Genomic DNA, 57,671 nt, shown 5'->3' on the forward strand with positions numbered 1-57,671 from the left:
GGGCCAGGCGGCGGTTGCGCGCGGCGTCCGCCACGCGCGGGCGACGGGTTCCGTCCGCCTCGGCCAGCCGGGTGCGCAGCCCCCACAGGGCGGCGGCCAGCGCGCCGTCGGCGTCGTCCGGGTGCCCGTCCAGCAGGGCCCACAGGCTGTCCAGCTCGACGATCGAGGCCTGTCGCGATTTCACGGGGATGCGGTCGGGCTCCAGCCCCGCCGCCAGTTGCTCCACCAGGCCCGCCAGTCGGCTGAACCGGTTCGCTCGCATGGACCGCATGATCAACCCCCCGTTAATCGCTTCCGTAAAATCCCCTAATCGAGACTCGTGAACAAGCGATTTCGCGTAACGGTGGAACGCGAGTCTACGGCGTGGCCATAAAACGACAGGTTGTAGAGGGCGAGCGGGACAGGCAGTCCTGCTGGAAGCCCGCGGGGTCGGGCCGCACGCCCGTGTCGATCCAGCCTTCGAGGGCCAGCAGGGCGGTCAGGTAGCCGCCGTCCTCCATCTTGCTGTGCTGGTCCTCGTCCGTCAGGGCCTGGACCAGCAGCCCCGACCGCCCCGCCGCCGCCACCGTGCGCGCATACTCGGCGTCGGCCAGATACGTCACCGTCGGATCATGCCGGGCGTGGATCGTCACCGTCGGCGCCACGATCAGGCCCGACAGGTCCGCGTCATAGGCCAGCCGCGCCACGGCCCGGGGATCGGCGGTGAACCGCTCAACGCCCGCATTCAGCGCCGCGTCGTCGCTCGACCCGCTGTAGACCGTGCGGCTGTTGTCGAAAGGATTGAGCCCGCCCAGCCGCCTCTGCACCAGATCCTGGAACAGGAAGGTCGCCCAGTTCATGTGGGCGATCAGCTCATCCTCCTCGATCCCGGTCACCGCCAGGATGTCGCGCAGGCGGCGCGTCTGGTCCGCCCGGCGCTCGCGCTGCGACAGGCCCACGCCCGTGCACTCCACGATCCGGCGGCGCAGCTCTGCCCGGGTCATCGCGGCGTTGGCGGGCAGGCCCTGCCACACCGGATAGGCCCCGTCCTGCCGCGAGGGGTGGTTGCCGCAGTAGAACTGGTAGACCGCCCTCAGGTCGGCCCGGAACTGATAGGCCCGGGTCCCGCCCATCAGCACGCCGTTGGTCAGCAGCACGCCGTCGTAGTTCGGCCGCCCCTCGATATCGAGCGCGTACAGCTCCGCCGCCTTGGCCGCGACATTGCCGCCCCACGACTGCCCGTGCAGCAGGGTCCGCTCCGGCCGGCCGAAGCGGGCCCAGAAGATCTTGCGGCTGTTGTCGGCGTCCTCGGCCGCCATGCGCACGCCGTAGCCGCCCCGGCGATAGGTCGAGCCGATCCAGGCATAGCCCTGCCGGACCATGACCGCGAACCGGTCCAGGTCCTCCAGCGAGTCCGCCGGTTCCGGGTCGCCGGTGCGCGGCCCGCCATGGGTATGCACGATCAGCCGGTGGTTCCAGGTCGTCGGCAGGGCGATCACATAGCCCGCGCCGTTGACGTCCCGCCCCGCCAGACACCGCACCTCGCGGCCCACCGACGCCGGACAGTCGACCGGGACCGGCGCCCCCGCCTCCAGCGGCGACGGGGTCTGGGCGGCCGCGACGCCGGGCGTCGCCAGCATCAGGGCTCCGAACAGGGCGGCCAGTCGCTTCATGGGCGGTCTCACGAAAGAAGTCCGGCGCGGATCGGGGGAGGAGGTCGACCCGCGCCGGTGTTCAGCTCAGTCTCAGAAGGTCTTCGAAATGTCGACGTACCAGTAGCGGCCATACGGACGCTGGACCGAGCCGAGATACCCTCCGTCCGCCAGCGACGGACCTTCGTCCGTCAGATCGCGGACCCCGACACGCAGCTCCGTGCCGGCGGCGGCGCCGAACTGTTCCTCGAACTCGTACTGGCCGTACAGGTTGAAGGTCATCTGGTCGGTGACCTTCCACGCCTGACCGGTCGAGCTCAGCAGGGACGTCTGGAACACCTCGCTGACGTACTGGGTCGAGGCGCCCACCCGCCACGGGCCGTGGCGCCAGGTGAAGCTGGCGTTGACCTTCCACTCGGGACGACCGTTCTGGGCGATCAGCTGGCTGGAGTCCGGCAGCGGGGTCAGCGGATCGATGATCCCGGCGTCGCGGGCCGCGTACAGCGAGTCCACGATGGCGCCCGGCTCACGCGAGAAGGTCAGCAGCTGCTGCGCATTGGCGCGGAAGATGAAGGTCCCCCACTCCGTGCGGCGCTTGGCCCAGGTGAAGCCGAAGTCCATGCCCTCGACCGTCTGCGGCAGCAGGTTGATGAACTGGTCGGTGATCGAGGTGGCCGTACCGACCGCCGTCAGGCCGGTGCCGTCGAACAGGTCGATGTCGTCCTGCGTCGGCGCCGAGCGCACCACGTTCGGGTTCGAGCCGCCCTGCACGCGGTTCAGGTACTCCAGCGCCAGCGCCGTCTGGGCGCCCAGCAGGCCGACGATCTCTTCCTGCTCGATCCGCCAGCGGTCGACCGTGAAGGTGAAGTCGCCCAGCACTTCCGGCAGGAAGGTCGGCTGGAAGACCAGGCCGTATGACCAGTTGGTGCTTTCTTCCGGCTTCAGGTCCGGGTTGCCCGAGATCAGCAGCGAGACGCTGGCCGTCCGGGCGCACTGGCTCATGTTGGCGATGGTGCCGTTGCGGATGTCCGCCTCGCAGCGGATGAAGTCCGGGCCGCTGGCAAGACGGGCGTACTGGGTGGCGTTGACCTGCTCCAGGTTCGGGGCGCGGAAGCCTTCCGAATAGGAGCCGCGGATGCGCAGGCCGTCCACGACGTCCCACGCCACGGCGATCTTCGGCTTCCCGACCGAACCGAAGTCCGAATAGTGCTCGAACCGGCCCGCCAGCTGCACGTCGATCGCCTGGACGAACGGGATGTTCATCTCGGGCGAGACGACCGGAATGGCGAACTCGACGAAGGCGCCGGCGACGGTGCGGTCGCCCTCGGTGTCCGGGTTCGGGCTCACCGCCGAGACGTTCGAGGCGTTGGTTTCGCCCGTCACCATGTCGACGAAGGTGAAGGTGCCGTCCAGGTTCTCGTCGCGGTCGTCCATCTGGGTTTCACGACGGAACTCGACGCCCGCCGCCACGCCCACCGGACCGCCCGGCAGTTCGAACAGGTCCGTGCGCGACATCTTGAAGTCGGCCAGCAGCAGGGTGGTGCGCGAGAAGCGGCGCATGTCGAACACGATGGCGTCGATGGCCGCCTGCGACGACGGATTGCAGTCGTTGTAGCTGGGCGTCGAGACGCAGCCGCCGTTGAACGGGTTGTAGGCGTCCGGGGTCGACAGGGCGAGTTGCTGCTGCAGCGCCGTCATGTTGATGTTGGGCGAGATGTCCTCGGCCTCGGCTTCGGAGTACAGGATCGCGCCTTCCCAGTCGAAGCCGCGCCATTCGCCGCGCAGACCGCCGAGGAAGCGCGACTGGAAGTTCTTGACCGTCACCTCCTGGTAGCCGGCGTCGGCGAAGCGGTAGTTGCCCAGACGCACGGCCAGGCCCGAGGCCGGGACGTTGGTCAGGTTCGGCAGGCGGTTCGGGTTCGGCGCGCCGTTCAGCATCGTCGGGCCAAACGGGTTCCAGTAGTTGTTGGCCGGGATCCACAGGCCGTTCAGGTTCACCACCGGCGGCTGGATGGCCCGGCTCTCGGCCGCATAGAAGCCGATCTCGCCGAAGGCGGTGATGTTGTCTGTCAGGTCATAGTGGCCGGTCAGGAACAGGTTGCCGCGCTCGACCGACGGACGCACCGTCGTGCCCTTGCGGGTGTCGAAGCGCATCTCGCGGTTCACGCCGTTATAGGCCGCCGCGCCGCTGACCAGACAGGTCGCGCCCAGATCGACGCCCACGCAGCCGAAGCTTTCCGGCTGGTAGTGGAAGGCGCCGGCGGCGGTGGTCACCACCACCCCGTTCGAGCGCGGACGCGTGGCCGTGGTGACCGGCGCGATGCTCAGCGCCGCCCAGGTGGTGTGCGACGAACGGCCGTCCGGCACGGTCGAGGTCTCATAGCCCGGGAAGCCGGCGAAGAACGGACGCATGTCGTCGCTGGACGTGAAGTCCTGCTCGTCCGCCATCAGGGCGGTGCGGTCGGCGTAGTTGGCGAACAGCGAGATGTTGCCGCGCTCGAAATTCTTGCCGGTGAACAGGTTGAGCTCGAACTCGCGCAGGCCCGTGCCCTCGGCGCCGCCGTAGCGGGTCTCGAAGGTGAAGCCCTCGAAGTCGTCCTGCAGCACGGTGTTCACGACCCCGGCCACCGCGTCGGCGCCGTAGATGGCCGCGGCCCCGTCCAGCAGCACCTCGACCCGCTCCAGCCCGGCGACCGGGATGGCGTTCGAGTTGTAGCTCAGCACCGGCACCGTGCCGGTGTCCGACGTGCCCTGGCTGGTCGGGTGCTGCACCATCCGGCGGCCGTTCACCAGCACCAGGGTGTTGCCGACGCCCAGCGAGCGCAGGTTGACCGAGTTCACGTCGCCGCGGGCCGAGTTGGAGGTCTGCGGGTTGTTGGCGCTGTCGAACAGCACGTCGCCCATCTGCGGGATCGAACGCAGCAGATCATCGCCCGACACGGCGCCGACGGCGTCGATCTGCTCCTGATCGACGACGACCACCGGCAGGGCGTTCGTCGTCGAGGCGCCGCGGATCTGCGAGCCGACGACCACGACCTCGCCCAGTTCGGACGCCTGCTCCTGCGGGGCGTCCTGGTCGGGCGCGGTCTGGACCGGCGCCTCCTGCGCGACCGCCGCGCCCGCGCTCAGCAGGGCCAGGGCCGCCGCGCCGCCCAGCAGCGCGCTTCTGTGTTTCGACTTCATTCCCGTTCCTCCCTTTTACCCCCGCCGTTTCTCAGTCGGCTGTCAGGGTTTCCTTGTCTCCCGGCCCCGCGGCCGGATCCGGCGGCGCGGCGAGCGCCTTCGGCGTTGATCCCAGGGCCGTGTGGAGCGCGTCGCGATCCAGCTCGCCCTCCCAGCGGGCGACGACCAGGGTCGCCACCGCATTGCCCACGAAGTTGGTCAGCGCCCGGCACTCGCTCATGAAGCGGTCGATGCCGAGGATCAGCGCCATGCCCGCCACCGGCACGCTCGGCACCACGGCCAGCGTCGCCGCCAGGGTGATGAAGCCGGCGCCGGTGATCCCGGCCGCGCCCTTGGAGCTCAGCATGGCGACCAGCAGCAGCAGGATCTGCTGTTGCAGGCTCAGCTCGATGTTCATCGCCTGCGCGATGAACAGGGCCGCCAGCGTCATATAGATGTTGGTGCCGTCCAGATTGAACGAATAGCCGGTCGGCACGACCAGACCGACCACCGACTTCGGCGCCCCGGCCTTCTCCATCTTCTGCATCAGGCTCGGCAGGGCCGCCTCGGACGACGAGGTGCCCAGCACCAGCAGCAGCTCCTCCTTCAGGTAGGAGATCAGCTTGAAGATCGAGAAGCCGTTGGCGCGGGCGACCAGGCCGAGGACGCCCAGCACGAAGACCAGCGAGGTCAGGTAGAAGGTGGCGATCAGGGCGATCAGGTTGGCGATCGACGCCAGACCATAAGCGCCGATCGTGAAGGCGAAGGCCCCGAAGGCGCCGATCGGCGCGGCCTTCATCAGGATGGCGACCAGACGGAAGATCACCTGGCTCAGCGACTCCAGCGCCCGCACCACCGGCTGGGCCGGGGCGCCGACGATGGCCAGCGACAGGCCGAACAGGATCGACACGAACAGGGTCTGCAGGATGTTGCCCTCGACGAAGGCGCTGACCAGCGTCGTCGGGATGATCCCGGTCAGGAAGCCGACGATCGTCGATTCATGGGCGGCCTGCGCATACTGCGCGACCGAGCCCGCATCGAGGGTCGCCGGATCAATGTTCAGCCCCTGCCCCGGGCGCACGATGTTGGCGATCACCAGGCCGATGATCAGGGCCAGGGTCGAGAAGACGAAGAAGTAGGCGAACGCCTTGCCGGCCACCCGGCCGACGCGTTTCAGGTCGCTCATCCCGGCGATGCCGGTCGAGATCGTCAGGAAGATCACCGGGGCGATGATCATCTTCACCAGCTTGATGAAGGCGTCGCCCAGCGGCTTCAGGTCCTTGCCGAGCTCCGGCCAGAAATGGCCGATCAGTCCGCCGGCGATGATGGCGCCGAGGACGAGCACGTACAGGCTACGGTACCAGGGCTTGCGCGCTGCGCCCGCCACCGGCGTGGATGCAATCTGGATCAAAAGACCCTCCCGAAGAGACCGCTTGCCGGTCCCGATTGGTTTCACCGTCTGACGCGGTGACGTGGGGCCATTATCAGGAGCCCCGAAGCGGCCTCGCAAGCGAAAGGCCGAAATCGTCTACCGCACTGGATTTGTTTGACTAAAAGCCACTTTCGCGGCCGCACAAGACGCCATTTGAGCGGATTTCCGCACACCTTTTCTGGACATGTGTGCGAAATCCCGCATTAGTTCCTGAATGCCTCGTTTTCTCGATTCCGCACAGGGCCAGTGGCGTGTCTTCGCCGCCTTCTGGCTGATTGTCGCGGGGATCGTCACCCTTGTCGCGGGAGAGGTCGCCCGTCGCGAGGCGCGCAACGAGGCTCTGGCCCAGTCGGCCACCGCCACCGCCCTGCACGCCGCCGTGCTGCGCAGCGAGCTGGAGCGCCACCGCTCCCTGCCTCTGGTGCTGGCGCAGGACCCGGACCTCAAGTCGCTGCTGGCCGACCCGTCCCCCGCCGCGGTCGACCGCCTGAACCGCAAGCTGGAGGGTCTGGCCCGCGACACCCGCGCGGCGGTCATCTACGTCCTGAACGCGAACGGCACGGCGGTCGTGGCCAGCAACTGGAACCAGCCGATCAGCTTCGTCGGCTCCGACTACCGCTTCCGTCCCTACTATTCCGAGACCCTGCGCGACGGTCAGGCCAGCCTGTTCGCCCTGGGCACCGTCAGCGGCCGTCCGGGCCTCTATCTGGCCCGCCGCATCGACGGCGATGACGGCCGCCCCCTCGGCATCATCGTCGCCAAGCTGGAATTCGACGCGCTGGAGACCGAGTGGCGCACGTCGGGCGAGCCGACCTATGTGACCGACACCGACGGCGTGGTGCTGATCACCACCGTCTCCGACTGGCGTTTCCACACCACCGGCGACCTGCCGCCCGAACGCCGCCACCGCCTCGAGGTCGACCAGACCGCCGGACGGGTCGACCTGTCCCCCCTGCCCTTCGAAGCCCTGCAGCCCGGGCTGGTCCGCCTGTCGCGCGGCGTGCCGTCCGACCTCTACGCCCGCACCTCGGCCCCGATCCCGGACATGGGCTGGCGGCTGCACCTGCTGTCCCCCGCCGGCGCCGGCGTGACCCGGGCCGTCGTCTCCGCGCGGGTTCTGGCCCTGCTCAGCATCGCCCTTCTGGCGGGCATCACCGGCGTCCTGCTGCGCCGCCGCCAGCGCGCCCGCGCCCGCGCCGCCGAGGACGAGGCCGCCCGCCTCGCGCTGGAGCAGCAGGTCGACGCCCGCACGGCCGAACTCCGCGCCGCCAACACCCAGCTCAGCCGCGAGATCGAGGAGCGCCTGCGTCTGGAGAAGGGCCGTCAGGACCTCCAGGACGAGCTGATCCAGGCCAACAAGCTGGCCACCCTCGGCCAGATCGCCGCGGGCGTGGCGCACGAGATCAACCAGCCGCTGGCCGCCATCCGCACCCACGCCGACACCGCCTCGGTCTATCTGGAGCGCGATGACGCCGGGGCGGTGGGGCGCTCCCTCACCCGCATCAACGAACTGACCCAGCGGGTCGGGGCGATCACCGACGAACTGCGCGCCTTTTCGCGCAAGACCCGCTCCGGCGTGGTGGCCGTCGGCGTCGACGCGGCCATCGACGGCGCCCTGCTGCTGGTCAGCGCCCGCCTGCGCGAACAGGGCGTAACGCTCAAACGCACCCGCGGGCCCGAGGGTCTCGAAGTGCTGGCCGAGCGCAACCGGCTGGAACAGGTCGTGCTGAACCTGCTCCAGAACGCCGTCGAGGCCCTCGACGGCGTCGCCGCCCCGCTCATCGAGATCGCCGTCTCGGTCCGCGGGGCCAAGGTGACGGTCAAGGTCGCCGACAACGGCCCGGGCGTCTCGGCCGAGGTCCGCGACCGCCTGTTCACCCCCTTCACCACCGACAAGCGCGACGGGCTCGGGCTCGGGCTGGTCATCAGCCGCGACATCGTCGCCGGCTTCGGCGGCGAACTGGTCCACGCCCCTTCCACGACGGGCGCCGTCTTCAGGATCGTACTGGCGAAGGCCGCATGAGTTTCCAGCCCTGTAATCGCATCGCCCTGGTCGAGGATGACGACGCCTTCCGCTCGGCCCTCGCCGAACGCCTGGCCCTCGCCGGCCTGTCGGTGTCCGAGTTTTCCTCCGGCGACACGGCCCTGAAGGCCCTGACCGATCGCTTCGACGGGGTGGTGGTCACCGACCTGCGCATGCCCGGACTGGACGGCCGTCAGCTGATCGACCGCCTCGCCGTCGTCGATCCCGACCTGCCCGTCGTCGTCATGACCGGCCACGGGGACATCGCCGAGGCCGTCGATGTGATGAAGCGCGGCGCCTATGACTTCCTGGCCAAGCCCTTCGCCCCCGAACGCCTGCTGGAGACCCTGCACCGCGCGCTGGAGAAACGGGCGCTGGTGCTCGACAACCGCCGCCTGACCGCCCTCGCGGTCGAGGACGAGTGGTCCATCCCGCTCAGCGGTGAAAGCCGCGCCGTCGCCGCCCTGCGCGCTGCCATCCAGCGCCTCGCCGACGCCGAGGTCGACGTCCTGATCGAGGGCGAGACCGGGGCCGGCAAGGAGGCCGTCGCCCGCGCCATCCACAACGCCGGACGCCGCCGGGTGAAGCCTTTCGTCGCCGTCTCCTGCGCCACCCTTCCCGAGACCGGTCCGGAGAGCCAGCTGGTCGGCCACGCCGCCGGCGCCTTCCCCGGCGCCCTGCGCCGCCGCGAGGGCCAGATCGAGCAGTCGCATCAGGGCAGCCTCTTCCTCGACGAGATCGACCTCGCCCCCCGCGCGGCCCAGCTGCTGCTGCTGCGGGTGCTGGAGGAGCGCGAGATCATGCCGCTGGGCACCGGCGAGGCCCACGCCCTCGACCTGCGCATCGTCGCCGCCACCAAGTCCGATCCTGCCGAGGCCGTCGCCCGCGGCGACCTGCGCGAGGACCTGTTCTACCGGCTGAACGTGGTGCGGGTCCGCATCCCGCCCCTGCGCGAGCGGCGCGAGGACGTGCCGGTCCTGTTCGCCCGCTTCCTCGATCGCGCCGCGCGCCGTCTGGGCCGGGACATCCCGCCCATCGACCACGCCATCCGCCGCCGCCTGCTGGAGCACGACTGGCCGGGCAATCTGCGCGAGCTGTCCAATTTCGCCAGCGAGGTCGCCGTCGGCATCGCCGCCCCCGCCGAACGGCCCGAGACCGACCGCAGCCTGTCGAAACAGGTCCAGGACTATGAGGCCGAACTGATCCGAGAGGCCCTGACGGCCCACACCGGCGACATCCGCCGCGTCACCGACAGCCTGCAGATCCCCCGCAAGACCCTCTACGACAAGATGGCCCGCCACGGCATCCAGCCGTCCGAGCACCGGCGGCGCTAAAGCGCCCCCAGCCCCACCGCGATCGCCCCCATCGGCCCGGCCTTGGAGCCCAGTCCCGGCGGCTGGATGAAGGCCTCCACGTCCGCCGCGATGGCGCCCGCCACGCCGTAGCCCGCCAGGCTCTCCACCAGCGCCTTGCGCAGGCGCTCGAACAGCCACGGCTGGCCGTCCGCCACCCCGCCGCCGATCAGGACCCGCTGCGGACAGGCCGTCAGCACCAGATTGTGCAGCATCCCGCCCAGCGCATGGACCACCATGTCCCAGGCCGGATCGTCCGGCGTCACCTCGATCCCCGGCTTGCCCGCCCGGGCCTCGACCGCCGGGCCCGACGCCAGCCCCTCGACGCAGTCGCCGTGGTAGGCGCAGACGCCCGGCCACTGATCTCCCGGCAGGCGGCCGACCTTCAGATGGCCCAGCTCCGGATGGCCCAGCCCGCGCACGGTCCGTCCGTTGACCACCACGCCGACGCCGATCCCCGTGCCCACGGTCGCATAGGCGTGGCTATCGAGCCCCCGCGCCGCGCCCCACAGGCCCTCGGCCAGCGCCGCGCCGTTCACATCGGTGTCCAGCGCCACCGGCACGCCGAAGCCGCGGTGCATCACATTCAGGTCCGCCCAGCGCCAGGCCAGCTTGGTCGTCTCGGTGACGTGGCCGTACTTCTCCGCCTTCGGGTCCAGCTCCACCGGACCGAAGCTGGCGATGCCGATGGCCGCAAACCCTGGCCCGGCGGCCCAGCGCTCCAGCACCGCCCGGATCGCGCCCAGGGTCTCGTCCGGCGTGGTCGTCGGCAGGCGCACCTCGTCGCGAATGTCGTCCGGCCCGGAGGCCAGCACGCACACGCATTTCGTGCCGCCCAGTTCGATGCCCGCGATCAGCGGAGAAGCGATTCCCGTGTTCATGGCGGCACCCTGCCGCGTCAGGCGCCGTTCCGCCATGCCTCCGACGCGCTCAGGCTTGGCGCCGCCCGATTCCGCCGTCACTGGTAGGGGATGGGGCGAGACGACGAGGTTCTGGACTGGCTGGAGGCCGAGGCCGTCCACATCATCCGTGAGACGGTCGCGGGGGTGGAGCGTCCGGTCCTGCTGTTCTCGGCGGGCAAGGATTCCGCCGTCCTTCTGCATCTGGCGCGCAAGGCCTTCGCCCCCGCGCCCCCGCCCTTCCCGCTCCTGCACGTCGACACGACCTGGAAGTTCGCCGAAATGTACGCCTTCCGCGACGCCGCGGCGGGCGACCTCGAGCTGATCGTCCACCGCAATCCGGACGCGCTCGCCGCCGGCATCAATCCCTTCGAGCACGGGGCCTCGGTCCATACCGACCTCTGGAAGACGCAGGGGCTCAGGCAGGCGCTCGACGCCGGGCGGTTCGACGCGGCCTTCGGCGGCGCCCGCCGCGACGAGGAAAAAAGCCGCGCCAAGGAGCGCATCGTCTCGGTCCGCACCGCCGCCCACGGCTGGGACCCGCGCGCCCAGCGGCCCGAGCTCTGGAGCCTGTACAATACCCGGCTGACTGACGGTCAGACCCTGCGCGTCTTCCCCCTGTCCAACTGGACCGAGCTGGACGTCTGGCGCTACGTCCGGCGCGAAGGGATCGCCGTTCCGGACCTCTATTTCGCCGCCGACCGCCCCGTCGTCGAACGGGACGGCGCCCTGATCCTGGCCGATCCGCGCCTGCCGCTGCGGCCCGGCGAAACCGTGCAGACCCGGCGCATCCGCTTCCGCACCCTCGGCTGCTGGCCCCTGACCGGCGCGGTCGAGAGCGAAGCCGCCGATCTGGACGCGGTCATCGCCGAGGTGGCCGCCGTTTCCGGCTCGGAGCGTCAGGGCCGGGTCATCGACCACGACCCCGCCGCCTCGATGGAGCGCAAGAAGCGCGAGGGGTATTTCTGATGGCCCCCGTTCGCCTGATCACCTGCGGCTCGGTCGACGACGGCAAGTCGACCCTGATCGGCCGCCTGCTGCACGACCTGGGCGCCGTGCCCGCCGACCAGCTGGCCGCCCTGGGCCCCGATCCCGACCTGTCGCTTCTGGTCGACGGCCTCGCCGCCGAGCGGGAACAGGGCATCACCATCGATGTGGCCTACCGTTATTTCGACCTCGACGGCCGCCGCTTCATCCTCGCCGACACCCCGGGGCATGAGCAGTACACCCGCAACATGGCCACCGCCGCCTCGACCGCCGACGCCGCCGTCGTGCTGGTCGATGCGCGCAAGGGCGTCCTGACCCAGACCCGCCGCCACGTCCGCATCCTGGCCCTGATGGGCGTCCGCCGCCTGCTGCTGGCGGTCAACAAGATCGACCTCGTCGCCCACGACCATGCCCTGTTCACGGAGATCGCGACCGACTTCCGCGCCTTCGCCGCCGACCTCGGCATCGGGGACGTCACGGCCGCCCCGCTCAGCGCCCTGACCGGCGCGGGCGTCACCCGGCGCGATCCGGCGCTGGACTGGCATGAGGGCCCCATCCTCACCGACTGGCTGGCGGCCACGCCGTCGCCGTCCCTCGCCGAAGGCCCCTTCCGCCTCCCCGTCCAGACCGTCATCCGCCACGGCGAGCATCGCGGCTTCGCGGGCCGCCTCGCCGCCGGATCGATCCGGCCGGGCGATCCCGTCCGCGTCCTGCCCTCGGGCGCGGAGGCCGTGATCTCAGCGGTCACCGGCGCGGGCCGCTCGGTCAGTGTGACGCTGGACCGTCCCGTCGACGTTACGCGCGGCGACTGGCTGGTGTCGCCCGACGACCCGCCCGCCGTCGCCGACCAGTTCGAGGCCCATCTGGTCTGGATGTCGGACCAGCCGCTGCTGCCCGGTCGTGTGCATGACCTGAAGATCGGGACCGCCACCGTCCCGGCCCGGGTCATGGAGATCAAGCACCGGGTCGACCCCGACAGCGGCGAAGCCCTCGCCGCCCGCACCCTCGGTCTGAACGAGATCGGACTGGTCACCCTGGCGTTGGACGCCCCGGTCCCGTTCGAGCCGTACGCCGCCAACCGCGATCTGGGCGGCTTCATCCTGATTGACCGGATGACCTCGGCCACCGCGGGCGCGGGCATGATCCGCTTCGCCCTACGCCGCGCGACCAACATCCGCCCCCAGCCCCTGTCCATCGGCCGGGATGACCGCGCCGCCCTCAAGAACCAGCGCCCGCTGGTGTTGTGGTTCACCGGCCTGTCCGGGGCGGGCAAGTCGACCATCGCCGATCTGGTCGACCAGCGCCTGTTCGAGGCCGGGCTGCACGCGACCCTGCTGGACGGCGACAACGTCCGCGGCGGGCTGAACCGCGATCTGGGCTTCACCGACGCCGACCGCGTCGAGAACATCCGCCGCGTGGCCGAGGTCGCCCGCCTGATGACCGATGCGGGCCTGATCGTCCTGACCGCCTTCATCTCCCCCTTCCGCGCCGAGCGCGACATGGCCCGCGCCCTGATGGCTCCCGACGAGTTTCTCGAGATCCACATCGACGCCCCGCTGGCCGCCGTCGAGGCGCGCGACGTGAAGGGCCTCTACGCCAAGGCCCGCGCCGGTCGGCTGGCCAACTTCACCGGCATTGACAGCCCTTACGAGCCGCCCGAGACGCCGGACCTGCGAATTGATACGACCGCCTGCTCTCCCGAACAGGCGGCCGATCTGATCATCGATCTGATCCGGGCGAGGCAGGGGCGCTGAGCCCCCGCCCCTTCCGGGCCGTCAGCCGCCCAGCAGCTGGTCGGCCAGGGTCGGCGTCACCAGCGGGCTGTGGTCGCTGTGACGGTTCCACGCCGGATCGTTCGAGACGACCATGAAGTCCCAGCCGCCCGCGTCGTCGATGCCCGGCAGGACCAGGGCCTCTCCGGCGCCCTTGGCCAGCGCCGGCGACACATCGTCGACGCCCGGCAGGACCAGCGGCTCGCCCACGTCCTTGCCGATCGGCAGGAAGTCGTCGTCGACGAGCGTCGGCAGGACCTGCGGCCCCGTCTCCTTGGCCGACAGCACAGGCATGCCGGCGGACAGGGTATGGGACTCGCCGCTGGCGAACTCGATCCGTTCGATGCCGTTCAGGATGTCGACGCCGTTGCGGCCGCCGACACTGTCCGTCACGCGGTACTGACCGCCGCCCAGATCCTCGACCAGATAGTCGGACGCCACGCCGGTGTAGAAGGCCGTGTCGCTGCCTTGGCCGCCGTTCAGGGTGTCGTTGCCCCCCGCGCCGACCAGACGGTCATTGCCCGCCCCGCCGGTGATCACATTGGCCAGCCCATTGCCCGTGCCCTGGAAGGCGCCCGCCCCGGTGAAGGTCAGGTTTTCCAGATTGGCGCCCAGGGTGAAGCCGGCGTTGGTCGTCTGGACCGTGTCGATCCCCTCGTTCAGGAACTCGGTGATCGTGTCGTTGGCGCTGACCACATAGAGGTCGTCGCCCTGCCCGCCCTGCAGGGTGTTGGCCGCGCCCGAGCCGCCGATCAGGGTGTCGTTGCCGTCCAACCCCAGCAGGGTGTCGGCGCCCAGACCGCCGTTCAGAACGTTGTCGCCCGCCGAGCCGAACAGCAGGTCGGCATGGGCCGAACCGGTGGCGTTCTCGATCGACGAATAGACGTCGCGCGCGCCGAACCCGTCGTCGAAGGCGAACTGGCCGGCCAGGCGGACGCTGACGCCCGCCGTCGAGGTCGAGTAATCGACCGTGTCGCTGCCGTTCCCGCCGACGAGGACGTCCGCTCCCGCGCCGCCGACCAGGGTGTCCGCCCCGTCCGCGCCGTTCAGGATGTCGGCGCCGACGCCGCCGCGGATCACGTTGGCCGAGGCGTTGCCGACGCCGTTGAACGCCGACGAACCGGTGTAGGTCAGGTTCTCGATATTGGCGCCCAGCGTGAAGTTGCCGACGGTGGTCTGGACGGTGTCCAGCCCCTCGCCCGCCGCCTCGAACACCGTGTCCTGGGCGGCGACGATGTACAGGTCGTCGCCCGCGCCGCCGAACAGCTCGTTCGCCGCGCCCGAGCCGCCGATCAGGGTGTCGTTGCCCGCGAGGCCCAGCAGGACGTCACGGCCGAGGCCGCCGGCCAGCACATTGTTCGCGCTCGAGCCGATCAGGGTGTCGTCGAAGTCCGAGCCCGTGACGTTCTCGATGCCCGACAGGGTGTCCGTGCCGCCCAGACCGTTGTTGCGCGTCACATTGCCGTTCAGGCGCACATCGACCCCGGTCGAGGCCAGCGCATAGGTGGCCGTGTCCACGCCCGCGCCGCCGTTCAGGGTGTTCACCCCGCCCAGACCCGCCAGCACGTCGTCGCCGTCGCCGCCGGTCAGCACATTGTTCGAGGCGTTGCCCGTGATGATGTTGTTCGAGGCGTTGCCCGTGCCGTTCGCCGCCGTCCCGGTCAGGACCAGATTCTCGACATTGTCGCTCAGGGTGTAGGAGACCGAGGCCTGGACCGTGTCGGTCCCGGCGCCGGCCGCCTCGGTGATCACGTCACCGGCGTGGTTGACGATATAGGTGTCGTTGCCGGCCAGCGCGGCCATGGCGTCGGCGCCCGCCGTGCCGGTGACGAGGTTGTTCCCCGCGCCGACCACGACCAGCTGCGCCAGCAGGGCGTCGTGGTCACTGGCCTGATCGGCCATGTACGAGTTGATGTGGACGCCGTCGAACTGCGCGCCCGTGGTCAGGGTGTCCGAGACCAGCATGTGGTCCAGGGTCTGCGAGTTGCCGCCGAAGACGTAGGAGTAGCGCTCCTCCTCGGGCACCAGGCTCCACAGGTTGTTCAGCCCGCCGTCCTCCAGCAGCGTCACCGACTGCTCGAAGTAGAAGGCGTTGAAGTCACCCGACACCACGATGTGCGCGTTCGGATCGACCAGACGCAGCTGGTCCAGATAGGCCTCGATCGCCTGCGACTGGGCCAGGCGGCCGCCCTCGCCCGCGTTCGCCGGCGGCTGGGTCGAGCCCATGTAGGGGTCGGAGCCGATGCGCGAGGTCGAGTGAATCGACAGGGCGGTGATGATCTCGCCGTTGAACTCGAACTGGGCCGACAGCGGCTTGCGGCTGCCGCTGAACGCGGGGTCCAGCAGGGCCACGGCCGAACCGTTCACGTAGTCGACGCGGTCCGGGTTGTAGAGGAAGCCGTTGCGGATGTTGCCGCCCGGCTCGCCGCCCGACGAGCCTTCGGTGGCCGGCGGGACCTCGACATAGACATAGGTCGGGCCGCCCTGGGCGACGATCTGGTTGATCAGCGCCTGCGCCGAGGCCTGCCCCGACAGGGTGCCGTCGTTGCCGTCCTGCACCTCGATCAGGCCGATGATGTCCGGCGTGCCCATGTTCGACACGATGTCGATGGCCAGTTCAGTGATCCGCGCGCCGTCGCCCGGGTCCAGGTTCTCGACGTTGTAGCTGGCGATGGTCAGGTGCTCGTTGGCGCCCGTGTCGGCCTGCACCAGACCGGTGGTCTCGGCGGTGGCGGCGACGTCCTGAACCACCGTCACCGTGTCGCGCACGATCAGCTCGTACTCGCCGCCGAAATAGCTGACCACGCCGGTCACATCGCCCAGCCGGTCGCCGACCGAATGGTTCGGGGCGTACGATCCCGAGATGGTCGAGTCGTCGTAGATGATCAGGGCTTCGGGGTTGAAGTCGCCGGCCGAGTTGGTGATCCCGCCGCGGTCGTTCATGCCCGTCGCGTCAGCGCCCGAGTTGGCCACCACATAGGTCGAGCCCGAGGCCGTGTCCGACACCGCCTGGGCGTCGCGTACGGTCACCAGCATGCCTTCCATCGACTCGTAGAAGTCGATGGCGTCGGTCTCCGGATCGAACGAGGTGAAGTTGTCGTCGTCCACCTGCGCGGTCGGGGCCAGATACTCGCCCACGCCGTTGCCGATGTAGGTGGTCTGCACCGTGCCCGTGCCGTTGGCGACATAGCTCAGGCCGTTCACGCCCGCGGCGATCTGGGTGATGCTCAGGCTGCCCGCGGCGCCGACGAACTCCTGCACCACGCCCGAAACGGTCACGGCGCTGCCGACCACGATCCCCGTCGGGGCTGTGCCGGTCGAGACGAAGATGGCGTCCGAGGTGCGGCGGTCGCCGTCGCCGTTCGGGTCCTGGATGTAGAAGCCGTTGCTGTCGATCGCGGTGACGACGCCGGTGGTGGTCACCTCCTCGCCGGCGTAGCTCGAGGTGTGGCTCGCGCCCTGGATCGTATAGATGGCCGTCAGGTCGTCGTTGGTGATCGTCCCGGTCGCCGAACCGTCGGTGACGACCGCATTGTTGGTCGCATTGGACAGGTTCAGGGTGAAGCGCTCGGTCGCTTCCGAGGCCGTGTCGCCGCTGACCGTGACCGTCACCGTCTGGGTCATCACCCCGTCCGCGAACGTCAGCGTGCCCGAGGCGGCGGTATAGTCCTGGCCCGCCGTCGCCGTGCCGTCCAGGGTCGCATAGTCGACGGTGAAGGCGCCCGTGCCGCCCGCGCGGGTCACGGTGAAGGTCATCGTCACCGTTCCGCTGTCGCCCTCGACCACGGTGACGTCATCCACCGACACCGTCGGCGGGGTCGCGTCGTCATTGGTGATCGTGCCGATGCCGACGCCGTCGCCGATCACCAGACCGCCGGTCGCGTTCGACAGATGAACCTCGAACTGCTCGGTCAGCTCCGGGGTCACGTCGCCGTTGACCACCACGGTGAAGGTCGTGGTCAGCTCGCCGTCGGCGAAGGTGGCGGTGCCGTTGGTGCGGACGTAGTCCGAGCCGGCGTTGGCGTCCGTGCCGTTCACCGGGATCGCGTCTTGGGTCGACCAGTCGACGGTCGCGGCGCCGTCCGCGGTCGTGCGCGTGAGGGTGAAGGTGATCAGGGTCGTGCCGCTGTCGCCCTCGGCCACCGAGGCGTCGCCCACCGACACCACCGGGGTGAAGGTCTGGCCGCCGTTGATGGCGCCGGGGGTGTCGTCGTTGATCACGGCCCAGGTGAAGTTGTCCTGCCCGCCCGTGCCGACACGGCCGATCGAGGTGCCGCTGGCGTCGCCCGGCTCCTCAACGCCCGCGCCCACGTCGACGCTGGTCATGCCGCTGGCCGGACCGTTGGTGGCGGTCATCGCGCCTTCGTAGCTGATGAACTCGACGACGTTGCCGTTGTTGTCGACCAGGGCGATGCCGTCCGGCGATCCGTTCTGCATGCCGACGGCCGAGAAGCTCAGCACGCCCATGCCGTTCTGCATGTCGGCGAAGGCGCCCGACAGGTTGATCGTGCCGTACGACTGGCCGTTGCCGCCGTTGTACAGCACCAGGGTCCAGCCGTTCAGGTTGGTGCCCGCGCTACCGGCGATCTCGATGAACTCCCCGGCGTCGGTGCCGGCGTTGTCATAGTGGAACTCGTTGATGAAGGGCGTCACCGCCCCGGCGGGCACGTCGTCATTGGTGATCACGCCCACGCCCGTGGCGTCCGAGATGGTGCCGGTCGAGGGGCTGGTCAGGGTGACGTTCAGGGTCTCGTCGCCCTCGACCACGGCGTCGCTGTTCACCGTGACGGTGATGGTGGTGGTGGTCTGCCCGTCGGCGAAGCTGGCCGTGCCCGATCCGGCGACATAGTCCACGCCCGCGGTGGCCGTGCCGTCCGAGGTCGCCCAGTTGACGGTGGCCGCGCCCGAGCCGTTGGTCCGGGTGACGGTGAAGGTCATCGTCACCGTGCCGGCGTCACCCTCCGTCACCACGGCATCGCCGATCGAGAAGGACATGCTGCCGCCGACGCTGAAGCTGCCCGGCGCCGTCTGGTTGGTCGTGTCGTTCAGGGTCCAGTTCGACTGGCTGCCGATCAGGGCCAGCAGTTCGGCGCGGGTCCCGGAGACGCTGCCCGAATAGGCGGCGTTGTCGATCTCGTTCAGGGCGATGGCCGTCGTGCCCTCGGTCAGGCCGGGCGGCAGGGCCGAGGTGTTGGCGTTGGTCGCCGAGGCCTGCCAGCCGGTGGCCTCATTGTTCACCGCGTACAGGAAGGTCGGCGAGGCGTCGGCGCCCTGGTAGGCCAGGATCTGGTCGCCCGAGGTCGAGAAGTTGACGTCGCCGCTGTCGCTGACCGTGCCGAAATTGACGGTCGAGACCGTCGCCGTCGTGTCGATGGTGATGACCGTGCCGCGCGAGATGCCGCCCGCGGGCGCCGTCCAGGTGATCGTGCCCTCGCCGGTGCGGAAGCTGCCGGTGCTCAGCCAGCCGTTGTCGGTGAACTTGATCACCTCGCCCGCCGGGATGTCGACAAGGCAGACAAACGAGAAGGTCTTGTTGGTGTCCGCGTTCATCGAGATGATCGCGATATCGCCGGCGGCCAGGGTCATGGGGCGTCCTCGGTCTCTGAAGAAGCCGGACGCGGTTTGACCGCCCGGCGCAAATGCTCCGGGGCCGGACCACTCTCTGTTGTGGCGACGATCCCCCTGAAACCGCAGCTAATACTGCTGACCCCTTGGATTTCAAGACTTTCTTAAGACTTAAAACTGTCGCAAATCCGCCACCTACATGAATGCGCTCGCCTGTCGCGCGAAAGGTCAGCGGCGGCGGGCGCGCGGCTTCGCCGCCGGAGGCTGTTCCGCCTCCACATCCTCGATCCGGCGCCCGGGCCGCCCCTTGATCGGCCCGGCGGGCTTGCCGCGATGCACGGCCAGCCCCCGCGCCTCGACCTCGGCCAGGATGGCCTCCAGCTCCTTGTCGGTCAGGTGTTCGATGCCGATGAAGCGGGCGTCGGCCTTTTTCACCGCATAGACCAGCTCGTCCAGCTTGGCCTGCATCGCCGCCCCGTCGCGGTTCTGGGTGTTCTGGATCAGGAACACCATCAGGAAGGTGATGATGGTCGTGCCGGTGTTGATCACCAGCTGCCAGGTCTCGCTGAAGCGGAACACCGGACCGGACAGCGCCCAGGCCAGCACGATCCCGCAGCAGGCGATAAAGGTCCACGGCTTGCCCGCGACCTTGGCCGTCAGGGTGGCGAAGCGGATGAACAGCTTTTCCATGACGGCTGAACCTCGCAGAACGGTGAAGGTTGCGTCTCCTCCCCGGTCGCGTTGCGACTGGGGAGGGGGACCGCCCGGGCATCGCCCGGGTGGTGGAGGGGGCGGCGCTGACGGGGAAGGATTGGCGCCCGGCTTTCAGCCGCCCGCGCCGCCCCCTCCGTCTCGTCGCGTATCCGCGCCGAGCCACCTTCCCATCGCGGACCGCGACGGGGAGGAGACGACTACCGCTCCTCCGGCGCCCGCCTCGCCCGCGTCAGCTGCTCGAACGCATAGCCCAGCGACAGGACCTTCGCGTCCTCCCACTTCCCGGCGATGAAGCTCATCCCCACCGGCATGCCGCGGTCAAAGCCCATCGGCACCGTCAGGTGCGGATAGCCCGCCACCGCCGCCAGCCGGCTGGCCGAGCCCTGGGCGTTGTCGTCATCCTCGCGGTCATTGGTCCAGGCGCGCGAGGTCGTCGGCGCGATCAGGGCGACGACGGCGTTGTCCGCCATCATCCGGTCGATCCCCTCCGGCCCGGCGGCGCGCAGCGAACTGGCCCGGGCGTTGATGTAGACCGGATCCTCCAGCCCCGTCGTCGCCTCGGCACGCAGGAACAGCTCCTGCCCGAACAGCACCGTCTCGCGCGGCTCGGCGTCGTTGAAGGCGATCACCTCCGCCAGCGTCCGGGTCTTCACCTGCGCCGGGTCGGTCGAGGCCAGATAGGCGTTCACATCCACCTTCAGCTCGGTCATCAGCACCTGCAGCTCCCAGGCGCCGATGTTGCGGAAGTCGGCGGGCGGCTCGGTGATGTCCACGATCACCGCTCCGGCGGCGCGCATCGCCTCCAGCGACCGCTCGAACTCGGCCCGCGTCTCCTCCGAATAGGACGGCAGCAGGAACCGCATCACCCCGATCCGGGCGCCGTTCAGCGACGTGGAGTCCAGCGCCGCGCGATAATCGACCTTGCGCGCGTCCGCCTCGGCCGTCGCCGGATCTAGCGGATCGCTGCCCGCGATGACCGACAGCACGATGGCCGCGTCCTCGACCGTGGTCGTGATCGGCCCGGCCGTGTCCTGCGAATGGCTGATCGGCACGATATAGGTCCGGCTGACCAGCCCCACGGTCGGCTTGAAGCCCACCACCCCGTTCACCGAGGCCGGGCAGGTGATCGACCCGTCCGTCTCCGTCCCGATGGCCGCCGGAGCCAGCCCTATGGCCACCGCCACGGCGCTGCCCGAAGACGACCCGCACGGTGTCCGCGCCGGATCATAGGGGTTCAGCGTCTGCCCTCCGACCGCGCTCCAGCCACTGATCGAGTTCGACGAGCGGATGTTGGCCCACTCCGACAGATTGGTCTTGCCGAGGATCACAGCCCCCGCCTCGCGCAACCGTGTCACCAGCGGCGCATCCCGCCCGGGCGCATTCTCCGCCAGCGCCAGCGAACCGGCTGTGGTCGGCATGTCGGCGGTCTCGATATTGTCTTTCAGCAGGATGGGAACGCCGCGAAGCGGTCCGGTCGGAATTCGCCCACCGGTCGGTGGAGCTGAAACCCTGAGAAGGCTGTTGAGCCGAACCGGCGGCTCATCGACATCCGCGCCCGCAGGCCAGACAACATCGGGCTGCCCCGGGAACACCCACGCATCGTCCATGACGCAGATCCGGGGATGCTCCCTACCGTCAACGAGGCCAGCCACCGTCGGGGGAGAACCCGGTCCGAAATCACAGATGCCGTCCGCCCCGACAAACACCATGTCGGTCAGGTCCGTCGGCGCCTCCTGCGCCTGCGCCGCCCCCGCCGCCAGCATCACCAGCGCGGCGGCGACTCCCGCCAAAGCCCTCCCCTCGAGGGGGAGGGTTGGGAGGGGTGGAGGCAGGCTGCGTCCGGAGGGACTGCCAAAGGCTCCGTCCAACCCAAGGCCGAGCCTCTCGCGCAATAGTCTGAACCGCACTGCCATCACCCCATCCCCCGACCCCTTCCCCCTCGAGGGGAAGGGGAGATCATCAATGCGACCGCGTCCCGATGGTCCGGTCCAGGAAGTCCAGATACGTCCGCCACTGCTGCAGCTGACGCTCATTGCCCCGCACCCCGTGACGCTGGCCCGGATACAGCATCAGCTCGAACGGCTGGCTGTTCTGCTGCAGGGCGTTGATCACCCGCGTCGAGTTTTCCAGGATCACATTGTCATCGGCCATGCCGTGCATCAGCAGCAGCCGTCCGGTCAGGTTGGGCAGGCGCGGAATGACGTCCGAGGCGGCATAGCCTTCGACGTTCGCTTCCGGCGTCGACATGTAGCGCTCGGTGTAGGCGGTATCGTACAGGCCCCACTCCGTCGGCGGCGCGCCCGCCAGCGCTCCGGCCAGGCCCATGCGCGGCTCCGTCGCCGCCATCAGGGTCATGAAGCCCCCGTAGGACCAGCCCATCATGGCGATGCGATCATCGTCCACAAAAGGCAAGGTTCTCAGATAGTCAGCGGCCAGAACCTGATCCTCGATCTCAGGTTGGCCCATGCGCAGATACAGGGCTTGCTTGAACGCCGCCGAGCGGTCGCCCTCGCCGCGATTGTCCAGGCGGAAGACGATGTATCCGGCCTCGGTCAACAGTTGATTGGTCGAGCCCTGCCAGGCGCGCTTGACCCCGCCGCCCGACGGTCCGCCGTACACCTGCATCACCACCGGATAGGTTTTGGTCGGGTCGAAACCGGGCGGCGTCGTCATCTGCCACACCAGGGTCTCGCCATGGCTCTCCAGCGTGCCGAAGGTCACATTCCCCCGCCGTCCGGCGAACGGATAGTAGGGGTGGCCGGGCTCCAGGCGGTTCTCCTCGATCCAGCGGATGCGGGTCCCGTCGGCGCGGTACAGGGCCGACTGCGACGGCGTGTCCAGATCGCTGTAGGTGCCGACGAAGGCGGTGCCCGTCCGGTTCATCGAGGCGCCCCACCAGCCGCCGGCCGGGGTGATCGCCACCGGCGTCATGGTCCGGCGCAGGGACGCGCGGAACAGCTGCTGCTCGATCGGCAGTTCCTGTCCGTCGCGCATCGAGGCGGTGAAGAAGACGTCGCCCGTGCTCGGGTTGATCCCGGCCAGACCCTTCACCGGATATTGGCCCTGGGTGATCGCCCGGATGCGGCGGCCGTCACGGTTGAACAGGTACAGGTGCTTCCAGCCGGTCTCTTCCGACGACCAGATGAAGTTGCCGTTGTCCAGCGCGCGGAAGTCGTGGCTCAGCGGCACCCAGGCGTCCGAACGCTGGGTCACGATCACCCGCGACGCGCCCGTGGCCGGATCGACGCTCAGCAGGTCCAGCGTCTTCTGGTCTCGCGACAGGCGCTGGACGTACAGGATGCTGCCGTCCGACGACCAGTTCACCCGCGCCAGATAGATGTCGGTGTTCGAACCCAGATCGACCTTCACCCGCTGGCCGGTCTCGCGGTCGTGCACATACAGCTCGACCACCGCGTTCGGACGGCCCGCGCGCGGATAGCGCTGCTCCACCGTCGTCGCCCCGGTCCCGGTGATGTCCAGACGCGGGATGATGTCGACGGTGCTCTCGTCGGTGTGCTGCAGGGCGATGTAACGCTCGGTCGGGCTCCACCAGTAGCCGGTGTCGCGGTCCAGCTCTTCCTGCGCGATGAACTCGGCCGTGGCCCAGGTCTTCAGGCCGTCGCCGTCGCTGGTGATCGCCGTCTCGGTATTGGTCGACAGGTCATAGACGACCAGGTCCTGGTCCCGGACCCACGAGACGAAATTGCCGCGCGGCGACACCTTGGCGTCGATCTCGTCGGCCTCGGTCTCGGTCAGGCGGCGCACCGAGCCGTCGGCCCGGGTCGCCAGGAAGATGTCGCCCTCCAGCGGCGCGAGGATGTAGCGGCCCTGCTCGTCCCACGAATATTCGACCACGCCGCGCGCGCTGATGCGCATCCGCTCGCGGCGGGCCTTCTCGGCCTCCGACAGCTCGCCCGCGTCCGGGACCAGCGCCCGCGCGTCGATCAGCTTGAACGGCTCGCCCTCGCCGGTCGGCGCGGCCCACAGGTCCTGCACGTCCACGTCGTCCTCGCGCGAGCGCAGGAAGGCCACCAGTTCCCCGTCCGGCGACAGGCTGACGCCCTTGGCCACCGGCCCGGCCAGCGACGGGTTCGCGAACACCCGCTCGGGCGTCAGGATCGCGCTCTCGGCGGGGGCGGCGGCGGGCGCCGGGGCGGCCTGCTGCGCCATCGCGGCGGTGAACGGCGACAGCGTCGCCACAAGCAGGGTGGAAGCCAGCAGGATATTACGCATGAACGCCCGACGATGGATTTTTGAACCGGAGCCGGACGCTAGAGACCGAACTCACTCCAGTCCAGCACCCCTCTCCCGTCGGGAGAGGGAAGTTCGTAGGCTACGTCCAAATTTGCCGCATCGGCGTGTCACACTGCCTCCCGGTCTTTCCCATCGTCCACCGCCCCCGACGCCGCCTGCGCCCGGCCATGTTCAAGTTTGGGTCTTCTCGTTTCGCTCAAAACCCGAACTCAAAAATTTTTCCGCGACACCCCATCCCTTCCCCCCCGCCCCGGCGCGCCCTAATAAGCGCGGCAATGACTGACGCCGTCGCCCCTCCCCCCGCCAAGGCCTCGCCCTTCCACGAGCTTGAGGTCCTGACCGTCCATCACTGGACCGACCAGCTGTTCAGCTTCCGCATCCGCCGCCCGGAGGATTTCCGCTTCCGATCCGGCGAGTTCGTGATGATCGGCCTGCCCGGCGAAGACGGCGGCAAGCCCGTCCTGCGCGCCTACTCCATCGCCTCCCCGCACTGGGACGAGGAGCTGGAGTTCTTCTCCATCAAGGTGCCCGACGGCCCCCTGACCTCGCGCCTGCAGAAGATCCAGCCGGGCGACACCGTCCTGATGGGCAAGAAGCCGACCGGCACACTGGTCCTCGACGCCCTGACCGGCGGCGAGCGCCTCTGGCTGATCGGCACCGGCACCGGACTGGCCCCCTGGCTCTCGGTCGCCCGCGACCCGGACACCTACAGCCGCTTCGGCCAGGTCATCGTCTGCCACACCGTCCGCAACGTGGCCGACCTGGCCTACCGCGACTTCTTCACCCACGGCATCCACGAGGACCCGCTGGTCGGCGACGAGGCGAAGGCCCAGCTGGTCTACTACCCAACCGTCACCCGCGAGAAGTTCGAGACCCCGGGTCGGATCACCGACCGCATCAAGTCCGGCGACGTCTTCGCCGACCTGCAACTGCCCATCGGCTTCTCGCCCAACACCGACCGCGTCATGCTGTGCGGCTCGATGGCCATGATCAAGGAAACCGGCGAACTGCTGGAGACCTATGGCCTCAAGGAGGGCTCGAACGCCGAGCCCGGCGACTATGTTCTGGAGCGCGCCTTTGTCGGCTGAGTCCCCCGTGATCGTCCCCATCGACGCCCGCGTCGCCCCGGAAGACTGCCTGACCATGGCCGAGGTCCGCCACGGCGTGGACGCGCTGGACCGCGCCCTCGTGACCCTGCTGGCCGAGCGTCAGCGCTACATGCACGCCGCCGCGCGCATCAAGCCCAGCCGCGACGTCGTCCATGACGACGCCCGCATCGAGGATGTGGTGACCAAGGTGCTCGCCGCCGCCGCCCCCGCGGGCCTCTCGGCCGACATCGCCGAGCCGGTCTGGCGCACCCTCATCGACCGCTGCATCGCCCACGAGTTCAGCGTCTGGGACAAGACCCGGGCCTGACGTTCCTCCCCCACCGGGGGAGCGGGACCGCGAAGCGGTGGAGGGGCGCCTGCGGAGGCTACCCCTTCAAGCTCCTCAGCATGATCTCATGCCGGTAGGCCGCCACATCGGCCAGGGCGATCTCCAGCTGATCCCTGACCCGGTCCAGCAGCGGCGGCGCCTCGCCCTTGTCCGCCTGCTCCGCCGTCTGGCAGGCCTGCGCCAGGGCATCCGCCCCGATCCCCGCCGCCGCGCCGCGGATGGTGTGCACCGCGTCGCGCCAGCCCTCTTCCCGGACATCCAGCAGCGGCGACCACATCGCCGCCTGCTGGCCGAACAGGCCCAGGACCTCGTCGGTGATCGCGTCCTCGCCGCCGGTCATCCGCTCCAGAACGGAGAAGTCGACCGCCCCCGACAGGTCCCGGCGCGCCATCAGCCCGCCTGCTCCTCGCCCTTGGCCAGCCGCGAGTTCCGCGACGACCAGAGGAGGTAGATCGCCAGACCGATAGCGTTCCAGATCAGGAACGCGACCTGCGTCGAGGTCCGCAGGCTGAAGAAGAAGATGATGCAGCCGACGATGGTGACGCCGCCCACCAGCCACCACAGGGGGGCCTTGAACACGCGGGGCCGGTTCGGGTCACGGACGCGCAGCACGATCAGGCTGACACCCACCGCAAGGAAGGCCGCCAGCGTCCCGGCATTGGCCAGCGACGCCAGTTCGCCCAGCGTCATGATCCCGCCCAGCGCCGCCACGACGATGGCGGTGAAGACGGTCACGACCACCGGAATGCCCCGGCTCGAGACCTTGGCCAGGCGGCGCGGCAGCAGGCCGTCGCGCGCCATGCCCAGGAAGATGCGGCTCTGCCCGAACAGGAAGGCCAACAGCACGGTCGGCAGGGCGATGACCGCCACCGCCGCCATCGCCTGTGCGAAGAAGGGCTGCCCCAGCTGGCGCAGGATCAGCGACAGCGGCTCGCGGCTGGTGGCGAAGGCCTCGGTCGGGCTGGCGCCCACCGCTGCGGCGGCGACCAGCAGATACAGGGCCGTGCAGACGACCATCGAACCGATGATGCCGATAGACAGGTCGCGCTTCGGATTCTTGGTCTCCTCCGCCGCCGTCGAGATGGCGTCGAAACCGTAGAAGGCGAAGAAGATGATCGCCGCGGCGGCCATGACGCCGGCCTGCACCGGCGCCTGCCCCGTCAGCTGCTCCTGGAACGGGAAGGACGGCGCTCCGAAGCCCTGGGGCATGAAGGGCGTGAAGTGATCGGGATTGAACGCCGGCAGGGCGATCGCGACGAAAACCACCAGCGCCAGAATCTTGATCACCACCAGTACGGCGTTCAGCAGCGCGCTTTCGCGGGTGCCCAGCAGAAGCAGGCCGGTCACCACCGCGATGATGAAGACGGCCGGGAGGTTGATCAGTCCCTGCTCGGGCGTCCAGCCCTGGAAGGCCGCGACGATCCCGTTCTCGAACGACAGATGGACGCCCTTGGTCAGATAGACGGGCAGGTCCAGTCCCAACCCGGCCAGGAAGGCGTCGGCATAGCCCGACCAGCCGACAGCCACCGCCGAAACGACCAGCGAGTACTCCAGGATCAGGCTCCAGCCGACCACCCAGGCGATCGCCTCGCCCAGCACGGCGTAGGAGTAGGTATAGGCGCTGCCCGCGGCGGGCATCATGGTCGACAGTTCGGCATAGGCCAGGGCCGCACAGGCGCAGACCACGCCCGCCAGAACGAAGCTGATCATGACCGCCGGCCCGGCCAGCCCCGCGCCTTCGCCGATCAGGGTCAGGATGCCGGTGCCGACAATGGCGCCGACGCCCAGCGCCATCAGGTGCGGCCAGCCCAGCGTCTTCTTCAGCGCCGGTCCGTCGTGCGGCGCCAGCATCGCGTCGATCGAGCGACGGCGGTTCCAGAAGGCCATGATCTGCGTTTCCCCTCGCCGCTTCCCGCGGCTGATTCCGCCCCGACCCTAGCTCCTCCTGCGACAAACCGAAACGGACACGAAAAAGCCGCTTGCGTTCCGATCGGCGAGCCTCTATCTCCCGCCCCTCGCCGACGCCGGTCCCGACCGACCGTCAGCGTGAAGACGATGAGTCCGGGTGATTAGCTCAGTTGGTAGAGCAGCTGACTCTTAATCAGCGGGTCCACAGTTCGAACCTGTGATCACCCACCATCGTCCTTCTTTCCCTCCACCGCCAACCTGCCTAGGGTCGCCCCGCTTACTGGCGGAGGGATTCTCATATGCGGCATCTCGGAATGGCGGCGGTGTTCGCCACCCTCACCCTTTCGGGCTGCGCCACGGCGCAGGAGGCGCCCCCTGCTCCGCCTTCGCCCTATGATGCGGTCGATCCCTTCATCGGCACCTCGGGCAAGGGGCATACCTTCCCCGGCGCCGTCGCGCCCTTCGGCATGGTCCAGCTCAGCCCGGACACCGACTTCCGCCCGTTCCGCCAGTCCTATGACTGGGCGGCCGGCTATCGCTACGACGACCCGACCATCCTCGGCTTCTCCCATACCCATTTCTCGGGCACCGGCCATTCGGACCTCGGCGACGTCCTGATCACCCCGATCTCGGGCGAGGTGCGCTGGGATCCGGGCGATCCGGCCCAGCCGGGCTCGGGCTACCGCTCACGCTACAACAAGGCCTCGGAAGTCGCGGAGCCCGGCTATTACGCCGTCAGCCTGACCGACTCCGGCGTGCGCGCCGAACTGACCGCGGGCGTCCGCGTCGGCCTGCACCGGTACAGCTTCCCGCGCTCGGCCCCCGCCCGCATCCTGCTGGACTTCCGCCCGTCCATCTATGACTACCCGGGCAAGGTGCTGTGGTCGCGCATCCGGGTGCACCCCGACGGCACCGTCACCGGCTTCCGCGAGACCCGCGGCTGGGCCCCCGGCCGCCAGCTCTATTTCGCCATGCGCTTCTCCAAGCCCCTGGTCGGCTACCAGCTGCAGGACCGGGACACCGAGGCGCCGTACCGCGGCTTCCGTCAGCCGGGCCGCACCATGGACGACCGCGCCCAGGTGCAGGGCCGCCAGCTTGAGGCCGCGTTCGACTTCGGCTCCATCACCGGCCCGCTGCTGGTCCAGGTCGCCGTCTCCTCGGTCGACGAGGAGGGGGCCATCCGCAATCTGGAGTCCGAGGGCGGGACCTTCGACTTCGACGGCGTCCGGGCCCAGAGCCGCGCCGCCTGGTCCGACGCCCTCGGCGCCGTGGACATCACCGCGCCGGAAGAGATGCGGACCAGCCTGTACACCGCCCTGTACCACTCGCTGATCGCCCCGTCGGTGCACGGCGATGCGGACGGCCGCTGGCGGGGGCCGGACAACGCCGTCCACCAGTCGGACTTCACCGTCCACTCGACCTTCAGCCTGTGGGACACCTTCCGCGCCCAGCATCCGCTGCTGACGCTGGTCCAGCCGGACAGCCGCAACGCCGACATGGTCAACTCCCTGCTGGCCGCCCAGCAGGTCAGCCCCTACGGCATCCTGCCGGTCTGGTCGTTCGCGGGTCAGGAGACCTGGACGATGATCGGCTATCACGCCGTGCCGGTCATCGCCGACGCCTACCTGAAGGGCATCGACGGCATCGACGGCGAGGCCGCGCTCGAGGCCATGGTCGCCAGCGCCACCTACCGCCCCTACGGCGGTCTGGGCGACTATATGGATCTGGGCTGGGCCCCGATCGACCGCGAGCCCGAGGCCGCCTCCAAGACCGTCGAGTACGCCTATGACGACTGGACCATCGCCCGCATGGCCCAGCGTCTGGGCCGCGCCGACGTCCAGGCTCAGTTCGACCGCCGGGCAGGCAACTGGCGCAACACCTTCGATGCGGAGACCGGCTTCGTCCGCGCCCGTCTGGCCGACGGGACCTTCCGCACGCCCTTCGATCCGACCGCGATCAACTACGGCTCCGACTACACCGAGGGCAACGCCTGGCAGTATTCGTGGTTCGTGCCCCAGGACATGGCCGGCCTGATCACCGCCATGGGCGGCGACGAGGCCACCGTCGCCAAGCTCGACGCCATGTTCGACTATGACAACACCGGGCTGGACTACTCCCACGCCGAGGACATCGCCGGCCTGATCGGCCAGTACATCCACGGCAACGAGCCCAGCCACCACTCGGCCTACGCCTATGTCTTCGCCGGCGCGCCCTGGCGCACCCAGGCCCGGCTGAAGCAGATCATGGACACCCAGTACCACTCGGGTCCGGCCGGTCTGGCGGGCAATGACGACGTCGGCCAGATGTCGGCCTGGCTGATGTTCACGGCCCTGGGCTTCTACCCGGTCACCCCGGCCTCGGGTCAGTACGTCATCGGCCGCCCGTTCGTGGAGCGGGCGGTGCTGAACCTGCCCAACGGCAATCGCTTCACCATCTCCACCGAGGGGCTGGCGGACGAGAACCTCTACGTCCAGTCGGTCACCCTGAACGGCCGTCCGCTGAACCGCACCTGGATCGGCCACGACGAGATCCAGGCCGGGGGCGAGCTGCACTTCGTCATGGGCCCGCAGCCGAACCTGATCTGGGGCACGACTGCGGCCGAGCGCCCCTATGCGATGAGCGGTTACGGACGGTGATCGCCGCCGCCCGACGCGGCTAACGCCCCGTTCACTCTCCGGCCGTAAAGCGCCGGAGAGGGCCGCGCGTTACTGCGGTCCGGTGTGTGTGGAGTAATCGCGTGGCTGACCGTCGGACGTGGACGACCTTCCGGGTCGCGGTCATCCTCGTCGCCCTCGCCTGCGTCGGCATGCTGGCGGTGCTGGCCGTGGTCGGGACCTCGATCGACAACCACCAGCGCCGCAAGGAGCAGCAGCTGGTCGAGCTGCGCGTCGCCGGCGCCCTGAACGGCGTCACCACCGACCTCACCGCCGCCACCATCTGGGACGAGGCCGTCGTGCGGCTGGTCGCCCGCGACGCCGACTGGTTCGACAACCACCTCGGCGCCTTCTACGCGATCCAGAGCGGCCATTCGGCCACCGTGGCCTATGACGACCAGGGCCGTCTGATCCGCGTCAGCCTGGCGGGCAAGGCGGCCGGCGCCGATCCGGCCAACCCCTTCGCCCGCGCCGCCGCCACCCTGGTCACGGATGTCCGCAACCGGGCCGCCGTCCGGGACCGCTCGGCCGTCGACATGAAGGCCGTGCGCCTGCGCAGCGGCGTCGTCGGCGTCGGCGGCAAGACCTGGCTCGCCGCCGCCTCCACGGTCGTACGCCACACCGCCGACGGCCCGGTCCCCGCCTCCGATCCGGTCGTCGCCTCGTTCAAGCCGTTCGAGACCGTGGTCGCCCCGCTCGGGACCGAGCTCGGCCTCAAGGACGCCGCCTACCGCCCGGGCGCCGACCGCCCGGCGCTGGACAACCGACAGACCGGCATCGCCGTGCGCGACATCGAGGGCCATGTGCTGGGCTGGATCGTCTGGACGCCAGAGGCGCCCGGCGCCCGCATCCTGCGCGACGCCGCCCCCATCCTGCTGATCCTGACCCTCGCCACCCTGCTGGCCGCCAGCCTTCTGTTCCGCCGCGTGGCCGACACCGTGCGCCGCCTGACCGAGAGCGAACAGGCCCTCGCCGCCGCCCTGCACAAGGCCGAGGCGGGCAGCGCCGCCAAGTCCCGCTTCCTGTCCAACATCAGCCACGAGCTCCGCACCCCGCTGAACGGGGTGCTGGGCATCGCCCAGGTCATCGAGGACGACCTGCTGACGCCGCAACAGCGCGACCGCATGGCCCTGCTCAAGGAGGCGGGAAAGGCGCAGTTGCGGCTGATCGAGAACCTGCTGGTCGCCATGCGGCTGCAGAACGAGGCCGTGGTCCTGAACCCTCGCCCCTTCTCGCCCGACCAGCTGCTGCGCCAGATGGCGGCGGACTATCGCGGCGGCGCGACGGCGAAGGGGCTCAAGCTCAGGGTCGAGACCAGGGCCCCCACCCGCCGCCTCGGCGACGAGGGCCAGATCGCGCGGCTGGTCGAGCCGATCCTCGACAACGCCGTCCGCTTCACCCCCGAGGGCGCGGTCACCCTGCGCACGCGCGAGACCAACAACGCCCTGATCTTCGAGATCGCCGACACCGGCCCCGGCGTCCCGCCCGAGGTCGTCGCCGACCTGTTCACCGCCTTCACCCAGGCCGACGAAAGCTCCACCCGCTCCACCGACGGCGCCGGTCTGGGTCTGGCCATCAGCCACGGCCTGACCACCGTCATGGGCGGCCGCATCGAGGTGGAGAGCACCACCGGCGGCAGCCTGTTCCGGGTCACCCTGCCGCTGCCGTCGGCGGGGACAGACTAGGTCAGGTCCGGAAGGCGCAGGCCACAGGTTCGAACTGGCGAAGCACCAGAAGGCCGTCCTCTCCCCGTCCTGCGATCCAGACGCTGAACGTGTCGCACTGACCGTCTTCCCGCGCCCGCTGGTAGAGCCTCATCTCGCCACTGTCAGCGACTAGACGCCAGTTCGCCGTCAGAAGCGTCTCATAGTAGGCGCTGACCCGCGCAAGCGGTAGGTAGACACAATGGGGATATCGCGCCGGCGGGGCGTCGCAGGTCGCATCGATCGTCGCGCCCTCGAAGGTCGGCAGGTCCAGCGTCCATGGGACCTGCACTGCTTCCCGCCCCTGTTGCATCGTGAGCGCGACGGCGGCGAGCGTCGCCAGAAGCAGGCTCACTTCACAAACCCCCGCAGCACGCACGCCTCGGTGCTCAGCTGCAGCCGGTTCAGGTCGATCCGCCGCGGCTCAGCGAACATGATGAAGTAGTACTTCATCTGCTCGGACCACCAGTAGCCGGGGCAGTTGTCGCCCTGCTCCATCGGGCGGGTCGTGATGTCCTTCAGGGAGGTGTAGCCGTAGGCCGCCTTCGAGGTGGCCTTCATGTTGCGATAGTGGATCGCCGTCAGGGCGCGATAGCGGTCGTCGCGGTCGCCCAGCCACAGGTTCAGGTAGGCGTCGGCGAACTCGGGGCGCAGGCCGGTGCCCTTGCCGCGCGGGGTGCGGGTCCGCACGTCCGTCGATTCCGGGATGATGACGTACTGTTCCTGCATCTCGGTGTAGGTGGCCAGGAAGTCGTCGCCGGCGGCCTTCAGCCCCACCTGACCCAGCAGCCCGGCCAGATAGCCGCCCAGCACCGTCTGCGAGTATGCGGTCGTCTCGGCGGTCTCATAATCCACCATCGGGAACCACAGGCGGCCGTCGAAGCGCTTGCCCTGATGGGCGACCATCGCGCCCATGCACTCCTCGGCCCAGCGCTTCATGTCCGTGTCGCCGAACAGCTCCCAGCTGTCCCAGAGGTATTCGTAGAAGCTGTCCGCATAGACGTCGATCGAGGCGTTGCGGCTGGTGAACAGCCCCGTCTCGGCGTGGATGTTGGCGGCCATCAGCCCCTTCCCGGAGCGCATATCCAGCGCGTGCTTCATCGCCCGCTTGGCCGCCGCATAGTAGCGGTCGTCGCCGGTCAGCTGGCCCAGCACCCCGAACTCGGTCGCATAGGTGCCGATCTCGGCCAGATTGGTCTCCGGGTCGCGCACCGCCCCGGTCTTCAGGTTCACATAGCGGTACGGCAGGCCGTGCGGCGAGGCGTCGAAGGCCTTCATCAGCCGGTCGGCCAGATCCTTCGTCTTCTCCAGCAGCACCGGATCGCCGCACGCCAGGTAGGCCGAGATCAGACCGCCGACCAGGCGGATGTTGGTCTCGAACACCTGCGAGAAGGCGTCCACGTCGAACGACAGGCTGGACTTCACCCAGTCCACGCCCGCCTGGAACTCCTCGTCCAGCTCCATGATCCAGAGGGTGTCCAGCGCCTCGACCAGCGACAGGCCCAGGTCGTGGCCCTCGATGAAGAAGGACCGCGCCGTGCCCGAGACGGGATTGATCTCGTCCTTGCCCCAGGCCTTGGCGACATAGTGGTCCCAGGCCCATTTGAACTCGGCCTTCACATCGGCGCCCAGCGCCGCCCAATCCTCCGACTGCGCCGCCGCCCGCGCGGGCAACCCCGTCAGTCCGAGCGCGGCGAGGCCGCCTGAAAGAGCGAGGGCGTGGCGGCGAGTCAGTCGGTGCTGGGTCATTCCGCACCCTATCGCGCGACGCGCCGCCTGCAACGGTTCAACGAACCCTGCTGTCCATCGCCTCGCAGGCGGCGACGAAGGCGTCCGGCACAGGGATCGGCGCCCGGCTGCCGTCCGGATTCACGCAGACATAGGTCAGCCCGACGTCGGCCAGCAGTTCGTCCCCCCGGAACACCGCGACACGCGGCTGGAAGGAGGTGCGTCCGAACCGCTCGATCCGCGCCCCGATCCGCAGCTCATCGTCGAAATAGGCCGATGACCGAAAATCGAGTTTGGCCCCGACCGCGAACATGTCGATGCCCAGTTCGGCCAGTCCGGTCGGTCCCGGCAGGCCGACGGCGCGCATGTAGCCGGTCATCGCGACGTCGGCGTACATCAGATAGTTCGGATTGAAGACCACGCCCTGCATGTCCATCTCGGCCCAGCGCACGCGCAGGGGCTCGAAGAAGGCGAAGTCGGCGGGCGTCGAGGGGATGTCGAAGGCGGGCATGAAGCGAAGCTAGGCCGCTCGCTCCATCACCCGCAAGGCGCCGCCACGTCAGCGGCGATGAGCTCAGCCGAAAGCCGCCGCCCCCTGCCCGTTCATCCACGGCGGCTCGGGCATGGCCGCCCGCGCCTGCGCCTGCGCCCGGGTCCAGCGGTCGTGCAGGTCGGTGAAATAGGGATCGTCCGCCTCGATCCGCCGCACGTCGCCGCTGATCATGTCGCGGCGCAGGGTCAGCATGTCGAACGGCGCCCCCACCCCGACATTGCAGCGCATGGTCGTCGAGAAGGAGATCAGCCCCAGCTTCACCGCCTCGGCCAGAGGCGTGCTGCCGCGGAGCCCGCTGACCAGAATGGGCTTGCCGTACTTGGCCTCGCCGATCTGCAGGAAGGGCGTGTCCGGCCCGCACTCGATGAAATTGCCCTGGCTGTAGATCAGGAACAGCTGCATCGGCCCGCCGGCGATCTGGCCGCCCAGCAGCATCGAGGCCGAGGTGTTCAGGCTGTCCGCCTCCAGCGCCGGGGCGATCGACTGGCGCACGCTGCGCAGGGCGTGGCCCAGAAGCTGGGCGCAGCGGAACAGGCTGGTCGCCGTCTCCAGCGTCTCGGGCGGCTCGCCCACGTTCAGGTGGACGCCCTCGCGCACCATGGCCAGCGCCGTCTGGGTCACCGACAGATTGCCCGCCGTGGCGACGGCCAGCACCCGCTCGCCCGGCTGATCGACGACGTGCAGCTTGCGATAGGAGGAGATGTTGTCGACGCCCGCGTTGGTCCGGGTGTCGGCGATCATCGCCAACCCTTCATCGACCAGCAGGCCCACGCAGTAGGTCATTGGACGCGTCGTATCCCGCGAACGTCAGAATCCGGCGAACCGTAACAGATTCCCGCGACGTTCCACCCCGCGCTCACGCCTGTTGCTGGCCCTGTTGCATGTCCGCATCACGGACCACCAGCTTGACCGCCAGCGTCTCGCCGCTGCCGCCGTAGCTGGCGCCCCGCACCGGCGCCGCGCCCAGATAGTCCAGCCCGGTGGCGATCCGCACATAGCGCTCGGTCGGACAGATGCCGTTGGCGGGGTCGAAGCCGACCCATCCCAGCCCTTCGATCCAGGCCTCGGCCCAGGCGTGGGCGGCCTCCTGGTCGGCCCGGTCCCGTCGCGCCAGATGGCCCGAGACGTAACGCGCGGGCACGCCCATGTGACGGGCGCAGGCGATGAAGACGTGGGCGTGGTCCTGACAGACGCCCCGACCGAGGGCCAGAACCTCGCTGGCGCTGTGCGTCGGCGTGGTCACCCCGACCTCGAACGCCACCGACCCGTGGATCGCCGCCATCAGCCGGTGCATCCGCTCCAGCGGCGGATGGGCCGAGAATTCCGAGGCGAAGACCGAGATCAGCTTGTCCCGTTTCGTCAGTTCTGTGTCGCGCAGGAAGACCAGCGGCGACAATCGCTCCTGATCCGGCGGCACCACCCCGGCGGTGTCGCTGGTCGTGACCTCCCCGGTCACCCGGATGGTCAGGCTGCGCGTCGGCTGCTCGGTGTAGAGCGCGTGCACGATGTTGCCGAACGCGTCCTCCGATCGGCGCAGGCGGGCGTCGACGTCGGTCTCCACCTGCCAGTTGCTGACGATCTGGGCGTCGCTCGAGCGCGGCGTCAGACGCAGGGTCTGGATGATGAACCGCGCCGCCCGGTCATAGGCGTAGGTGGTCGCATGATCGATCCGGATACGCATGGATCAGCTCAGATACTGCTCGGTGACGGACTGCCCCAGCCGGATGTTCTCGGCCAGGAAGCCCTGGATGTATTCGTGCAGGCCTGCCTGGAAGATGGTCTCGATCTTCGAGGACTCCAGCGCCCGCATCCGCTCGGCCGCGATCCGCTGCGCCGGGCCGCGCCGGCCATAGTCGCTGGCCAGCTTCTCCAGATAGCGCACGATCGAGGCCTGACAGCTGGCCAGCGAGCGCGGCATCTGCCGGTTCAGCACCAGCAGGTCGGCCACCAGCCAGGGCTTCACACTGTCCCGGTAGACCCAGCGATAGGCCGTCAGGGCCGAGACCTCGCGCAGCAGGGTCGTCCACTGGAAGTAATCCAGTTGCCCGCCCACCCGTTCGCCCTCGGGCAGCAGCAGGTGGTATTTCACGTCCAGCAGGCGGGCGGTGTTGTCGGCCCGCTCGATCGCCGCGCCCAGCCGCAGGAAATAGTAGGCGTCGTTGCGCAGCATGGTCCGCGACGCCGCCCCCTCGACCGACAGGGTGACCGTCTTCACCCACTCCAGGAAGTGGCCGAAGTCGTCACGCCGGGTCGGCTGCCCCTGCTCGGCCAGCCCGTTCCAGGCGCCGTTGATCGCCTCCCACAGCTCGACCGTCAGGGCCGTCCGCACCGAGCGGGCATTGGTCCGCGCCCGGGTGATGCAGGACGCGATGGACGAGGCGTTGTCCGACGAGAAGGCCAGATACTCGCGCACCGACTTCTCGGTCGGCGCCCGGCCCAGCGCCTTGGGCGCCCCGGCCGAGGCGAGCGCGCTGGCCCAGACCGTCTCGGCGTCGCCGTCCCCGCGCGTGGGAATGGCGGCCAGCCGGATGGTGGCTTCCAGAATGCGGGCGAGGAAATCCGCCCGCTCGATATAGCGGCCCGTCCAGTACAGGCTGTCTGCGGTACGGCTCAGCATCAGACGTCCAGCACCCAGGTGTCCTTGGTTCCGCCGCCCTGGCTGGAGTTCACCACCAGAGAGCCCGGCTTCAGCGCCACCCGCGTCAGTCCGCCGGGCGCCACCTTCACCCCGTCGGGGCTGGACAGCACGAAGGGCCGCAGGTCGACGTGGCGGCCGTGCAGCTCGCCCTTGTCCAGCGTCGGCGCGGTCGACAGCTGCAGCGTCGGCTGGGCGATGAAGTCGTCGGGGTCGTTGATCAGCTTCTTGCGGAAGCTCTCGATCTCCGCCTTGGTCGAGGCCGGGCCGACCAGCATGCCGTAGCCGCCCGAGCCCCCAACCTCCTTGACCACCAGGTCCCCCAGGTTGGCCAGCACATGCTTCAGCGCGTCCGGCTCCCGACATCGCCAGGTCGGCACATTGTTCAGGATCGGCTCCTCGCCGGTGAAGAAGCGGATGATCTCCGGCATGTAGGTGTAGACCGCCTTGTCGTCGGCGACCCCGGTGCCCACGGCGTTGGCCAGCGTGACCGTCCCCGCCTCATAGGCCGCCATCAGCCCCGGCACGCCAAGCGCCGAGTCCGGGCGGAAGGTCAGGGGATCCAGGAAGGCGTCGTCGATCCGGCGGTAGATGACGTCCACCTGCTGCCGGCCCTGCGTCGTCCGCATATAGACCTTGCCGTCATCGACGAAGAGATCGCGCCCCTCGACCAGCTCCACCCCCAGCTTGTCCGCCAGGAAGCTGTGTTCGTAATAGGCCGAGTTGAACGGGCCGGGCGTCAGCACCACGATCGTCGGATCGCTCCCCGCCCCCTCCGGCGCGCTGGCCCGCAGCGAGGCCAGCAGCATGTCCGTATAGGTCTCGACCGGGCGTACCGGATAGTCGGCGAACAGGTCCGGGAAGAGCCGCATCATCATCTCGCGGTTCTCCAGCATGTAGGAGACCCCCGACGGCGTGCGGCAGTTGTCCTCCAGCACGTAGAAGCCGTCCTCGCCGGTCCGCACCAGATCGACGCCCGCGATCTGCACCCAGATGTCGCGCGGCGGGCGGCGACCCTGCATCTCGGGCGCGTACTGCGGATTGGTCAGGATCAGCTCGGCCGGGACGACGCCCGCCTTCAGGCATTCCTGCTTTCCGTAGACGTCCGACAGGAAGGCGTTGATGGCCGAGACGCGCTGGATCAGCCCCTTCTCCAGCCCCGCCCATTCGGACGCGCCGATGATCCGCGGCACCACGTCGAACGGGATCAGCCGTTCGGCCGACTCCGCATCGCCATAGACCGCGAAGGTGATGCCCATGCGGCGGAAGAACAGTTCGGCCTGCCGCGAGCGGGCCTGCAACAGCCCTTCGGGGGCCTCCGCCAGCCATCGCGCCAGACCGCGATAGCTGTCGCGGATTCCTCCGCCGTCACCGGACATCTCGTCAAAGGCCATGCCGTCCCCACCGCAAGCGTTTCGCAGCGTGACCCGACAGACGACGCTCGCGCAACAACAATGTTGCGGTGCGGCAAAGGTTCAACCGATGGCGGCGCTTATCCGCCGACGCTCCAGTTGACGCCGCCGCCCGGAACGATCTGCATCCGCCGCCGCGCGTCCCCGTAGCCGACGATCCCGGCCGACGCGTCCCAGCAGCCCGCGGAAACCGTGAAGTCGTAGCTTCCGCCCCGCGGGATCGCCATGCCCGACGGCAGGCGGTTCAGCCCGTAGGTCGAGGCGTTGCAGTCCGAGATCAGCACCACATTGATCGCGCCGGAGCTGACGTTGGTCACCCGGATGGTGCCCGTCGGCTCGCCCGGCCGGATCAGGTCGCCGCCGGTGATCAGCGAGGCGCAACCGCCCGTGGCGGTCAAGGTGGCGATCAGGGCGCCGACGGCGGCGATGCGAAGCATGGTCTTCATGATGGTCCCTCCAAGTCCCGCCACCTGAAAACCATCGTTATCCGTGCGTCGGTAGTGACAGGTCCTGACGGCCACGCCTGCGCCGTTCACTGAACAGTCGTCACTTCACCGACTCCCCAGCTTCACCGGGCGGTCGCCGCACCGTCGCCGTCGCGGCATACAGCCCCGCTAGGTCGGGCCCCTCACTCCCCGGGGGCCGTCATGATTCACCGCATTTCTCGTCCGTCCACCCTGCTCGGCGCCAGCGCCCTGGGCCTCGTCTGGGCCCTCGCCGGCGCCGCCTCGGCCCAGCAGGCCGAGCCCGCCACCCAGCTGGATGAGGTCGTCGTCACCGCCCAGCTGCGCGAACAGAGCACCGTCGAGGTGCCCTTCGCCCTGACCGCCTGGGGCGGCGAACGCCTCGAGCGTCTGGGCGTGCAGGACTTCGAGGAGCTGTCGGCCTTCACCCCCGGCTTCCTCGTCCAGAACCAGTCGCCGAACAATCCGGGCTTCGTGATGCGCGGCATCACCTCGGACTCGGGCGAGGCCACCACCGAACCGCGCGTCTCGGTCTTCCAGGACGGCGTCTCCATCTCCAAGTCGCGCGGCTCCTACGTCGAGCTGTTCGACATCGAGCGCGTCGAGGTCGCCCGCGGCCCGCAGTCGACCCTGTACGGCCGCGGCGCCCTGATCGGCGCGGTCAACGTCATCCAGAACAAGGCCGAGATCGGCGACTGGGCCTCGGAAGGCCGCTTCGCCATCGGCGACCTGAACTACCGCATGGGCGAGCTGATGGTGAACGCCCCTGTCGGCGACAGCGCCGCCATCCGTTTCGCCACCCGCCTGAAGACCCGCGACGGCTATGTCGAGAACCTGCTGGGCGGCGCCGACTACAACGGCTTCGACACCCAGGCCTTCCGCCTGTCGGGCGCCTTCCAGCCGACCGACGGCTTCCGCTTCGACCTGATCGCCAACTACCAGAGCGACAGCGCGCCGGGCACCTCGTTCAAATCGATGCTCTACGCGCCGCAGGACCCGAACACCGGCGCGGTGATCGGCGCCCGTTCGCCGTGGGAAGGCGCGGCCCTGACGCCCCACACCAACATCGACGGCGGCAAGGCGCTGGGTCTGGACCGCGAGGTCTGGGGCCTGACCGGCATCGCCCGCATCGACCTGTCGGACAGCCTGACCCTGACTTCGACCAGCGCCTACCGCACCTTCGACTCCTATGAAGCCTTCGACGCGGACGGCCTCTCCCTGCCCCTGCTCTCGGCCGTCGAGGATGCCGACGGCGAACAGTGGAGCCAGGAGTTCCGCCTGAACTGGGACAACGGCGGCGCCTTCTCGGGCTTCGTCGGCGCCGGCTACTTCAAGGAAGAGGGCTCGCAGCGCACCCCGACCGAGTTCAACGAGCGCATCGCCCTGGCCCAGCTAAGCGGCCTGCTGGACGGCGTCCCGGGCGCCCAGGGCCAGACCTTCCTGCCGCTGGCCGCCTACTCCAGCCCGACCCTGCTGGACCCGATCCTCGGCGGCCTCGGCCTGCCCGCCCCGGTCATCCCGGGCATCCGCAACAACCTCAAGGCCTCGCACATCGAGACCGCCACCAACTCCAGCGAGCTGGAGTCGATCGACCTGTTCGCCGACCTGACCTGGCGCCCGACCGACGGCCTGGAGTTCTCGGCCGGCGTGCGCTGGACGCAGGACGACAAGACCAGCGGCTTCTCCTCGGCCGTGCTGAACGGCCGCTCGATCGCCGGCAGCCTGCTGGGCCTCCAGCAGGTCCAGGCCCAGATCGCGCAACTGGTCGCCGTCGGCACGCCGGAAGCCCTGGCCCAGGCCGCCCAGCTCGGCGCCTTCGCCAACGGCCTGGTGACCCAGCTGGCCACGCCCGGCGCCGCGACCGCCCCGATCAGCGCCGCCTTCCCCGCCTTCGGCCTGACCTTCCAGCCGACCGCCAACAACGGCGACTTCATCTATCAGGACCTCGAGGACGACGGCTTCACCTGGCGCGTCACCGGCCGCTACGCGGTCGACGACGACACCAGCCTGTACGCCAACTACGCCCGCGGCCGCCGCCCGGCCGTGCTGGCCGCCGGCGCCCCGTCGTCGCCCTTCGGCGCCCCGGACTTCACCTTCGTGGATGCGGAAGAGGTCGACAGCTACGAGATCGGCGCCAAGACCACCGGCCTGCTCGACGGGACCCTGCACCTCGACGGCTCGGTCTACCTGTACGACTACTCGAACTTCCAGACGACGGTTCAGGTCGGCACCCAGTTCATCACCACCAACGCCGGCGAGGCGAAGTCCTACGGCTTCGAGGGCGCGGCCTTCTGGACCCCGAACGAATACATCGACCTGTTCGCCACCTACGCCTTCAACCACTCGCGGTTCGAGGCGGGCATCTATGACGGCAACCGGTTCCGCCTGTCGCCCGACCATCGCGCCTCGCTGGGCCTGTCGGTGAACTTCCCCATCGCGGGCGGCGAGCTGTCGGTCATGCCGACCTTCACCTGGCAGTCGAAGATGTATTTCGACGACAACAACGACCGCACCGACCTGCAGACCGGCAACTTCGTGCCCGACACCGTCGTGGACGAGTACCAGGACAGCTACGGGCTGGTGAACCTTCGCATCCGCTACACCGGGAGCCACGGCCACTGGTCGGTCGAGGCCTTCGCCGACAACCTGCTGGACGAGAAATTCATCAAGGACGCGGGCAACACCGGCGACGGCCTGGGCCTGCCGACCTTCATCGCCGGCGAGCCGCGCACCGTCGGCGTCGTCTTCGGCGTCAAGTACTGAGGTCCGCCATGTCGCTGCACCGCCGGGATCTCCTGGGTCTGATCAGCGCCGGCGCGGCGGGCGCAAGCCTGCCCGCCGCCGCCCGGACCGCACAATCGGTCGCCTTCGCGCACGGGATCGCCTCCGGCGATCCCCTCACCGACGGCGCGGTGATCTGGACCCGGGTCACCCCGTCCGATCCGTCCGCCCGGTCCGTCCGGGTGGACTGGTCGGTCTGGCGGGACGGCGACGCCTCGGCGGCCGTCGCCGGGGGGTCGATCGAGACCGGTCCCGAGCGTGACTTCACGGTGAAGATCCCGGTGACCGGCCTGCAGCCCGGCGTCGAATACCGCTACGCCTTCTCCTCGGGCGAGGTACGCTCCGATCAGGGCCGGGTCCGCACCCTGCCCGTCGGCCCCACGCCCGAGGCGGTGTTGGCCGTCGCCTCCTGCCAGCTGCACCCCGGCGGTCTGTTCAACGCCTGGGACGCGGTCTCGAAGCTGGAGCGGCTCGACGCCGTCATTCATCTGGGCGACTACATCTACGAATACGGCGCCGAGGCGGACTCCTACGGCATGGACACCGGCGCCCGGCTGAACCGCACCCCGGTTCCGGCGCACGAGATCGTCACCCTGGCCGACTATCGGCAGCGTCACGCCCAGTACAAGTCGGACCCCGACCTCCAGGCCGCCCACGCCCGCGCCGCCTTCATCTGCGTCTGGGACGATCACGAGGTCGCCAACGACACCTGGACCGGCGGGGCCGAGAACCACACGCCGGAAACCGAGGGCGATTTCCTGACCCGCAAGGCCGCGGCGCTGAAAGCCTATTTCGAGTGGATGCCGATCCGCGAACCCGAAGGCGGCCTCAGCGAGGCCGCCATCTACCGCAGCTTCGACTTCGGCGACCTCGCCAGCCTGCTGATGGTCGAGACGCGGCTGACGGCCCGCACCGAGCCCCTGACCTATGCGAAAGACATGCCGATGACCGCCGCGGGGCCCGACCTCGCGGCCTTCGAGGCGAAGCGCAATGACCCCGCCCGCGACCTGCTCGGCGACGGCCAGCGCGGCTGGATCCGGGAGACGCTCGCGGCCTCGAAGGCCGCCGGGCGTCCCTGGCAGGTGCTGGGCAATCAGGTGGTCATGGCCCGCGTGCAGGGCCCGGACATCTCGAAACTGGCCTCTCGCCTCGAGATCATGGCCCTGATGGCCCGCCTCAAGCCCGAGGTCCGGACGCAGGTCCAGCAGGCCCAGCAGCTGTTCAGCCTGGGCGTCCCCTTCAACCTCGACAGCTGGGACGGCTACCCCGCCGGCCGCGAACGCCTTTACGCCGCCTTTGCCGAGGCCGGGGTCGAGCCCATCGTTCTGGCGGGCGACAGCCACGCCTTCTGGGTCAACGACCTCAAGGACGCCTCGGGCCGCCGCGCCGCCGTCGAGTTCGGGACCAGCGCCATCTCCAGCCCCTCCCCCGGCGACCACGTCCCCGGCGTCCCGCTCGGCGCCGCCCTGAACGCGGCCAATGAGGAGGTCGTCCTCTGCGACCAGTCAGCCAAGGGCTACGTCCTGCTGACCCTGACGCCGGATCAGGCGAAGGCTGAACTCCGCGCGGTCTCCACCATCGTCGAGAAGCCCTATCGCGAGCGGGTGCTGAAGACGTTCACCGTGGCGAAGACGGCGACCGGTCTGGGGCCGCTGGTCGAGGCCTGAATCCTTCTCCCCTTGAGGGAGAAGGTGGGCGGCGGAGCCGCTCGGATGAGGGGGCTGTCGGCCCCTCAAACGGAAAGAGGGGGAGCCGTCTCCGGCATCCCCCTCATCCGGCCCTGACGGGCCACCTTCTCCCTCGAGGGGAGAAGGGACTACTCAGCCGCCCGCGGCCCCGCGTTCTTCACATAGGTGTCCAGCCAGCGGGTCATTTCCCACAGGGTGTGCCCGACCGACTCCCGCGCGCGATAGCCGTGGGCCTCCAGCGGCAGGACCACGTAGCGCACCTGCGCCCCGTTGCCCTTCAGCGCCGCATAGAAGCGCTCCGACTGCACCGGGAAGGTGCCCGAGTTGTCGTCCGCCTCGCCATGGATCAGCAGGATCGGCTCGTTGACCCGGTTGGCGTAGGCGAAGGGCGACATCTCGTTATAGGTCTCCGGCGCCTCCCAGTAGGTCCGCTGCTCGGCCTGGAAGCCGAACGGCGTCAGGGTGCGGTTGTAGGCGCCCGAACGCGCGATACCGGTGCGGAACAGGTCGGTGTGGGCCAGCAGGTTGGCGGTCATGAAGGCGCCGTAGCTGTGACCGCCGACGGCGATCCGGTCACGATCCGCCACGCCCATCTCGACCACCGCATTGACCGCCGCCTCGGCGCTGGCCGTCAGTTGTTCGATATAGGTGTCGTTCGGCTCGGCCCCGTCCTTGCCGATGATCGGCATCGACGGGTCGTCCAGCACCGCATAGCCCTGGGTCAGCAGGAACAGGTGGCTCGACCCGCCCGGGCGCACGAAGCGGTTGGCGGTGTCCACCACCTGCCCGGCCACCGACGCGTCGGTGAACTCGGCCGGATAGGCCCACATCACCAGCGGCAGCGGGCCGTCGCGATCCTTGTCGTAGCCGGCGGGCAGGTACAGCGTCCCCGACAGCTGCACCCCGTCGGCGCGGGTGTAGGTGATCAGCTGGCGCGTCACCCCGGCCAGCTGCGGCGCCGGATCGGGGAACTGGGTCAGCGGCTGGGTCGCCGTGGCGTCCAGGTTGCGCACGAACAGGTTCGGCGGATCGTTCCGCGTCTCGCGGCGCGTCACCAGACGGCGTCCGCTGTCATCCAGCAGGCCGACGATGCTCTCGTACTCGCCGTCGGCCGAGGTCCACAGCCGCTCCGACTGGCCGGTGTTCAGGTCCATGGCGGCGAGGAAGGGATACTCCCCGTTCCGCGTCGCGCCCGGCCCGGTCATCAGCAGGCGGCCGTCGGCGGCGAAGCGCGCCACCGGGAAGCCCGCCGCGTTCGTCTCGGTCAGGGGCGAGCCGGGGTTGTTGTACTGGTCCTGATAGTTCCGCTCCAGCAGCACCCGGCCGGTTCCCGGGTTCGAAGGATCGACGACGTAGCGGGTCTCGTGGCGGGTGTTGAACCAGCGGCTGTTGACCAGCGCCGTGTCCGCATCGCCCCAGGTGACCCCGCCGTAGCGTTCCTTCAGGTCGATCAGGGTCGTCGGCTGCGCGCTGAACGGCGCGGCCAGCATGAAGACGCGGTCGCGCACCTCGGCCGGGGTGCGCGGATCACCGCCGTCCTGCGCCTCGGTCCAGACGAGGGTCGCGGGCGCATCGGCGCGCCACTGGATCGAGCGCGGGCCCGGAGCCACGGCGTCGAACGGCGTCGGGACGTTGTCGCGCAGCGGCAGGTCGGCGACCTGATGCACGGTCCGGCCCTGCAGGTCGATCACCCGCGTCTCGGACGGGAACAGGCCCGCCGGCACCACATAGCTGTAGGGCCGCTTGACCGTGGTCACGAGCACGAACCGCCCGTCCGGCGAGGTGTTGGCGCCCAGATAGACCGCCGGCTCGCCCAGATCGCGCGCGCCCCGGCCGTTGATCGGCACGAAGGTCAGCTGCGAGGTGAAGTAGTGGTCGAACAGGGCCTCGTCGCCCGCGTTCGCCAGCAGGTCCTGATAGGTCCGGGCCGGGGCCACGCGGCCCATGCTCTCGGCCACGATCGGACCGGCGGGCGGACGGCTGACGTCCGGGGCCGGGCCGCGCCCTTCCGGTGTCATCCGCACCACCAGGGCGGCGCTGTCCGGGGTCCAGTCGAAGGCCCCGCCCGAGGCGGCGTTGACCCGCGCGTCGGTCAGCTTGCGCGCCCGCGCCGTGGCCACGTCCACGACCCACAGCTCCAGCCCGGTCGGGGCGTCCATCAGCAGGGCCACCGACCGGCCGTCCGGCGACCAGCTCGGCGACAGGAAGCGGGCGTTGGCGGGCAGTTGCACCGTCCGCGCCGCGCCGCCGTCCACCAGCTGGAAGCTCAGGCCGGTCAGCCAGCTGACCCGGCTGTTCGCCTGACCGTTGTTGCGCGGATTGATGCGGTAGCCGCCCAGCCGCAGCATCGGCTCGGCCAGTTCGGCGATCGGCGGCAGGTTCGAGCGATCAAACAGCGCCAGGGTCGTGTGGTCGGGGCTCAGGCTCGAGCTCGGGGTCGGCCGGGTGTCCAGGATGTCGGCGATCGGCGCCGGCGGCTGCTGGTAGGTCAGGGCCTCCTGGGCCAGCGCCGGGCCGGCCACGGCGGCCAGCAGGACAAAGGCGGGCAGAGCCCGGGCGAGCAGACGATGACGCATGGAACAGCCCCTTGAGCGCCCGCCGACTTGCGGGCGGCGCACGCTAGGGGCCGTGTCCGAGTCCGGTCAAGCTCTGAACGTTACGGTGTATCAGTCCGCGGCGGCGCGGGCGCCTGCCCGGGGAAGCGGGCGTCCTTCGCCTCGAACCAGGCCTCGCGCAGCCCCTGCCGCGGCAGGTCGGTGCCCAGCTGGGCCAGCTGGCCGACCCAGGCTTCCGACACCTTCTCCACCGTCTCCGACACCCATCCCGGCGCCTGCTGGTGCGACCAGTTCAGCGGCGAGACGGCGTTGAAGACCAGCAGGAACAGGCTGGCGAACACCAGCGTCCGGCTGGTCCAGCGCATGTCGCGCGCCGCCACCCCCTCGTCGTCCAGCGGCGGCGCGGGCGGGAAGGCGAACCGGCCCAGCGCCATCAAGGTGCTCTCCCGCACCGGCTCCGGCGCGGTCGGCAGGTCATGGGCGTCGGCCGACTGGATCCAGTCGCTCGGCGGATCGCGCGGCGGCAGGCTCTCATACAGCGGCGGGAACGGCGATTCCGGCCGGTGCACGGGGAAGGGCTCCAGCGGAACCCCGCCCTCTCCTGTCCTGTCCCTGTCGTCGGTCATGCCTGCTCCAACGGTTCAGAACTGGAAATAGATGAAGGGCGCCACGCCCTCGGGCCGCACGGCCTCGACCAGCAGGATGGCCACCCCGATCAGGACGCCCAGGGTGATCGACGGCGCCGCCTTCAGCCGCTCCGTCATCCCCTCGACCGCCCGCGGCGGCAGCCAGTGCATGGCCAACCCGCCGAGGATCAGCACCAGCAACAGCGGCGTCAGCATCGTCACCGGTCCCATCCGGCCCAGCCCCGCCAGCATGGCCATGGCCAGGTCGAAGGTCTCGGCCCGGAACAGGATCCAGCCCAGGCAGACGATGTGGAAGGTGATCAGCACCCCCAGCACCGTCGGCATCACCTTGCGGTCCCCGAACACCGAACGGCCCAGCCGCTCGATCACCTGCACGCCCCCGTGCAGCGCGCCCCAGGCCAGAAAGGTCCACGCCGCCCCATGCCACAGCCCGCCCAGCACCATGGTGATGAAGACGTTCAGGCACGACCGCAGCAGACCCTTCCGCCCGCCGCCCAGCGGCACATACAGATAGTCGCGCAGCCAGCTGGACAGGCTGATGTGCCACCGCCGCCAGAAGTCCTGCATCGACGACGCCCGGTACGGCTGGTCGAAGTTTCGCGGGAACGAATAGCCCAGCAGGGCCGCGATCCCGATCGCCATGTCCGAATAGGCCGAGAAGTCGCAGTAGATCTGCACCGCATAGCCGTAGACCGCCGCCGCGATGTCGATGGCCGAATGGGCCGACGGGTCGAAGAAGACCGGGTCGACCAGGTTCACCGACAGCTCGGACGCGATCACCGTCTTCTTGAACAGGCCCCAGCAGATCAGCAGCAGGCCGTGCGTCGCCATTTCCCGCGTCAGCCGCGGCGTCCGCTCGAACTGCGGCAGCAGGTCCGACGCCCGCACGATGGGCCCGGCCACCAGATGCGGGAAGAAGCTCATCAGCAGCATGACGTCCAGCAGGCTCTTCGCCGGCGGCGTCTTCCCGCGATGCACGTCCACGACGTAGCTGATGCCCTGGAAGGTGAAGAAGGAAATCCCCACCGGCAGGACGATCTCCAGCAGCGGCAGGTCCCGCTCCCAGCCGAACTGCGCCAGCAGGTCGCCCGCCTGTTCGACGAAGAAGCCGTAGTATTTGAAGAAGCCGAGGATCAGCAGGTTGGCCGCGACGCCCAGCCCGACCAGCCAGCCGCGCTTCGCATCTGTCCCGTCCCGCTCCATCTTGCGCGCGATCAGCGCCGCGATGCCCCAGTTCAGGACAGCCGACAGGATCAGCAGGCCGACGAACCGCCAGTCCCACTGGGCGTAGAAGAACCAGCTGGCCAGCAGCAGGAACAGCTTGCGCCGCCCGTTCTCGCGCTCCAGCGACCAGGCGGTGAAATAGACGAACAGGAAGAAGACGCCGAAGGCGAGCGTGGGGAACAGCACTAGTCCACGCTCCCCTGATCAGCCTTCCAACGGTCATAGGCGCCCGTCAGGTCGCCCGAAAGGATGCCGCCGATCCAGTCGGCCCCCGCACTCGTGAAATGGACCCGGTCGCCGCGCATCAGGGGCTCGGCCCCCAGCGCCAGACGATCCGCCGAACAGTCTCCCCCCATTCGACCGTGCCAGTCCCATAACGCGACGCCCAGATCGGCGGCGACCCGGCGTTGCACGTCCCGGACCACCGCCAGCTTCGGCGGCGGCGCGCGTAGTCCGTCGGCGCTGCAGCCCCCCGCCGCCCCGTTCCTCAGCCCGTCCGGCGCGCCCAGCAACAGCAGCGACGCCCCCGGCGCCAGCCGCCGCAGCCGCGCCACCTGCCCGCGCAGCAGGGCCTCGTAGGCGGCGGGGTCCAGCCCGTCGTCGAATCCATCATTGATTCCGAACGCCAACACGATCAGGTCCGGCCGCCACGCCATCAGCTCGGCCGCGACGGTCGCCTCGTCCCGCACCGCCAGATCGCGCAGGCTTGCCCCCACCCGTCCCAGATTGGACACGGTCACGCCCCGGGCGGCGCCGTCCAGCCGCACGGAGTCGATCACCACCCCCTCGCCCCGCGCCACCAGCCGCACCGAGCGCGCGCCGCCCGGCAGGGGCAGGTCGCGGCAGACCTCGTCACGGCCGCCGCCCAGATCCAGTTCGCGGCCGACGCCGCCCGCCTCGACGATCAGTGGCGATCCATTCGCCGCCCCGCGCCCGCAGACGCCCAGCGTCGTCGCCTCCACCCCGGGCTCCAGATCGAAGCCCATCATCGCGTCGCGCACCCCCGTCGCCCGCGTGCCCGCCAGACCCGTGCGCGGCGTCGGCGCGCCCGCCGGCGGCTGCAGCGGCGCGTTCTCCATCACCCAGCCGCGCTGGCCCACCGTCACCTGATAGGGCGCATAGCCGTCATAGGGGACGCCCGGCGGCAGCACGCCCCGCCCCGCCCGGCCGAACCGCCGTTGCAGATCGACGCGCAGCTTGCCGGTGATCCGGTCGCCCGCCGTGTGGCTGTCGCCGATCTGCAGGATGTGGACGGGCCGGTCGCGCGTCCCGGCCTCCGTCGCCGCCAGCGCGGCGAACACCCCCGCCAGCGCCTCGGGCTGGCACACGCCGCCCGGGCAGACGCCGACGCCCGGCTCGGGCGCCGATTGGGCGACATAGGGGGTCTGGGCCGCGACCGGAGCCGCGACCGACAGCAGGACCGCGATCAGCGCGCCCCGCGCGGTTCCCACGATCAGGCCGCGGGGTCCGCGGTCAGACCCGCGTCGCGCTTCAGCCGCTCGGCCACCGGCGCGCTCATCCGCAGATACCCGGCCATCGACATGTGGATGCCGTCGTTGGCCCGCATCAGGGTGCGGCGGCCCGCGTCGTTCGGCAGATAGGCCTCGTACCCGCCCTCGGCGTTCGAGGTCAGGGCCGTCGTCTCGATATAGGGCACGCCCAGCGCCCGCATCCGCTCGGACACCACGCCGTTGATCAGGGCCATCCGCCCGTCAAAGCTCTCGCGCTTCATGCGCGGCAGGCCGACCCAGTAGACGGCCACGTCGCGGCTGCGCAGCAGGGCGACCAGATCGTCCACCCGCTTCGCATAGGCGGCCTTCCAGCCGTCGGTGCCGAAGGCGTGCACCTGCCCGTCCAGTTCGATGCCCTGGGCGTCGTTGGTGCCGAACAGGATCACCGCCACGTCCACCGGCTGGGCGTCCAGCTGGCTGCGGGTCCGGGCCTGGATGTCGACGTAGTCGTAGCGGCTCAGGCCCGTGGAGACCTGCGAGAACTTGGTCACGCTGACGTTCGGCTGGCCCTGCAGGTCCCGATACAGGCCAGTGTACAGGCCGTCGGCCATCGAATCCCCAAACACCCCGATGCGCAGCTCGCCCTTGGCCAGACGGGCGTTCAGCGGGGTCACATGGGCCACGACCGGCGCGGGACCAGCGGGCGGGGCCACGGGCGGAGCCTCGGTCTCGACGGACGGCGGCGCGGAAGCGGACGCCTGCCCGCCCAGCAGCAGGGTCGGATGGCGCATCCACGCGCGACCGTCCGGCGTCAGCGCCAGACCCGCGACCACGCCGACCACGAACGTCGCCGTCAGTGTGTTGATGCCGACCTTCAACTCGCCCGCCCCCGGAAACCGATACGGACCCTTCTTAACCCATCCGTCGTCCGCCGCCACCAAACGCCCGCGTGACGGGAAGAAAAAGGTTAACCCGTGTCGCGGAAATCAGCCCCACTTCCCTTCCGCCCAGCGCGCGGCGAAGTAGCCCGCCGTCGCGCAGGTGGCGGTCAGAGCCGTGCCCCAGGCCAGGTCGATCAGCGTCAGCTTGGTGGACCAGGCGTTCAGCGTCGCCTGGTTGGTCAGGTCATAGGTCGCATAGGCGACGAACCCCAGGACCGCCCCGCTGACCGTCGCCCGCATCCAGCCGCCCGACGACAGCGCCGGCGCGACCGCCAGGAACACCGTCCCGGCGATGGAGATCAGATAGAAAGCTACCGCAGCGACCATGTTCGGCTTATCGGCCAGGATCGGCCCCAGCACCGGCTTGTACAGCCGGTCCGTCATCGTCGTCAGCCACACCGCGTCGATCGCGGCGAAGGTCACCCCGGCGCCCAGATAGGCGAACACATACTTCAGCATCGTCCCCTCCTCAGGCCGGCTTCAGGCGATAGTGGCTGACGGCCCAGGTCTTGCCGCCGTCGTTTCCGAACAGACCCGCCGTGGCCATGTAGAACCGCCGCCAGCGCCGCCGCCAAAGCTCGGCGTCCGCGCCGTAGGTCTCGCGCATCAGGGCCATCACCCGCTCGGGTTCGGCGTCCATGTTCCTCAGCCAGTCGTCGGCGGTGCGCTGGTAGTTCACGCCGTTCCAGGTCCATTCCTGCTCGACCTCGAACAGGTCGGGAAACTCCCGCATCAGTCCCCGGCTGGGCATCACCCCGCCGGTGAAGAAATGCTGCGCGATGAAGTCGCCGCTGTCGGTGTGGTCGAACCGGTAGGGCGCGTCGCGGTGGGTGAAGATGTGCACGAACATCCGCCCGTCCGCCTTCAGCCAGCCCCGCGCCCGCGTCAGCAGCGCCCGCCAGTTGGCCATGTGCTCGAACATCTCGACCGAGACGATCCGGTCGAACACCGCCTCCGTCTGGAAATCGTTCATGTCGCAGGTGACGACGGTCAGGTTCTTCAGCCCGCGCGCCCGCGCCTCGGCCTCGATATGCCCGCGCTGTCCATGGCTGTTCGACACGGCGGTGATCCGGCTGTCGGGATAGCGCTCCGCCATCCACAGGCTCAGCGAACCCCAGCCGCAGCCCAGCTCCAGCACCGACTGGCCGTTCTGCAGATCGGCGTGCAGGCAGGTCGCGGCCAGCGCCACCTCCTCCGCCTGCTCCAGCGTGGTCGTCGGGTTCGGATACAGGCAGCAGGAGTATTTCAGCCGCGGCCCCAGACAGATGCGGAAGAACTCGGGCGGCAGCTCGTAGTGCTGGTCATTGGCCGCGTCGGCGTGCTCGGCGATGGCCCGCTCGGCCATCTGGCGGGCGAAGGCGCCCTGATCATGCGGCCCTTCCCGGTCCAGACGCTTGCGCGCCTCGCTGACCAGACTGTCGATGGCGGGCCGCGTCACGAAATCCGGAAACGGCGCGTCCTGAAGATGGCGAATGGCGATGTTCACGAGGCTCATGTCCTGCATACGCCGACCGGCGGTGTTTGGATGCAGGCGCCGCCCATTCCTACCCGGCTATCGTCATCCCGACGAAAGTCGGGACCCAGCGGCGCCGCGACGGCGGCGAAACACTGAAGGTCGATACTGAAGCAGTGGCGCTCCCGACAGCTTCGCGCTCTCGCGCGCCGCTGGGTCCCGGGGTTCGCTTCGCGCCCCCGGGATGACGATAGCGACAACAGCGACACGACCAATCCTGCCGCATCGGCCTGCTAGAGTACGCCCTGCCGCTTCACCTCAACTAATAGACGATCACCCGGATAATAATCCGCCCTCTTCAAGCCCCGATTTTCCTCAAACCCCCGCCACGGCTGGATTTCCGCCCGATCTGCCCGATAGACGACCTGGAGGACATAGACGGCATAGACGGTTTATTTGCATCGTCTCCACCGTTTCATCCGCCCCGGTTTTCAGGCCGCCCTCCGCCGATCATCCGAAAGGCCGATCCGCCACACTTGCCCCGCCCGTTCCCTCGCGTTAGGGACGAGCCAAGGTCGCCGATATTCATCAGGCGATGAAAACATGAGGAAGCGATGCGGAAGATCTTTCCCGACGTGGCGTCCGCGCTGGAAGGCCTGACGTTCGACGGCATGACCGTCATGTCCGGCGGTTTCGGCCTGTGCGGCATTCCCGAGAAGCTGATCGCGGGCCTGCGCGACTCGGGCGTGAAGGGGATCACCGTCATCTCCAACAACGCCGGCGTCGACGGCTTCGGCCTGGGCCAGCTGCTCGAGACGAAACAGATCGCCAAGATGATCTCGTCCTACGTCGGCGAGAACAAGGAATTCGAGCGCCAGTACCTCGCCGGCGAGCTCCAGCTGGAGTTCAACCCGCAGGGCACCCTGGCCGAGCGCATCCGCGCGGGCGGCGCGGGCATCCCCGCCTTCTTCACCGCCACCGGCGTCGGCACCCTGGTCGCCGAGGGCAAGGAAGTGCGCAACTTCGGCGGCCGCGACTACGTCATGGAGACCGGCCTCGTCGCCGACCTGGCCATCGTCAAGGCGTGGAAGGCCGACGAGCGCGGCAACCTCGTCTTCCGCAAGACGGCCCGCAACTTCAACCCGATGATGGCCACGGCCGGCAAGGTCACCGTCGTCGAGGTCGAGGAGATCGTCCCCACCGGCTCGATCAACCCCGACCACATCCACACCCCGGGCATCTACGTCGACCGCATCGTCCAGACCGTGTCCGAGAAGCGCATCGAACAGCGGACGGTTCGACAGCGCGAGACGGCCTGATCGGGGGCGTGGGGTGTCGGGTATGGGGTGTGACAGGTGACAGCGCCGCTCAAATCCTACCGGGAACTGACCGTCTGGCGTGACGGCATCGCCTTGGTGAAGGCGTGCTACCTCGTCACCCGATCATTTCCGAAGGATGAGCCGTTCGGCCTGACCTCCCAGATCAGACGCTCCGCCGTCTCCGTTCCGGCCAATGTCGCCGAAGGATACGGACGAGGCACCCGGAAGGACTACGTCAGGCATCTTATGATCGCGCAGGGCTCACTGAAGGAACTCGAGACCCACCTGATCATCGCGGCGGAAGTCGAGCTCGTCGGCCGCGCCCAGACCGAACCGGTGCTCGACCGGTGCGATCAACTGGGCCGAGGCCTCGGAGCCCTCATCCGATCTCTTCGCGTAAAAGACGCCACAGACACCTGAACCCCGCCACCCGAACTCCACTCCCCACTTCCCGTCACACCCCACACCCCATCCCCCACACCCCGGATCCCCTATGCCCCGCACCCGCGAACAACTGGCTGAACGCGCCGCGAAAGAGCTGCAGGACGGCTTCTACGTGAACCTCGGCATCGGCATTCCGACCCTGGTCGCCAACTACATCCCCGAGGGGATGGAAGTGACGCTCCAGTCCGAGAACGGCATGCTGGGCATGGGCCCCTTCCCGTATGACGACGAGGTCGATCCCGACCTGATCAACGCGGGCAAGCAGACCATCACCGCCATCCCCGAGAGCAGCTACTTCAGCTCCTCGGACAGCTTCGCCATGATCCGTGGCGGCCACATCAACCTGTCCATCTTGGGCGCCATGGAAGTGGCCGAGAACGGCGACATCGCCAACTGGATGATCCCGGGCAAGCTGGTGAAGGGCATGGGCGGCGCCATGGATCTGGTCGCGGGCGTCAAGCGCGTGGTCGTGGTCATGGATCACGCCAACAAGCACGGCCAGTCCAAGGTCCTGAAGGCCTGCACCCTGCCCCTGACCGGCACGGGCGTGGTCAGCCGCATCATCACCGACCTGTGCGTCTTCGACGTGCAGCCGGACGGCGCCGGTCTGGAGCTGATCGAACTGGCCGACGGCGTCACCCTCGACGAGGTGGCCTCGAAGACTGAGGCGACCTACACCGTTGCCGACAGCCTGAAGTCGTAGTTAACCTTCCACCCAGCGGGCCGGGAGAGCCTGTTGGGTGGGAGTAGGCTTATGGCGGACGGAGCTTATCGCTGGCAGGGCAATGCGCCCGCGCCTGACTCTTCTCAGGTTGATGCGATCCACGATGCCTACCAGAGCGATCAGGCGCACGCCTTCGCCGAGCCCGCCCGCGCCGCCGCCGTCGAGAAGATCGAACGCGCCCTCGCCGCCGCCCGAACCGGCGACCTCACCGAGGCTCACGCCCAGTTGACCCACGCCCGCTCCGTGCTGGAGGGCCTGCGCCCCGAGGCGCTCGAGCCGCGCCGGGGCCTGGCGGGACTGTTCGACAGCCGGGGCCGCCGCCTCAAGGCCTTCCGCGCCGCCTACGCCCGCGCCGCCGCCTCAATCGATGAGGTCACCCGCGATCTGGGCGGCTGGATCGAGGGGGTCGGCCGCCGCTCGGGCGCGCTCGACGCGGTCTGGGCCGAGGCCCGCGACGCCGTCGTCGATCTGGACGCCCACCTCGCCGCCGCCGCCCGTCGCCTGACCGGCCATGAGGGCGAGGAGCCGCATCCGCTGGAGGCGCGCAAGGCCGCGCTGGACGCCTGCCGCAACGCCGCCGTCGCCGCCCTGCCCCTGATCCGCAACGCCCAGAACGCCGACGGCCGCTTCGCCGACCTGCTCAAGCCCTGCGCCGAGGGCGCCGCCGCCTGGCGCGACGACTGGAAGGACGCGCTCGGCCTGTCCGGCCGCCGCCCGAAGAAGGTGCGCCCCGATCAGGACCGGCTGCTGCGCCTGCGCGACGACCTGATGGCGCGCATCGACCGCGCGCTGAAGGGGATCGCCGCCGCCCGCGACCGCCGCGCCGATGTCGAGACCCGGCTGGCCGGGGTCCGCAACGGCCTCTAGCGCGCGCCCGACGCGGGAATGTCCCGGGCGTTCTGGTCGGTCCACGCGACGATCTGGCTGTTCAGCTCGCGCGTCGCCGCGTCGAAGGCGCTGACGATGGCCCCCACGCGGTTCTCGCCGGCGGGCTGTTCAACGGTGAACACCCGCTCCGCCATTACCGACCGCTCCTGGGCGTTCAGCAGGCGGACCCGGGCGATGATGGTCACCACCGGCGCCGCGCCCGGGGAGGCGTAGCGCGCCTCGAAGGTCCGCACATCGATGTCCAGCGCCTGGGACGCCCGCGTCAGCTCGCGCGGCCCGACCAGACGCACCCGCGTCGCCTGGGCCGCGAAGGCGCTCTCCAGCGAGTCGCTGAACAGCACGTCCGCCGAGCTGACCCAGCGCGCACCCTTGATGTAGGCCGCCTCCGTGCCGGTCACGCCGAGGATGCGGTCCTCGCGCACAGCCTGGGCGAACTCGGGCCGCCGCATGGCCACCTGCACGGTCGAGGCCGGGCTCTCCCGCTCGCTGACGCCCGACGGCAGGTTGCCGAAGCGGTACAGCTGCACCGGGTCCGGCGTCGACAGCAGGGAGCAACCGCCCAGCACGGCGACAGCGGCGACGGCGGCGACGCCCTTCAGAAGACGGATCACGGCTGAACCTCCATTTCCCGGGACTGCGGACGTGAGATGAACTCGCGCGGGCTGGCGCGGATGTCGTCGATCAGGGACTGCAGCGACCGGGTCGCCTCGTCCAGTTGCTGGATCGACTGCTGCAGTTGCGGCAGGCCGGTCGAGGCGAAGTCGCCCAGCGGCCGCTCGAGGTTGGTCGCCGACCGGTTGATCGAGGCCACGGCCTCGCGGGCCTCCTCGGCGGCGGCGTTGACGTTGGCCACCGCACGGGCGCCGTCGCCTTCCACCACCCGGCGGGTGCTGATGGCCAGCTGCTCATACTCGCCGACAGCCGCGTTGGCCCGCGTCAGGGCCTGCTCCAGCTGCTCCAGCATCCCCTTGCGGGCTTCCAGCTCGGTCGTCAGGGACTCGATGTTCTTCAGGCTGGTCGAGAAGCTGCGCACGTTGTCGTCCGACAGCACCCGGTTGATCCGGTTCAGGGCGTCCACCGTCTGGGCCAGCACCGTACCCGAGCCGCTCAGCAGTTCCGCGATCGGCGAAGGCTGGCTCTGGATCACCGGCACGACGTTGTCCGGATACTGCTCCTTCAGGATGGCGCTGTTCGGATTGCCCGCGGTGATCTGGATGTAGTTCAGCCCGGTGATGCCCTGCGGCTCCAGCTGGGCGCGGCTGGTCACGCGCACCGGCGTGGTGGCGTCCACCCGGATGCGGGCAATGACCTGGTCGCCCTTCTGCGGGTCCAGGTTCAGGTCCGTGACCTCGCCGACGCGGATGCCGTTGAAGTGCACCTCCCCGCCTTCTGACAGCCCACGCACCGGTCCGTAGAAGACGATGTCGTAGACGTCGTAGTCGTTGTTGAACTGCAGGCGGGCCAGCCAGATCGTGAACACGGCCAGCGCCGCCAGAAGGGCGACGGTGGCGATGCCGACGGCGGCGTAGTGGGCGTCTCTTTCCATTCTCCGGCTCTCCTCAAGCCGCCTTGGCGCCGGCGCGACCGCGCGGCCCGAGGAAGTATTCCCGGATCCACGGGTGATCCGAATGTTCGAGTTCACGCACGGGGGCCTTGGCCACCACATGCTTGTCGGCCAGCACCGCGACCTTGTCGGTAATGGCGTAAAGGCTGTCGAGGTCGTGGGTGATCATGAAGACCGTCAGGCCGAGGTCATCGGACAGCTGGCGGATCAGGTCGTCGAAGGCCGCCGCGCCGATGGGGTCCAGCCCCGCCGTCGGCTCATCCAGGAACAGCAGCTCCGGGTCCAGCGCCAGCGCCCGGGCCAGCCCGACCCGCTTGCGCATGCCGCCCGACAGCTCGGCGGGCTTCAGGTGGTGCGACTCCGGCTTCAGCCCGACCATGGCGATCTTCATCTCGGCCAACTCGCGGATGACCTCGCGCGACAGCTTCGTGTGCTCAACCAGCGGCGAGGCGACGTTGTCGATCACGCTCAGGGACGAGAACAGGGCCCCCTGCTGGAACAGGATGCCGGTTCGGCGCTCAACGTCGGCCTCCTGGGCCTTGGTCATTTCCGTGCGGTCGTGACCGAGGATGCGGACGCTCCCGCCTTCCGGTTCCTTCAGGCCGATGATGGTGTTCAGCAGCACCGTCTTGCCGGTGCCCGAGCCGCCGACAACGCCCAGCACCTCCCCGCGCTCGACGTCGAGGTTCAGGTCCTGGTGGATCACCCGTTCGCCAAACTGGCTCAGCAGGCCGCGCACCTCGATCAGGTTCTCGGGCGCCTTCGGGAAGGAGGGGATGTGCGGAGCCGTCACAGGTTCAGCTCCAGGAAGATCAGGGCGAAGATCGCGTCCAGGGTGATGATGGCGAAGATGGCCTGAACCACGGCCGCCGTCACCCGGCGACCCAGGCTTTCGACATCGCCCGCCACGGCCATGCCCTGCCGGCAGCCGATCGCCGCGATCACGATGGCGAATACCGGGGCCTTGATCATCCCGACCATCAGGTGGGTGCCCATCATCGGGTCCTCGCTGATCCGCTGGATGAAGAAGCTGGGCCCGTAGCTGAGCTGGCTCCACGTCACCAGCAGGCCGCCGAACAGCCCCGAGACGATGCCGATGAAGGTCAGGATCGGCATCATGGCCAGCATGGCCGCCAGCCGCGGGATCACCAGCGCCTGGAAGGGGTTCACCCCCATCACCTGCATGGCGTCGACTTCCTGGTTCATCCGCATCGAGCCGATCTCGGCGGCGAAGGACGAGGCCGAGCGGCCCGCCAGCAGGATGGCCGTGATCAGCACCGCCAGTTCGCGCAGCGTCGCCACCGCGACCAGCTGCACCGTGAACACCCCGGCTCCGAACTGGGTGAGCAGATTGGCGCCCAGGAAGGCGATCACCGCGCCGATGAAGAAGTTGGTCACCGCCACGATCGGGATCGCGTCCAGCCCGGCGCGCTCGCCCTGGCTGAACCAGGCCGGCCAGCGGATCTGCTCCCAGTGCTTGACGGTCGAACCGGTCGCCGTGACCAGCCGTCCGAGGAAGGCCATCGACAGCGTGGCCTCGGCCACGATGTCGTGCACGCCCCGCCCGACCTTGGCGAAGCCGCGCACCCAGTTGGCCGAACGCTTGGGCGGACCGGCGCTCTCGCGCTCCAGCTTCTCGACCATGGCGTAGGTGCGTCCGGCCTCCGGGCGCTGCGTCCACGCCTTGTCCGGAAGCGTGCAATGACC

General features: G+C 69.4%; 44 protein-coding genes and 1 tRNA gene (1 of these 45 running past the window's edge). 15 read left to right on the top strand and 30 right to left on the bottom strand.

Annotated features, from left to right (window positions below; genetic code table 11):
• The 4 genes from VGE03_RS02180 to VGE03_RS02195 all read right to left on the bottom strand — a co-directional run.
• The coding region (locus tag VGE03_RS02180) for a hypothetical protein (protein WP_331044830.1) at window positions 1-271 on the bottom strand (271 nt) is incomplete at its 3' end.
• Window positions 272-356: 85 nt separating this feature from the next.
• Window positions 357-1,652, bottom strand: coding sequence for a hypothetical protein (locus VGE03_RS02185; RefSeq protein ID WP_331044831.1), 1,296 nt, complete (start codon window positions 1,650-1,652; stop codon window positions 357-359).
• A 72-nt stretch (window positions 1,653-1,724) separates the two neighbouring features.
• Window positions 1,725-4,814, bottom strand: coding sequence for a TonB-dependent receptor plug domain-containing protein (locus VGE03_RS02190; protein WP_331044832.1), 3,090 nt, complete (start codon window positions 4,812-4,814; stop codon window positions 1,725-1,727).
• A 31-nt stretch (window positions 4,815-4,845) separates the two neighbouring features.
• Window positions 4,846-6,195, bottom strand: a complete 1,350-nt coding sequence (locus VGE03_RS02195; RefSeq protein WP_331044882.1) for a dicarboxylate/amino acid:cation symporter — start codon at window positions 6,193-6,195, stop codon at window positions 4,846-4,848.
• 244 nt (window positions 6,196-6,439) lie between these two features.
• Between VGE03_RS02195 and VGE03_RS02200 the strand changes: the two genes are divergently transcribed.
• Both VGE03_RS02200 and VGE03_RS02205 read left to right on the top strand, forming a co-directional pair.
• A complete protein-coding gene (locus VGE03_RS02200) occupies window positions 6,440-8,248 on the top strand; it encodes a sensor histidine kinase (RefSeq protein WP_331044833.1) in 1,809 nt (602 codons plus the stop codon).
• Entirely contained in the window at window positions 8,245-9,582 is a 1,338-nt protein-coding gene (locus VGE03_RS02205) for a sigma-54 dependent transcriptional regulator (protein WP_331044834.1), read from the top strand. The genes VGE03_RS02200 and VGE03_RS02205 overlap by 4 nt, the downstream gene beginning before the upstream one ends.
• On the opposite strand, the gene VGE03_RS02210 is transcribed toward VGE03_RS02205, so the two are convergent.
• On the bottom strand, window positions 9,579-10,481 hold the full coding sequence (locus VGE03_RS02210) for an ROK family protein (protein WP_331044835.1): 903 nt from the start codon (window positions 10,479-10,481) through the stop codon (window positions 9,579-9,581). The genes VGE03_RS02205 and VGE03_RS02210 overlap by 4 nt on opposite strands.
• Window positions 10,482-10,571: 90 nt before the next feature.
• Between VGE03_RS02210 and cysD the strand changes: the two genes are divergently transcribed.
• Together cysD and cysC are read left to right on the top strand one after the other, a co-directional pair.
• A complete protein-coding gene (cysD, locus tag VGE03_RS02215; RefSeq protein ID WP_331044836.1) occupies window positions 10,572-11,468 on the top strand; it encodes a sulfate adenylyltransferase subunit CysD in 897 nt (298 codons plus the stop codon).
• Window positions 11,468-13,240, top strand: a complete 1,773-nt coding sequence (cysC, locus tag VGE03_RS02220) for an adenylyl-sulfate kinase (RefSeq protein WP_331044837.1) — start codon at window positions 11,468-11,470, stop codon at window positions 13,238-13,240. The genes cysD and cysC overlap by 1 nt, the downstream gene beginning before the upstream one ends.
• 21 nt (window positions 13,241-13,261) lie before the next feature.
• Here cysC and VGE03_RS02225 read toward each other — a convergent pair whose 3' ends face one another.
• The 4 genes from VGE03_RS02225 to VGE03_RS02240 form a co-directional block, all read right to left on the bottom strand.
• Window positions 13,262-18,844, bottom strand: a complete 5,583-nt coding sequence (locus VGE03_RS02225) for a Calx-beta domain-containing protein (protein ID WP_331044838.1) — start codon at window positions 18,842-18,844, stop codon at window positions 13,262-13,264.
• A 207-nt stretch (window positions 18,845-19,051) separates the two neighbouring features.
• Window positions 19,052-19,513, bottom strand: a complete 462-nt coding sequence (locus VGE03_RS02230) for a low affinity iron permease family protein (RefSeq protein WP_331044839.1) — start codon at window positions 19,511-19,513, stop codon at window positions 19,052-19,054.
• Between the two features lie 221 nt (window positions 19,514-19,734).
• On the bottom strand, window positions 19,735-21,144 hold the full coding sequence (locus VGE03_RS02235) for an amidase (RefSeq protein WP_331044883.1): 1,410 nt from the start codon (window positions 21,142-21,144) through the stop codon (window positions 19,735-19,737).
• A 352-nt stretch (window positions 21,145-21,496) separates the two neighbouring features.
• Window positions 21,497-23,770 (bottom strand): S9 family peptidase, encoded by a 2,274-nt coding sequence (locus VGE03_RS02240; RefSeq protein WP_331044840.1) that lies wholly within the window; start codon window positions 23,768-23,770, stop codon window positions 21,497-21,499.
• 296 nt (window positions 23,771-24,066) lie between these two features.
• Here VGE03_RS02240 and VGE03_RS02245 point away from each other — a divergent pair, with 296 nt between their 5' ends.
• Both VGE03_RS02245 and VGE03_RS02250 read left to right on the top strand, forming a co-directional pair.
• A complete protein-coding gene (locus tag VGE03_RS02245) occupies window positions 24,067-24,879 on the top strand; it encodes a ferredoxin--NADP reductase (protein ID WP_331044841.1) in 813 nt (270 codons plus the stop codon).
• Window positions 24,851-25,207: a chorismate mutase gene (locus VGE03_RS02250; protein ID WP_331044842.1), complete on the top strand. Its 357-nt coding sequence runs from the start codon at window positions 24,851-24,853 to the stop codon at window positions 25,205-25,207. Before VGE03_RS02245 ends, VGE03_RS02250 begins: the two co-directional genes overlap by 29 nt.
• Before the next feature lie 58 nt (window positions 25,208-25,265).
• Here the strand turns inward: VGE03_RS02250 and VGE03_RS02255 are convergent, their stop codons facing one another.
• The gene (locus tag VGE03_RS02255; RefSeq protein ID WP_331044843.1) at window positions 25,266-25,619 is read right to left on the bottom strand and encodes an Hpt domain-containing protein; all 354 of its coding nucleotides are present in this window, start codon (window positions 25,617-25,619) and stop codon (window positions 25,266-25,268) included.
• A complete protein-coding gene (locus VGE03_RS02260; RefSeq protein ID WP_331044844.1) occupies window positions 25,619-27,115 on the bottom strand; it encodes an amino acid permease in 1,497 nt (498 codons plus the stop codon). The genes VGE03_RS02255 and VGE03_RS02260 overlap by 1 nt, the downstream gene beginning before the upstream one ends.
• Window positions 27,116-27,291: 176 nt before the next feature.
• Between VGE03_RS02260 and VGE03_RS02265 the strand changes: the two genes are divergently transcribed.
• From VGE03_RS02265 to VGE03_RS02275, 3 genes are all read left to right on the top strand, one after another.
• A tRNA-Lys gene (locus VGE03_RS02265) sits at window positions 27,292-27,367 on the top strand.
• Between the two features lie 68 nt (window positions 27,368-27,435).
• Window positions 27,436-29,772 (top strand): GH92 family glycosyl hydrolase, encoded by a 2,337-nt coding sequence (locus VGE03_RS02270; protein WP_331044845.1) that lies wholly within the window; start codon window positions 27,436-27,438, stop codon window positions 29,770-29,772.
• Between the two features lie 101 nt (window positions 29,773-29,873).
• A complete protein-coding gene (locus tag VGE03_RS02275; RefSeq protein WP_331044846.1) occupies window positions 29,874-31,475 on the top strand; it encodes a sensor histidine kinase in 1,602 nt (533 codons plus the stop codon).
• A gap of 1 nt (window position 31,476) precedes the next feature.
• Here VGE03_RS02275 and VGE03_RS02280 read toward each other — a convergent pair whose 3' ends face one another.
• The 8 genes from VGE03_RS02280 to VGE03_RS02315 all read right to left on the bottom strand — a co-directional run bounded on the left by VGE03_RS02280 (window position 31,477) and on the right by VGE03_RS02315 (window position 38,267).
• A complete protein-coding gene (locus VGE03_RS02280) occupies window positions 31,477-31,848 on the bottom strand; it encodes a hypothetical protein (protein ID WP_331044847.1) in 372 nt (123 codons plus the stop codon).
• Window positions 31,845-33,242 (bottom strand): glycoside hydrolase family 47 protein, encoded by a 1,398-nt coding sequence (locus VGE03_RS02285; protein WP_331044848.1) that lies wholly within the window; start codon window positions 33,240-33,242, stop codon window positions 31,845-31,847. The genes VGE03_RS02280 and VGE03_RS02285 overlap by 4 nt, the downstream gene beginning before the upstream one ends.
• Before the next feature lie 37 nt (window positions 33,243-33,279).
• Window positions 33,280-33,732, bottom strand: a complete 453-nt coding sequence (locus VGE03_RS02290; RefSeq protein WP_331044849.1) for a thioesterase family protein — start codon at window positions 33,730-33,732, stop codon at window positions 33,280-33,282.
• Window positions 33,733-33,795: 63 nt separating this feature from the next.
• Window positions 33,796-34,557 (bottom strand): peptidase, encoded by a 762-nt coding sequence (locus tag VGE03_RS02295; protein WP_331044850.1) that lies wholly within the window; start codon window positions 34,555-34,557, stop codon window positions 33,796-33,798.
• Window positions 34,558-34,630: 73 nt separating this feature from the next.
• Window positions 34,631-35,455, bottom strand: coding sequence for a transglutaminase family protein (locus tag VGE03_RS02300; protein ID WP_331044851.1), 825 nt, complete (start codon window positions 35,453-35,455; stop codon window positions 34,631-34,633).
• 3 nt (window positions 35,456-35,458) lie between these two features.
• On the bottom strand, window positions 35,459-36,391 hold the full coding sequence (locus VGE03_RS02305) for an alpha-E domain-containing protein (protein ID WP_331044852.1): 933 nt from the start codon (window positions 36,389-36,391) through the stop codon (window positions 35,459-35,461).
• Window positions 36,391-37,803 (bottom strand): circularly permuted type 2 ATP-grasp protein, encoded by a 1,413-nt coding sequence (locus VGE03_RS02310; RefSeq protein WP_331044853.1) that lies wholly within the window; start codon window positions 37,801-37,803, stop codon window positions 36,391-36,393. The genes VGE03_RS02305 and VGE03_RS02310 overlap by 1 nt, the downstream gene beginning before the upstream one ends.
• Window positions 37,804-37,901: 98 nt before the next feature.
• Window positions 37,902-38,267 (bottom strand): hypothetical protein, encoded by a 366-nt coding sequence (locus tag VGE03_RS02315; RefSeq protein WP_331044854.1) that lies wholly within the window; start codon window positions 38,265-38,267, stop codon window positions 37,902-37,904.
• Between the two features lie 201 nt (window positions 38,268-38,468).
• On the opposite strand from VGE03_RS02315, the gene VGE03_RS02320 reads away from it, so the two are divergent.
• Both VGE03_RS02320 and VGE03_RS02325 read left to right on the top strand, forming a co-directional pair.
• A complete protein-coding gene (locus tag VGE03_RS02320; RefSeq protein ID WP_331044855.1) occupies window positions 38,469-41,048 on the top strand; it encodes a TonB-dependent receptor in 2,580 nt (859 codons plus the stop codon).
• A gap of 8 nt (window positions 41,049-41,056) precedes the next feature.
• On the top strand, window positions 41,057-42,733 hold the full coding sequence (locus VGE03_RS02325; RefSeq protein WP_331044856.1) for an alkaline phosphatase D family protein: 1,677 nt from the start codon (window positions 41,057-41,059) through the stop codon (window positions 42,731-42,733).
• Between the two features lie 149 nt (window positions 42,734-42,882).
• Here VGE03_RS02325 and VGE03_RS02330 read toward each other — a convergent pair whose 3' ends face one another.
• The 7 genes from VGE03_RS02330 to VGE03_RS02360 form a co-directional block, all read right to left on the bottom strand.
• The gene (locus tag VGE03_RS02330; RefSeq protein WP_331044857.1) at window positions 42,883-45,330 is read right to left on the bottom strand and encodes an alpha/beta hydrolase family protein; all 2,448 of its coding nucleotides are present in this window, start codon (window positions 45,328-45,330) and stop codon (window positions 42,883-42,885) included.
• A gap of 80 nt (window positions 45,331-45,410) precedes the next feature.
• Window positions 45,411-45,935, bottom strand: a complete 525-nt coding sequence (locus tag VGE03_RS02335; RefSeq protein WP_331044858.1) for a hypothetical protein — start codon at window positions 45,933-45,935, stop codon at window positions 45,411-45,413.
• A gap of 15 nt (window positions 45,936-45,950) precedes the next feature.
• Window positions 45,951-47,366 carry an MBOAT family protein gene (locus VGE03_RS02340; protein ID WP_331044859.1) on the bottom strand — a complete coding sequence of 472 codons (1,416 nt, stop codon included), beginning with the start codon at window positions 47,364-47,366 and terminating at the stop codon, window positions 45,951-45,953.
• Window positions 47,366-48,631, bottom strand: coding sequence for a GDSL-type esterase/lipase family protein (locus tag VGE03_RS02345; RefSeq protein WP_331044860.1), 1,266 nt, complete (start codon window positions 48,629-48,631; stop codon window positions 47,366-47,368). The genes VGE03_RS02340 and VGE03_RS02345 overlap by 1 nt, the downstream gene beginning before the upstream one ends.
• 2 nt (window positions 48,632-48,633) lie before the next feature.
• Window positions 48,634-49,509 carry a DUF459 domain-containing protein gene (locus VGE03_RS02350; protein WP_331044861.1) on the bottom strand — a complete coding sequence of 292 codons (876 nt, stop codon included), beginning with the start codon at window positions 49,507-49,509 and terminating at the stop codon, window positions 48,634-48,636.
• Window positions 49,510-49,617: 108 nt separating this feature from the next.
• Window positions 49,618-50,031, bottom strand: coding sequence for a DUF2177 family protein (locus tag VGE03_RS02355; RefSeq protein ID WP_331044862.1), 414 nt, complete (start codon window positions 50,029-50,031; stop codon window positions 49,618-49,620).
• A gap of 10 nt (window positions 50,032-50,041) precedes the next feature.
• Complete coding sequence (locus VGE03_RS02360; protein ID WP_331044863.1) at window positions 50,042-51,067, bottom strand: cyclopropane-fatty-acyl-phospholipid synthase family protein; 1,026 nt, start codon at window positions 51,065-51,067, stop codon at window positions 50,042-50,044.
• 572 nt (window positions 51,068-51,639) lie between these two features.
• On the opposite strand from VGE03_RS02360, the gene VGE03_RS02365 reads away from it, so the two are divergent.
• From VGE03_RS02365 to VGE03_RS02380, 4 genes are all read left to right on the top strand, one after another.
• Window positions 51,640-52,344, top strand: coding sequence for a CoA transferase subunit A (locus tag VGE03_RS02365; RefSeq protein WP_331044864.1), 705 nt, complete (start codon window positions 51,640-51,642; stop codon window positions 52,342-52,344).
• Window positions 52,345-52,380: 36 nt separating this feature from the next.
• Entirely contained in the window at window positions 52,381-52,764 is a 384-nt protein-coding gene (locus VGE03_RS02370) for a four helix bundle protein (protein WP_331044865.1), read from the top strand.
• Window positions 52,765-52,837: 73 nt separating this feature from the next.
• Window positions 52,838-53,491, top strand: a complete 654-nt coding sequence (locus VGE03_RS02375) for a 3-oxoacid CoA-transferase subunit B (protein WP_331044866.1) — start codon at window positions 52,838-52,840, stop codon at window positions 53,489-53,491.
• A gap of 51 nt (window positions 53,492-53,542) precedes the next feature.
• On the top strand, window positions 53,543-54,379 hold the full coding sequence (locus VGE03_RS02380) for a toxic anion resistance protein (protein WP_331044867.1): 837 nt from the start codon (window positions 53,543-53,545) through the stop codon (window positions 54,377-54,379).
• On the opposite strand, the gene VGE03_RS02385 is transcribed toward VGE03_RS02380, so the two are convergent.
• The 4 genes in view from VGE03_RS02385 to VGE03_RS02400 are tightly spaced (at most 13 nt apart) and all read right to left on the bottom strand, a layout consistent with a single transcriptional unit that may run on beyond the window.
• Window positions 54,376-55,011 carry an ABC-type transport auxiliary lipoprotein family protein gene (locus VGE03_RS02385; protein ID WP_331044868.1) on the bottom strand — a complete coding sequence of 212 codons (636 nt, stop codon included), beginning with the start codon at window positions 55,009-55,011 and terminating at the stop codon, window positions 54,376-54,378. The genes VGE03_RS02380 and VGE03_RS02385 overlap by 4 nt on opposite strands.
• Entirely contained in the window at window positions 55,008-55,946 is a 939-nt protein-coding gene (locus tag VGE03_RS02390) for an MlaD family protein (RefSeq protein ID WP_331044869.1), read from the bottom strand. The genes VGE03_RS02385 and VGE03_RS02390 overlap by 4 nt, the downstream gene beginning before the upstream one ends.
• A gap of 13 nt (window positions 55,947-55,959) precedes the next feature.
• A complete protein-coding gene (locus VGE03_RS02395) occupies window positions 55,960-56,757 on the bottom strand; it encodes an ABC transporter ATP-binding protein (protein ID WP_331044870.1) in 798 nt (265 codons plus the stop codon).
• A protein-coding gene (locus VGE03_RS02400) for an MlaE family lipid ABC transporter permease subunit (RefSeq protein WP_331044871.1) crosses the window boundary here: on the bottom strand, window positions 56,754-57,671 show its 3' portion. The gene runs 198 nt beyond the window's last position; the window shows 918 of its 1,116 coding nt (coding positions 199-1,116); its start codon lies beyond the right edge, outside the window — the gene reads right to left on this strand; the stop codon is at window positions 56,754-56,756. Before VGE03_RS02400 ends, VGE03_RS02395 begins: the two co-directional genes overlap by 4 nt.

Source organism: Brevundimonas sp. (assembly GCF_036400995.1).
Classification (GTDB): Bacteria; Pseudomonadota; Alphaproteobacteria; order Caulobacterales; family Caulobacteraceae; genus Brevundimonas.

Coding starts and splice junctions, on each gene's coding strand:
- VGE03_RS02390 (WP_331044869.1), bottom strand. CDS start 55,946: ATGGAAAGAGACGCCCACTACGCCGCCGTCGGCATCGCCACCGTCGCC.
- VGE03_RS02285 (WP_331044848.1), bottom strand. CDS start 33,242: ATGACCCAGCACCGACTGACTCGCCGCCACGCCCTCGCTCTTTCAGGC.
- VGE03_RS02320 (WP_331044855.1), top strand. CDS start 38,469: ATGATTCACCGCATTTCTCGTCCGTCCACCCTGCTCGGCGCCAGCGCC.
- VGE03_RS02235 (WP_331044883.1), bottom strand. CDS start 21,144: ATGGACGATGCGTGGGTGTTCCCGGGGCAGCCCGATGTTGTCTGGCCT.
- VGE03_RS02315 (WP_331044854.1), bottom strand. CDS start 38,267: ATGAAGACCATGCTTCGCATCGCCGCCGTCGGCGCCCTGATCGCCACC.
- VGE03_RS02335 (WP_331044858.1), bottom strand. CDS start 45,935: ATGACCGACGACAGGGACAGGACAGGAGAGGGCGGGGTTCCGCTGGAG.
- VGE03_RS02290 (WP_331044849.1), bottom strand. CDS start 33,732: ATGCCCGCCTTCGACATCCCCTCGACGCCCGCCGACTTCGCCTTCTTC.
- cysD (WP_331044836.1), top strand. CDS start 10,572: ATGGGGCGAGACGACGAGGTTCTGGACTGGCTGGAGGCCGAGGCCGTC.
- VGE03_RS02200 (WP_331044833.1), top strand. CDS start 6,440: ATGCCTCGTTTTCTCGATTCCGCACAGGGCCAGTGGCGTGTCTTCGCC.
- VGE03_RS02250 (WP_331044842.1), top strand. CDS start 24,851: ATGTTCTGGAGCGCGCCTTTGTCGGCTGAGTCCCCCGTGATCGTCCCC.
- VGE03_RS02210 (WP_331044835.1), bottom strand. CDS start 10,481: ATGAACACGGGAATCGCTTCTCCGCTGATCGCGGGCATCGAACTGGGC.
- VGE03_RS02365 (WP_331044864.1), top strand. CDS start 51,640: ATGCGGAAGATCTTTCCCGACGTGGCGTCCGCGCTGGAAGGCCTGACG.
- VGE03_RS02360 (WP_331044863.1), bottom strand. CDS start 51,067: ATGAGCCTCGTGAACATCGCCATTCGCCATCTTCAGGACGCGCCGTTT.
- VGE03_RS02300 (WP_331044851.1), bottom strand. CDS start 35,455: ATGCGTATCCGGATCGATCATGCGACCACCTACGCCTATGACCGGGCG.
- VGE03_RS02330 (WP_331044857.1), bottom strand. CDS start 45,330: ATGCGTCATCGTCTGCTCGCCCGGGCTCTGCCCGCCTTTGTCCTGCTG.
- VGE03_RS02230 (WP_331044839.1), bottom strand. CDS start 19,513: ATGGAAAAGCTGTTCATCCGCTTCGCCACCCTGACGGCCAAGGTCGCG.
- VGE03_RS02260 (WP_331044844.1), bottom strand. CDS start 27,115: ATGGCCTTCTGGAACCGCCGTCGCTCGATCGACGCGATGCTGGCGCCG.
- VGE03_RS02240 (WP_331044840.1), bottom strand. CDS start 23,770: ATGCGTAATATCCTGCTGGCTTCCACCCTGCTTGTGGCGACGCTGTCG.
- VGE03_RS02375 (WP_331044866.1), top strand. CDS start 52,838: ATGCCCCGCACCCGCGAACAACTGGCTGAACGCGCCGCGAAAGAGCTG.
- VGE03_RS02190 (WP_331044832.1), bottom strand. CDS start 4,814: ATGAAGTCGAAACACAGAAGCGCGCTGCTGGGCGGCGCGGCGGCCCTG.
- VGE03_RS02305 (WP_331044852.1), bottom strand. CDS start 36,391: ATGCTGAGCCGTACCGCAGACAGCCTGTACTGGACGGGCCGCTATATC.
- VGE03_RS02255 (WP_331044843.1), bottom strand. CDS start 25,619: ATGGCGCGCCGGGACCTGTCGGGGGCGGTCGACTTCTCCGTTCTGGAG.
- VGE03_RS02380 (WP_331044867.1), top strand. CDS start 53,543: ATGGCGGACGGAGCTTATCGCTGGCAGGGCAATGCGCCCGCGCCTGAC.
- VGE03_RS02270 (WP_331044845.1), top strand. CDS start 27,436: ATGCGGCATCTCGGAATGGCGGCGGTGTTCGCCACCCTCACCCTTTCG.
- VGE03_RS02295 (WP_331044850.1), bottom strand. CDS start 34,557: ATGACCTACTGCGTGGGCCTGCTGGTCGATGAAGGGTTGGCGATGATC.
- VGE03_RS02185 (WP_331044831.1), bottom strand. CDS start 1,652: ATGAAGCGACTGGCCGCCCTGTTCGGAGCCCTGATGCTGGCGACGCCC.
- cysC (WP_331044837.1), top strand. CDS start 11,468: ATGGCCCCCGTTCGCCTGATCACCTGCGGCTCGGTCGACGACGGCAAG.
- VGE03_RS02355 (WP_331044862.1), bottom strand. CDS start 50,031: ATGCTGAAGTATGTGTTCGCCTATCTGGGCGCCGGGGTGACCTTCGCC.
- VGE03_RS02225 (WP_331044838.1), bottom strand. CDS start 18,844: ATGACCCTGGCCGCCGGCGATATCGCGATCATCTCGATGAACGCGGAC.
- VGE03_RS02245 (WP_331044841.1), top strand. CDS start 24,067: ATGACTGACGCCGTCGCCCCTCCCCCCGCCAAGGCCTCGCCCTTCCAC.
- VGE03_RS02325 (WP_331044856.1), top strand. CDS start 41,057: ATGTCGCTGCACCGCCGGGATCTCCTGGGTCTGATCAGCGCCGGCGCG.
- VGE03_RS02310 (WP_331044853.1), bottom strand. CDS start 37,803: ATGGCCTTTGACGAGATGTCCGGTGACGGCGGAGGAATCCGCGACAGC.
- VGE03_RS02205 (WP_331044834.1), top strand. CDS start 8,245: ATGAGTTTCCAGCCCTGTAATCGCATCGCCCTGGTCGAGGATGACGAC.